This is a genomic window from Bilophila sp., from assembly GCF_057864385.1.
Window position 1 is genome coordinate 1 of the sequence record NZ_DBMAFI010000019.1, and the last position, 57,671, is coordinate 57,671.

The 57,671-nt window shown below is 60.0% G+C and carries 38 protein-coding genes (1 of these 38 running past the window's edge); 24 read left to right on the forward strand and 14 right to left on the reverse strand.

Going from position 1 to position 57,671, the window contains the following annotated elements; all coding sequences use genetic code 11:
- The first annotated feature begins 113 nt into the window (after window positions 1–113).
- Together ACZM8Y_RS07965 and ACZM8Y_RS07970 are read left to right on the forward strand one after the other, a co-directional pair.
- Window positions 114–2,039: a molybdopterin biosynthesis protein gene (locus tag ACZM8Y_RS07965; protein WP_482330700.1), complete on the forward strand. Its 1,926-nt coding sequence runs from the start codon at window positions 114–116 to the stop codon at window positions 2,037–2,039.
- Between the two features lie 459 nt (window positions 2,040–2,498).
- Entirely contained in the window at window positions 2,499–3,011 is a 513-nt protein-coding gene (locus ACZM8Y_RS07970; RefSeq protein WP_337431910.1) for a GNAT family N-acetyltransferase, read from the forward strand.
- A gap of 284 nt (window positions 3,012–3,295) precedes the next feature.
- Here the strand turns inward: ACZM8Y_RS07970 and ACZM8Y_RS07975 are convergent, their stop codons facing one another.
- Together ACZM8Y_RS07975 and ACZM8Y_RS07980 are read right to left on the reverse strand one after the other, a co-directional pair.
- Window positions 3,296–4,219, reverse strand: coding sequence for a hypothetical protein (locus ACZM8Y_RS07975; RefSeq protein ID WP_302551380.1), 924 nt, complete (start codon window positions 4,217–4,219; stop codon window positions 3,296–3,298).
- 143 nt (window positions 4,220–4,362) lie between these two features.
- Window positions 4,363–4,770: a hypothetical protein gene (locus tag ACZM8Y_RS07980; RefSeq protein WP_308772115.1), complete on the reverse strand. Its 408-nt coding sequence runs from the start codon at window positions 4,768–4,770 to the stop codon at window positions 4,363–4,365.
- A gap of 24 nt (window positions 4,771–4,794) precedes the next feature.
- Here ACZM8Y_RS07980 and ACZM8Y_RS07985 point away from each other — a divergent pair, with 24 nt between their 5' ends.
- Window positions 4,795–5,451 carry a tetratricopeptide repeat protein gene (locus ACZM8Y_RS07985; RefSeq protein WP_308772116.1) on the forward strand — a complete coding sequence of 219 codons (657 nt, stop codon included), beginning with the start codon at window positions 4,795–4,797 and terminating at the stop codon, window positions 5,449–5,451.
- Between the two features lie 152 nt (window positions 5,452–5,603).
- Window positions 5,604–6,638, forward strand: a complete 1,035-nt coding sequence (locus ACZM8Y_RS07990) for a hypothetical protein (RefSeq protein WP_308772117.1) — start codon at window positions 5,604–5,606, stop codon at window positions 6,636–6,638.
- A 739-nt stretch (window positions 6,639–7,377) separates the two neighbouring features.
- Here ACZM8Y_RS07990 and ACZM8Y_RS07995 read toward each other — a convergent pair.
- On the reverse strand, window positions 7,378–9,315 hold the full coding sequence (locus ACZM8Y_RS07995; RefSeq protein WP_482330699.1) for a 3-phosphoshikimate 1-carboxyvinyltransferase: 1,938 nt from the start codon (window positions 9,313–9,315) through the stop codon (window positions 7,378–7,380).
- 264 nt (window positions 9,316–9,579) lie between these two features.
- Between ACZM8Y_RS07995 and ACZM8Y_RS08000 the strand changes: the two genes are divergently transcribed.
- Window positions 9,580–10,317 carry a sulfite exporter TauE/SafE family protein gene (locus ACZM8Y_RS08000; protein WP_302551385.1) on the forward strand — a complete coding sequence of 246 codons (738 nt, stop codon included), beginning with the start codon at window positions 9,580–9,582 and terminating at the stop codon, window positions 10,315–10,317.
- Window positions 10,318–11,933: 1,616 nt separating this feature from the next.
- Here the strand turns inward: ACZM8Y_RS08000 and ACZM8Y_RS08005 are convergent.
- A complete protein-coding gene (locus tag ACZM8Y_RS08005) occupies window positions 11,934–12,896 on the reverse strand; it encodes an AEC family transporter (RefSeq protein ID WP_479859828.1) in 963 nt (320 codons plus the stop codon).
- Window positions 12,897–13,132: 236 nt separating this feature from the next.
- On the opposite strand from ACZM8Y_RS08005, the gene ACZM8Y_RS08010 reads away from it, so the two are divergent.
- From ACZM8Y_RS08010 to ACZM8Y_RS08065, 12 genes are all read left to right on the forward strand, one after another.
- Entirely contained in the window at window positions 13,133–14,425 is a 1,293-nt protein-coding gene (locus ACZM8Y_RS08010) for an N-acetylmuramoyl-L-alanine amidase (RefSeq protein ID WP_302552690.1), read from the forward strand.
- A gap of 535 nt (window positions 14,426–14,960) precedes the next feature.
- The gene (locus tag ACZM8Y_RS08015) at window positions 14,961–15,302 is read left to right on the forward strand and encodes an ArsR/SmtB family transcription factor (RefSeq protein WP_302552688.1); all 342 of its coding nucleotides are present in this window, start codon (window positions 14,961–14,963) and stop codon (window positions 15,300–15,302) included.
- An 84-nt stretch (window positions 15,303–15,386) separates the two neighbouring features.
- Window positions 15,387–16,451, forward strand: a complete 1,065-nt coding sequence (locus tag ACZM8Y_RS08020) for a permease (protein WP_479859185.1) — start codon at window positions 15,387–15,389, stop codon at window positions 16,449–16,451.
- Between the two features lie 1,653 nt (window positions 16,452–18,104).
- Window positions 18,105–18,302, forward strand: a complete 198-nt coding sequence (locus ACZM8Y_RS08025) for a hypothetical protein (protein WP_482330697.1) — start codon at window positions 18,105–18,107, stop codon at window positions 18,300–18,302.
- A gap of 301 nt (window positions 18,303–18,603) precedes the next feature.
- Window positions 18,604–22,989, forward strand: coding sequence for an acyl-CoA dehydratase activase-related protein (locus ACZM8Y_RS08030; RefSeq protein ID WP_482330696.1), 4,386 nt, complete (start codon window positions 18,604–18,606; stop codon window positions 22,987–22,989).
- 548 nt (window positions 22,990–23,537) lie between these two features.
- Entirely contained in the window at window positions 23,538–24,065 is a 528-nt protein-coding gene (locus tag ACZM8Y_RS08035; protein WP_482330695.1) for an RsbRD N-terminal domain-containing protein, read from the forward strand.
- Between the two features lie 89 nt (window positions 24,066–24,154).
- A complete protein-coding gene (dsrM, locus tag ACZM8Y_RS08040) occupies window positions 24,155–25,186 on the forward strand; it encodes a sulfate reduction electron transfer complex DsrMKJOP subunit DsrM (RefSeq protein WP_302552680.1) in 1,032 nt (343 codons plus the stop codon).
- A 12-nt stretch (window positions 25,187–25,198) separates the two neighbouring features.
- Window positions 25,199–26,863 carry a sulfate reduction electron transfer complex DsrMKJOP subunit DsrK gene (gene dsrK / locus ACZM8Y_RS08045; RefSeq protein WP_302552679.1) on the forward strand — a complete coding sequence of 555 codons (1,665 nt, stop codon included), beginning with the start codon at window positions 25,199–25,201 and terminating at the stop codon, window positions 26,861–26,863.
- Between the two features lie 3 nt (window positions 26,864–26,866).
- A complete protein-coding gene (gene dsrJ / locus ACZM8Y_RS08050; RefSeq protein WP_302552678.1) occupies window positions 26,867–27,253 on the forward strand; it encodes a sulfate reduction electron transfer complex DsrMKJOP subunit DsrJ in 387 nt (128 codons plus the stop codon).
- Window positions 27,253–28,050: a sulfate reduction electron transfer complex DsrMKJOP subunit DsrO gene (dsrO, locus tag ACZM8Y_RS08055; protein ID WP_302552677.1), complete on the forward strand. Its 798-nt coding sequence runs from the start codon at window positions 27,253–27,255 to the stop codon at window positions 28,048–28,050. The genes dsrJ and dsrO overlap by 1 nt, the downstream gene beginning before the upstream one ends.
- A gap of 9 nt (window positions 28,051–28,059) precedes the next feature.
- The gene (gene dsrP, locus ACZM8Y_RS08060) at window positions 28,060–29,238 is read left to right on the forward strand and encodes a sulfate reduction electron transfer complex DsrMKJOP subunit DsrP (RefSeq protein ID WP_302552676.1); all 1,179 of its coding nucleotides are present in this window, start codon (window positions 28,060–28,062) and stop codon (window positions 29,236–29,238) included.
- Between the two features lie 713 nt (window positions 29,239–29,951).
- On the forward strand, window positions 29,952–30,608 hold the full coding sequence (locus tag ACZM8Y_RS08065) for an alpha/beta hydrolase family protein (RefSeq protein ID WP_479858953.1): 657 nt from the start codon (window positions 29,952–29,954) through the stop codon (window positions 30,606–30,608).
- A 263-nt stretch (window positions 30,609–30,871) separates the two neighbouring features.
- Here the strand turns inward: ACZM8Y_RS08065 and ACZM8Y_RS08070 are convergent, their stop codons facing one another.
- Together ACZM8Y_RS08070 and ACZM8Y_RS08075 are read right to left on the reverse strand one after the other, a co-directional pair.
- Window positions 30,872–32,434 (reverse strand): LpxL/LpxP family acyltransferase, encoded by a 1,563-nt coding sequence (locus ACZM8Y_RS08070; RefSeq protein ID WP_337431494.1) that lies wholly within the window; start codon window positions 32,432–32,434, stop codon window positions 30,872–30,874.
- Entirely contained in the window at window positions 32,434–34,260 is a 1,827-nt protein-coding gene (locus tag ACZM8Y_RS08075; RefSeq protein WP_479858951.1) for an ABC transporter ATP-binding protein, read from the reverse strand. The genes ACZM8Y_RS08070 and ACZM8Y_RS08075 overlap by 1 nt, the downstream gene beginning before the upstream one ends.
- 145 nt (window positions 34,261–34,405) lie before the next feature.
- Between ACZM8Y_RS08075 and ACZM8Y_RS08080 the strand changes: the two genes are divergently transcribed.
- The 4 genes from ACZM8Y_RS08080 to ACZM8Y_RS08095 all read left to right on the forward strand — a co-directional run bounded on the left by ACZM8Y_RS08080 (window position 34,406) and on the right by ACZM8Y_RS08095 (window position 39,023).
- Window positions 34,406–35,194, forward strand: a complete 789-nt coding sequence (locus ACZM8Y_RS08080) for a pseudouridine synthase (RefSeq protein ID WP_479858950.1) — start codon at window positions 34,406–34,408, stop codon at window positions 35,192–35,194.
- Window positions 35,195–36,003: 809 nt separating this feature from the next.
- Window positions 36,004–36,930 (forward strand): pyridoxamine kinase, encoded by a 927-nt coding sequence (locus tag ACZM8Y_RS08085; protein WP_302552671.1) that lies wholly within the window; start codon window positions 36,004–36,006, stop codon window positions 36,928–36,930.
- Between the two features lie 111 nt (window positions 36,931–37,041).
- Window positions 37,042–37,932: a glutamate racemase gene (gene murI, locus ACZM8Y_RS08090; protein WP_479859142.1), complete on the forward strand. Its 891-nt coding sequence runs from the start codon at window positions 37,042–37,044 to the stop codon at window positions 37,930–37,932.
- On the forward strand, window positions 37,929–39,023 hold the full coding sequence (locus ACZM8Y_RS08095; RefSeq protein ID WP_479859143.1) for a pyridoxal-phosphate-dependent aminotransferase family protein: 1,095 nt from the start codon (window positions 37,929–37,931) through the stop codon (window positions 39,021–39,023). The genes murI and ACZM8Y_RS08095 overlap by 4 nt, the downstream gene beginning before the upstream one ends.
- A gap of 369 nt (window positions 39,024–39,392) precedes the next feature.
- On the opposite strand, the gene ACZM8Y_RS08100 is transcribed toward ACZM8Y_RS08095, so the two are convergent.
- A complete protein-coding gene (locus ACZM8Y_RS08100; protein ID WP_482334220.1) occupies window positions 39,393–39,944 on the reverse strand; it encodes a hypothetical protein in 552 nt (183 codons plus the stop codon).
- Between the two features lie 415 nt (window positions 39,945–40,359).
- Here ACZM8Y_RS08100 and ACZM8Y_RS08105 point away from each other — a divergent pair, with 415 nt between their 5' ends.
- A complete protein-coding gene (locus ACZM8Y_RS08105; protein WP_479859145.1) occupies window positions 40,360–43,230 on the forward strand; it encodes a ComEC/Rec2 family competence protein in 2,871 nt (956 codons plus the stop codon).
- A gap of 265 nt (window positions 43,231–43,495) precedes the next feature.
- The gene (gene murJ, locus ACZM8Y_RS08110) at window positions 43,496–45,085 is read left to right on the forward strand and encodes a murein biosynthesis integral membrane protein MurJ (RefSeq protein ID WP_479859146.1); all 1,590 of its coding nucleotides are present in this window, start codon (window positions 43,496–43,498) and stop codon (window positions 45,083–45,085) included.
- 732 nt (window positions 45,086–45,817) lie between these two features.
- Here the strand turns inward: murJ and ACZM8Y_RS08115 are convergent.
- From ACZM8Y_RS08115 to hflK, 5 genes are all read right to left on the reverse strand, one after another.
- Window positions 45,818–46,981, reverse strand: a complete 1,164-nt coding sequence (locus ACZM8Y_RS08115) for a metallophosphoesterase family protein (protein ID WP_482332204.1) — start codon at window positions 46,979–46,981, stop codon at window positions 45,818–45,820.
- A gap of 382 nt (window positions 46,982–47,363) precedes the next feature.
- Window positions 47,364–48,374 carry a lytic murein transglycosylase gene (locus ACZM8Y_RS08120; RefSeq protein WP_479859454.1) on the reverse strand — a complete coding sequence of 337 codons (1,011 nt, stop codon included), beginning with the start codon at window positions 48,372–48,374 and terminating at the stop codon, window positions 47,364–47,366.
- A 408-nt stretch (window positions 48,375–48,782) separates the two neighbouring features.
- On the reverse strand, window positions 48,783–49,478 hold the full coding sequence (locus ACZM8Y_RS08125; RefSeq protein WP_302553491.1) for a LexA family transcriptional regulator: 696 nt from the start codon (window positions 49,476–49,478) through the stop codon (window positions 48,783–48,785).
- A gap of 23 nt (window positions 49,479–49,501) precedes the next feature.
- A complete protein-coding gene (gene hflC / locus ACZM8Y_RS08130; protein WP_302553492.1) occupies window positions 49,502–50,350 on the reverse strand; it encodes a protease modulator HflC in 849 nt (282 codons plus the stop codon).
- On the reverse strand, window positions 50,350–51,552 hold the full coding sequence (gene hflK, locus ACZM8Y_RS08135) for an FtsH protease activity modulator HflK (protein WP_482332190.1): 1,203 nt from the start codon (window positions 51,550–51,552) through the stop codon (window positions 50,350–50,352). Before hflK ends, hflC begins: the two co-directional genes overlap by 1 nt.
- A gap of 487 nt (window positions 51,553–52,039) precedes the next feature.
- Here hflK and ACZM8Y_RS08140 point away from each other — a divergent pair, with 487 nt between their 5' ends.
- On the forward strand, window positions 52,040–53,395 hold the full coding sequence (locus tag ACZM8Y_RS08140; protein ID WP_482332186.1) for a phosphomannomutase/phosphoglucomutase: 1,356 nt from the start codon (window positions 52,040–52,042) through the stop codon (window positions 53,393–53,395).
- Window positions 53,396–54,897: 1,502 nt separating this feature from the next.
- Here ACZM8Y_RS08140 and ACZM8Y_RS08145 read toward each other — a convergent pair.
- Together ACZM8Y_RS08145 and dnaK are read right to left on the reverse strand one after the other, a co-directional pair.
- Entirely contained in the window at window positions 54,898–55,395 is a 498-nt protein-coding gene (locus ACZM8Y_RS08145) for a pyridoxamine 5'-phosphate oxidase family protein (protein WP_479859283.1), read from the reverse strand.
- Between the two features lie 397 nt (window positions 55,396–55,792).
- Window positions 55,793–57,671 carry the 3' portion of a molecular chaperone DnaK gene (dnaK, locus tag ACZM8Y_RS08150; RefSeq protein WP_308771808.1) on the reverse strand. 38 nt of this gene lie beyond the right edge of the window, so only the last 1,879 of its 1,917 coding nucleotides appear in the window; its start codon lies beyond the right edge, outside the window; the stop codon is at window positions 55,793–55,795.

Below are 57,671 nucleotides of genomic sequence, written 5' to 3' on the forward strand. Positions count from 1 at the left end.
CCCAAAGACTTTTGTAAAGGTTTATGGCGGAACGGGCGGCACGGGAAGCCAAACCTTGGCGCACGTCTCCCGGCAAGGCTGCAAAATGTGTTTTATTTACATAAGGAATTATCATGAAACGTAATATCTATCTCAAGACAATCCCTCCCGCGGAAGCTGTCGCACGGGTGAAGGCTTCCATAGACCGCGAAGCCCTAATCCGCGAGGAAACGATCCCTTCGCATGAAGCTTCGGGCCGGGTGTTGGCGCACGCGGTACACGCCCGCTATTCCGCGCCCACCTTCCATTCGGCGGCGATGGACGGTTACGCGGTCAACGCCCGTTCGACCTTCGCGGCACGGGAAGGGCACCCGCTGACGCTCAAGGCCGGGGAAACCTGCTTTGCCGTCAATACCGGCCACCCCATGCCCGAAGGCTGTGACGCCGTGATCATGATCGAACAGGTCGTGCTGGACGGCGACGGCGTCACCATTGAAGCCCCCGCCTTTCCGTGGCAGCACGTCCGCCGCATCGGGGAGGACATTGTGGCGACGGAGCTGCTCTTTCCGCGCAACCACCAGTTGAGGCCGTGGGATGTGGGCGCGCTGCTTTCCGGCGGCATCTGGGACGTGCCCGTCTGGGAGCGCGTCACTGTCCGCATCATCCCGACAGGGGATGAGGTGCTCGACTTCGCCACGCACCCCGATCCCGGCAAGGGGCAGGTCGTGGAATCCAATTCCCAGATGCTGGCGGCGCTGGCCCGTGAATTGGGCTGCGTCGTGGAACGCGCCGCCCCCGTCCCGGACAGCCCGGAAGCCCTGCATCAGGCCCTGAAGGACAGCCTTGACGCGGGCAGGCACCTGACCATCTTCTGCGCGGGCTCGTCCGCAGGCTCCAGGGACTTCACCCGCGCCACGCTGGAAAAGGAAGGCGAAATCCTCACGCACGGCATCGCCGCCATGCCGGGGAAGCCTTCCCTGCTCGCCAACTGCCGGGGCCGCCTCGTGGCAGGGGCGCCGGGGTATCCGGTAAGCGCGCTGGTCTGCTTCAAGGAACTGCTCGAACCGCTCATCTCGTGGCTTTCGCACCGTGAACCGCCCGCAAAAACCGTCGTCCCCGTCGAGCTGACCCGCACCGTGCCCTCCCGTCCGGGCGTCGAGGAGCACGTGCGCGTGTCCATCGGGCGGGTCGGCGACAAGCTGGTCGCCACGCCGCTCGGACGCGGGGCCGGGAACATCACCACCGTCACCCGCGCACAGGGCGACGTGCGCATCCCCGAACAGGCTGAGGGCCTGAACGAGCACGCCGTGGTTCCCGCCGAGCTGTCCGTTTCGGAAGCGGAACTCGACCGCATCCTTGTCTGTGTGGGCAGCCACGACAACACCCTTGACCTGCTCGCAGACGAACTCATGGGCCTGCCTGAGCCCTTCCGGTTCGCCTCCACGCACGTCGGCAGCATGGGCGGCATTACGGCCCTGAAAAACGGCTCCTGCCACCTCTCCGGGATGCATCTTTTCGATCCCGACTCCGACGACTTCAACTTCCCGTTCATCAAGAAATTCCTGCCCGATGCGGACGTAACGGTCATCAACCTCGCCATCCGGCATCAGGGCATCATCGTCCCGCACGGCAACCCGATGGATATTCAGGGCATCGACGATTTCACCCGTGTCCGCTTCATCAACCGCCAGCGCGGGGCCGGGACGCGCATCCTCCTCGACTGGAAGCTGAAGCAGGCCGGGATCAAGCCTTCCGACATCAAAGGATACGACAAGGAAGAGTTCACGCACATGGCCGTGGCGGTAAACGTGCTCACCGGGGCGGCCGACTGCGGCATGGGCATCTACGCCGCAGCCAAGGCGCTTGGCCTTGACTTCGTGCCGCTCGCCCTCGAACGCTATGATCTCGTCATCCCCACGCGCTTCCTCGATGATCCCCGCGTTCAGGCCGTCCGCGCCCTGCTCGACTCGCCGGCATTCAAGGCGCGCATCGAAGCCCAGGGCGGCTATGATACGCCCCTTACCGGGCAGATCATGGTGGAAGGCGAAAAACGGATGTAGGAAGAGGGGAGGGGAACCCTTGGGGCAGGGGCGGCGTTGCCGCCGATGTCCGTAAGGCAGGGGCCCCGCCCGACAGCCAAGGCACCTGCCGGGCCATCCGTGCGGGGCCGTCTGTAGAGGCCCCTCCCAACCTCGGCGCAGCCGCCGGAGCGTAAGATGCGGGGGCCATCCGTGGGGAAGGCTCTGTTCAAGTTTACGGTTGATAAAGAGAAAGGCTCTGTTATCGCTTATGGTTGTTTTATCTCCACAGTGCGGTGAAAAATATAGCCTTTTTCTCCGGTTTTCCCCTTGGCGGGATCCACTGATAAGGCATTTTGCCGGTTACCCCTTTGGAACTTCAAGGAAAAAAGCATCAACCATTTTCTATACACAGCCGTGGGGAATCCCTCCCCCGCCAAGATTCACCCCTAACCCGTTTCCTTATCAGGGAAACCGATCAGCACAGCCAAGGAAAGCCTCATGATCCGCCCTGCCACAGAAGCAGACCTGCAAGCGATTTTGGATATTTATAACGATGCCGTCATCAACACCACGGCCGTCTACACCTATAGGCCGCATACGCTGGACATGCGCAGGCGGTGGTTCAACGAACACCGTGAGGCCGGGCTTCCCGTTTTCGTGCTGGAAGAGGACGGCGTGGTAGCCGGATTCGCCACCTATGGAAATTTCCGTCCGTGGCCCGCCTACAAGTACAGCATCGAACATTCCATTTATGTGCATAAGGACTTCCGGCGGCGCCACATCGCCACCCGGCTGATGGAAAAATTGCTGGAGGCCGCGAACGGGGCAGGCTATGCGACCATGATCGCGGGCATTGATGCCGACAATGCCGCCAGCATACGCATGCACGAACGATTCGGGTTTACGTTCGCCGGGAAAATCGTCAAAGCGGGGTACAAGTTCGGCCGCTGGCTCGATCTCGTTTTCTACCAGAAGCTTCTCGACGGCCCGAAGCAACCTGTTGGTGAATGAGAGAGGAAAGAATTGGAGGGGGGAACCTTTCTCAAGAAAGGTTCCCCCCTCCAATTTCACAACAATTTATTTGGCTGTGTTTAAGTTTGTGGTTGATACAAGATTCCAACTGGAAAGGAAGAGTTTTTTGGAAATTATCTGGAGATCTTGCAACAATTTTTCAAAACTGGATTTCATGTAATGAACAAAAAATGAGAGAGGCCCACATCACTAGACGTGGAACGGACTTTTATCTATTGATTTTCATTGAAAAAATCATCAACCGTAAAATTGAACACAGCCATTTATTTCCCAAACGTCACGCGCATGTCGCTGTCGACGAACACATCCGCCTGCATGTTCTTGCCGACGGCCTGCGCCGCGGCTGTGGCAAGCTGAGGGAGGATTTCGTAAGTATTGCCTTTCGATCCGCCGCTCGTCACCACAACGCGCCAAAGCACGGCCTCATCCGGGACGCCCTGCGAAGCGGAGGCCAGCAGCGGAGGCGCGTAGGGCGGCTCCCGATCGGGATCGGCCCCCGTCGCCTTCAGCGGGGCGGCATAGGGGGGCTTGCTGAGGGCTTCCCCTTCAAGCACAATCGGCGGCGCATACGGCCCCTTGGAAGGATCGCCGCCCTGCTCCGCCGCAGGCATGGGCTTGGAGGCGATGCCCGAAGGCTTCGCGGCGGGGAGCAATGCCTCCAGCGTGGCCTTGGGCAAGGCATCGGCACGCAAGGCTTCCACAACCAGTACGCGGGAATAGACGGCCTGAATGGCCGGTTCGGGCACATAGAATGCCTGCCGCGCATACCCGAACGGCCCCCTGCGCCACGGGGAAGAACCAAAACCAATCCCGGTACCGAAGCTCAGGCCGGGCCGATAAAAAGGATCGGCCCACTCCCTGATATACTGCGGCCCGCCGGTCATCCACCAGATCCGCACCAATACGTCGGCTTCGGCGGCATGATCGGGATTGGAAAGCCACTTCCAGTTATAGAGCGAAAGCGCCGTGGCAAGCGGCACCGACACCGTCTGGAGCCCGGAAACGGTTTCCGGGGCGGAGGCCGAAAGCCCTGGCCCCGGCACAGCCGCCCATGAGAGCTTTGTAGGCACCGGGGTTGCTTCCGCGTTGGCCTGAACCGTAGCCGCAACCCTGTATCCGCAGCCGGAAGCCATCACGGAAACAAGGCTCAAAATAAGCCATAGGGCAAGAATCCCTGAACGCTTCATGTTCGCCTCCCTGACCCGTCCCGGAAACGGCGCGTTTCCGGCGGGCGTTCCTGCGCGACGGCAGGAAGGGGATCATACGGGAAAGCGCAACAGCCCGCAATTGTTCCTGACCGGCGCGCCCCCGGAACCGAACAGGGAAAGGTTCAGCGCGACAAACGCTCAGGGAGCCGTTTCCAGTACCACGAGCCCACTTCCGTTTCAGGATCGCCCCACTCTTCCGACGCCTCAAAAAACTCCAACAGGCGCCGTTCTTCCCCTCCCTCAGGCAGATCGGGGAAAGCCAACCGTTTCGCGCGGAAAATCAAGGCCAAATCCTCCAGCAGATTCATCCAGTGGCTTTCGTCATCATGCGGAAGGGTTGCCAATTCGTTGAAAAAATGCTTAGCAAACGGCATGTCTTCGGTTATGCAGGAATCGAGCGTGTCGGCCAATTCACAAACGCGGCGCAGCCCTGCAAGAACCAAGGCACCCATCCGGGCCTGTTCCACAGGCAAATCCGAAAGCCGGTCACGGGCAACCTTGATGGCCGATATTTTGTATTGAAACATCATTACCTCCGGGGTTACTATATGATAATGAATATAGAAAGTTTTAACATTAGTAAAAGTGTTCTATATAAGCTTATCAATAAAATCAATCCTGTCCGATTCCGGGCCATTGCGGGGGGGCTGGCCCTGCTGTCCATCCTCACGCTGCCCGGCTGCTCGCTGCTGGAGCCGGAAAAGTTGCCCCCCAAGCCAGCCAACCCCACGGGGGTATCGGGCAAACATGACCCGCAGGCCGAGCAGCTCTTCGCGAAGGCGCATATCCTTTGGAAAGGCGAGACGTGTACCGACCCGGAAAAGGCGCTGGAATACCTTGACGAAGCGCTGAAAATCGAGCCCGATTACCCACAGGCGCTGATCCGCCGCGGGCTGGCCCTGAGCCAGCTCGGATACGCCGACGACGCCTTCGATGATCTGACGAAAGCCATCCGGATCGAACCTTCCGCCGAGGCGTACCTCTCGCGGGGGATCTGCCTGTTCCAGCAGGGGAATACCGCCGGGGCCCGCAAGGATCTGGAAGAAGCCCTGCGCCGCGACGACAGCTCGTATCGCGTATGGAACATCCTCGGAGCGGTCGCCCTCAAAGAAGGCAAAGAGCAGGAAGCCTGCGAGTCCTTTGAAAAGGCCTGCTCAGCCGGCGACTGCGCGGGCATCGAAGCCGCCCGCCGCGAAAAAATCTGCAAATAGCCGCCGGCCCCCGCGCGGCCCCGTTTTCCCGCCGCTTTCCCTGCGCAAGCGGCGCGGCTTTACCTCCGCTGCCAAAGTCGGTAGAGAAAACGGGAACACGCAGCCGCCGCAGGGGTATCCCATCCCGCGGGCCGCATCACCGAGGTACTGGCATGTTGACGAACCGCTCCCACAGCCCGCTGTATCTTCCCCTGCTGATTGCCGTTTGCGGGATCCTCTTTTCCGTCTGGAACGCATTGGATGCGGCGTCCGTGCCCTGTGTTTCCGCAGGGTGTACGCTCTATCAGAACTTTTCCATCAACGGCTATTCCCTGTGGTGGGGCGGCGTGGGGATCTTCTCCCTGCTGGGGCTGCTGGCCATTACCGGACACGCGGCGCTTGGCCGATGGCTGGCCGGGCTTGCCGTCCTGCTGGACTGCGTGCTGCTTGGGATCATGATCCTGACGCTCCCCTGCGTCGCCTGCATGGTTGCCGCGCTGTTCCTCGCGCTCTCCTACAGCGCATTCCGCGCCGCCACGCTTGCGGACGCCCACCACGGCGCCTTGCGCCACGCTTCCCCCCTGCTTGTCGTCTGGGGTGCCCTCTTCCTCCTGACCCTTGGGGGGCTCGCCCGGAGCGAAGTCGGCCCGTGGGCGATCCAGTCCCCTGAGATGGAAGACGAAGCCACCGCCCGCGTTTTCTTCTCCCCCTCGTGCAGCGCCTGCCGCCAACTGGTGATGGGCATGTCCGAAGCCGACGCCCGCAAGATCATCTGGTGCCCGGTTGCGGAAGAGGAAAAAGATCTCGCCATCATCCTGAACCTCAAAAAACGCATCGAGATGGGCACGCCGCTGACCCGCTCTTTCCTGCCGTCTTTGGAGACGCCGCCCTTGGGCCTCTGGGATCTGTTCAGCCTCGACGTGCTGGCAACCCAGTTCCGGCTCTGGTGCAACGATGCGCGGGTCATCAACTCCAGCGAGGGACGTTTGCCGCTGGTGGAATTCATGGGCGTCCCCTCGGCGCTCGTCAAGGCGAAGTCCCCGGCCTCCTCCGCGGCACGCCCCACGGCCCCGTCCGCGCCTTCCGAACCCATGTTCGGCGGCCAGTCGGTCTTGCCCGGACAAGCCGCGCCGCAGGATTATGGCCTCCCCTTCGACATGGGGAACTCCGGCAGCTGCGGCGGCCCCAGCGCCGTGCCCTGCCCCTGATGCCAAAAGGGACATTTCGAGAGGCTGTGTTATAGAAAATGGTTGATGCTTTTTTCCTTGAAGTTCCAAAGGAATAATCGGCAAAATGCCTTAGCCGTGGATCCCGCCAAGGGGAAAACTGGAGAAAAAGTCTGTATTTTCACAGCACTGTGGAGATGAAACAACCACAACCTATAACAGAGCCTTTCGAGAAAGCCGCCTCTCCCCACGTATAGAAAAGCGATTGATTCCCCTTAAAAACTAAAAGGAATGCTGTGTTCAATTTACGGTTGATAATTTTTTTCAATGAAAATCAGCAGATAAAAGTTTATTCCACGTCTAGTGATGTGGGCCTCTCTCATTTTTTGTTCATTACATGAAATCCAGTTTTGAAGAATTGTTGCGAGACCTCCAGATAATTTCCAAAGAACTCTTCCTTTCCAGTTAGAATCTTGTATCAACCACAAACTTAAACACCGCCAAAAGGAAACGGTTCCGCGCCCGGATTGTACCGGATGCGGAACCGTTTCCGTTCGGCTCGGCGATCCCATTCCACGGTTGGAAAGAAGCGGCCTTTGGATTCCGTGGCCTCTCCCCACAATCCGTTTCAGGGAACGCTGCGAACAGGGATTCGATAAGCGTAAAAATCTTTGAAGAGAAGGGGGTGGGGTTTGGGGAGGGGGAGGAGAAACTTTCTAAGAAAGTTTCTCCTCCCCCTCCCCAATCGCTTCACATGCCCTTCAAAACGCCGGATCCGGCCCTAGTCTTCGTCAGGATAGACAATTTCGTCGGGCATTTCGGATTCGGGGGTATGGCTGGCCAGCACGCGGCGGCGGGCCGGGCGGCTGCTGGCTACGGGCGCGGCCTCTTCCTCATGCCCTTTACGGGCCATCGAAGGAGTCGGCAGCGTGTTATAGATATTCCAGTAAACGGGCAGGTAGTTCGTAACGATGCCGGGGTTGCTCAGCTTGATGTTCGGACGGAGGAAGGCCGCCAGAGAAAGCGCCAGAGCCCACTGCACGGTCGGGCTGGCCCACGGCGTGGTGGAAGGCTCGATGGAAACGAGCCGCCCGTCTTCGCAAGACAGGCCAAGCTGGTTCAGGAAGCTTTCCACAAGGATCTTATCCACGCTCTCAGGCAGTTTGGGCATGGCCCCGCCCTTCGCACGCACGGCGGGGATCAAGGACAGCGCCAAGGCAAGCGGCAGAAGCGCGGAAGGCAAATCCGTGAGATCATCAACAGGATTGGGCGACGGAAGGGCCTCACCCTCGGCAACGCCTTCGCCAAAGGAGGCGGACACTTCGCCGTCGGCGACGAAGAGGTTCACGCCCAGCTTGGAGAACAGGCCCTTGACGACGTCGCCGCTTCTGGCGTCGCCGGTGGCTTCCCAGTGGCCGGAAAGCTTCACGCGGCCGCCGACAAAGGCGGGCATGGCGAGCAGCGTCGCCGCGGCGACGACATTGATGCCGGGAAGCAGATCATCGGGGAACTGGGCCTTGCCGGGAACCACATGCAGGGAAAGGGCCCCTTCGGTATCCGTGAGGCTCGCCTTGATGCCCGCGCTCTGGAGGATGGGCAGAACCTTGGAGACGATGCTGCGGCCTTCGGCGTGCCCGCTCAAGTCGACCGTAACGTCACGCTCCCACCCTGCCGTAGCCACGAGCAGGGCTTCCAGCGCGTCGGCGGGCAGTTCGGCGGGCACGGCCACCTCGGACGGCAGCATGGCGGAAGATTCCAGACGGGCGGGCAGGCCTTCCTGTCCGGGAACCACGCTGGTCAGGCGCGCGCCGAGCAGCGGCAGGAAATGGCGGATCGGGGCCAAGTCCACAAACTTGAGGCCGCTTTCGCCGATAATCTTGAGGCGCGCGGGCCGCGTCACCATCTGGAACAGCATCAGGTACAGGTTGAACGGGTCGTCGCCGACGTGCACCACCTTGTCGAGGATGGACTTGCTGTAGCCGGAAACCGGCTCGCCGCCCTGACAGAGGATACGCCCGTCCTCTTCCCAGCGCAGGCGTGCGCCGACCTGATTAAGCCCTTTCAGGCACTCCATGACCGGGCCGTTGAGCGGCACGCCGTGAAGGGTGCATTCGGCGGCGCCGCTGGCCGCGAGCACCATGCGGACGCGGGGCAGGCGGTCGGAAGCGGGCGCGGGCAGATCCACGGCAAGCGTTTTGCGGGCCGGGGCGAGGTTGAAGGCCGAAGGCTGCTCCATATCGGCGGGGGCGACTTCCACTTCCTGAAGCAGGGCGAAAATCTGGCGGATGAGCTTGGGATCGCGGCTGACCGCGGCAGCGTTTTCTTCCCACGAAGTACGCAGTTCGCGTTCGTGATCCGACGTTCCGGCATTGGGCAGGCGGGTCAGCATACGGCTGCGGCGGGCGATCATCTTGATAAGATCGCGGTCGAGTTCGCGCAGTTCGGCGATGAGGCCGGCCCCTCTCTGCGGGCGGGGGCGGTCGCCGTTTTCAAAACGATCGCGGGGGCGGCGCTGTTCGCCGCGGACGGCCCAGTCAGGGCGCGGGGCCCGCTCGGAACGGTCGCGGTTCGACCATTCGGGGCGATCGGAACGGCGGGAGGCCCATTCGGAGCGTTCGGGGCGTTCCGTCCGTTCGGAACGCTCCTGCGGCTTGTTCCGCGGGTCGTTGAAATCTCTGGGGTTGCGGGAATCTCGGGAAGAATGGCTTTTGATGGTCATGGAGGGGTACTCGTAAGAGGTCTGAGTTCAAGACGGGATATGCAGGCTCCACAGGCAAGGCGCAGCTTCGGAACGAACTGTCATATAAAGAACTCATGATACCTCGAAAAGCCCTCACCCGCAAGCGCAGCCCAGTGTTCTTTCCGTCCTGCGGCCCACTTGACAGGGGGCTTCCGCCCACGTTAGGCCGATCCCTAGATGCCCCGCCCACACAGGGCGTTTTCCGGGCCGGGCATCCTTCCCCCGCAGCCCTGAGGAGGCCCCATGTCCGGCTTCACCCCGCTTCTGTTCGCCTATGTCTTTGCAGCCGTTTTTCTGGCGGGCATCGTCCGCGGTGCGACGGGATTCGGCTTTTCCATGATCATGATCGTGCTCCTGACGCTGTTCTTCCCCCCTGCTCAGGTGGCTCCGGTCATCCTGTTCTGGGAAGTGCTGGCCAGCATCGGACACCTGCCCTTCGTCTACAGGCAAGTCCACTGGAAATCCCTCCGCTGGCTTGCGCTCGGCGTGGCGCTCGGCACGCCTTTCGGGGTTTACTGTCTGGTTTCCATACCCGTGGACGCCATGCGCCTGATCATCAACGCGGTAGTCCTCATCCTCACTTCCATGCTTTACTGCGGGCTGCGGCCCAAGAACGCGCCCACGCCGCCCCAGACCACGGGCGTCGGGCTCCTCGCCGGGATCATCAACGGCGCTTCCGCCAACGGGGGCCCGCCGATCATCCTCTTTTTCCTGTCCAGCCCGCTTGGGGCCGCCGTGGGGCGCGCTTCGCTCATCGCCTTTTTCCTGTTCACGGACGTCTGGGCCTCGCTCTTTTACTGGCAGCAGGGGCTCATCAGCCTTGATACCGTCATCTTTACCCTTGTCTTTATGGTTCCCATGTTCGGCGGCATGTGGTTCGGCAACCGCTGGTTCTCCACCGTCGACGAGGCTCGCTTCCGCAAGGTTGTCCTTGCCCTGCTCATGCTCATTTCCATCGTCGGGCTTGTGAAGGCGCTGTAGCCGGGAATGCGGTGGGGGAAGGGAGGAGAGGCCTTTCTGAAGAAAGCCCTCTCCTCCCTTCCCCCACACCCCCATCCCTCCTCTCCCAAAGACTTTCGACTGGTGGGGAGGCCGCGCGAAAGGAGTCCGTCCCCGCGACAGGTGATTGGCTTGAAAGGCGCTTTTTTTGGAAAGTGCCCCCCACAGCGCCCGCCCTTTCAAGGCTCGTCTGCCGGGCGGCGATGCCTTGCCCGTCCTATATCGGCTTCTGCGGCGACACGCCGATGGTGCGGAAGCGAAATATGTTGTCCATTCGGCGCGCCACAAGGGACTGTGTACAGGACTAGGATATCTTCTTTTTAGGCTGTTTATAGAAAATGGTTGATGCTTTTTCCTTGAGGTTCCACAGGGATAACCGACAAAATGCCTTAGCCCTGTATTCCGCCAAGAGGAAAACCGGAGAAAAAGGCTGTATTTTCACCGTACTGTGGAGATGAAACAACCACAAACTATAACGGAGCTTTTTTAAGGGAAAGAAATACGAGGGAAGGGAGGAGAGGGCTTTCTTCAGAAAGCCCTCTCCTCCCTTCCCCCACACCCCCATCCCTTCTCTCCCAAAGACTTTCGACTGGTGGGGAGGCCGCGCGGAAGGAGTTCGTCCCCGCGACAGGAGAGTGGCTTGAAAGGCGCTTTGTTGGGAAAGTGTCCCCCACAGCGCCCGCCCTTTCAAGGCTCATCTGCCGGGCGGCGATGCCTTGCCCGTCCTATATCGGCTTCTGCGGCGACACGCCGATGGTGCGGAAGCGAAATATGTTGTCCATATGGCGCGCCACAAGGGACTGTGTACAGGACTAGGATATCTTCTTTTTAAGCTGTGTTATAGAAAATGGTTGATGCTTTTTCCTTAAGGTTCCACAGGGATAACCGACAAAATGCCTTAGCCTTGTATTCCGCCAAGAGGAAAACCGGAGAAAAAGGCTGTATTTTCACCGTACTGTGGAGATGAAACAACCACAAGCTATAACAGAGCTTTTTTTAAGGGAAAGAAATACGAGGGAAGGGAGGAGAGGCCTTTCTGGAGAAAGCCCTCTCCTCCCTTCCCCCATCCCCCATCCCTCCTCTCCTAAAGACTTTCGACTGGTGGGGAGGCCGCGCGAAAGGAGTCCGTCCCCGCGACAGGTGAGTGGCTTGAAAGGCGCTTTGTTGGGAAAGTGTCCCCCACAGCGCCCGCCCTTTCAAGGCTCATCTGCCGGGCGGCGATGCCTTGCCCATCCTATATCGGCTTCTGCGGCGCACGCCGATGGTGCGGAAGCGAAATATGTTGTCCATATGGCGCACCACAAGGGACTGTGTACAGGACTAGGAGGTCTTTGGGGAGGTATGGCGCACGGCGCGGCCTCCAATGGGTTGCAAGAGGGCAGATGTCCCGACTGTCATGGCCCCCCAAAAACGGGAGAGGGCATATTCAGGAACCGCCCGGCTAAACCCTTGGTGGCTGCGGTGTTGTGTGGGCACTGGCTGAACATGGGCACATCTGCAATGCCAAGCGGGATGGGCGGCATCATCCCACGAAGATGGGGCCCGTAAGCGTACCGGCAGCTTCGGATGCCTTGCCGCTCCTGTGGCGCACCTCCCCCTTACAGCAGGCCGTAGTATTGGAATGCCACGATGAGCAGAGGGATGCTCACCGCCGATAAAGCCGTATCAACCACGATGCCGAGCGAAGAATCTTCTGTAGCCACCTGATATTTTTCCGCAATGATATAAGCCGCCACAGCCGTGGGCATGGCTGCCACAATGGTTGCCGAGGCAAGCGCGATGCCGCGCACGCCGAACAGGTAGAGGACGCCGAAAATGAAAAGCGGCTCCACCGCCAGTTTCAGCACATGCAGAGGGAACTGGCGTCTGACCCATCCCTTTACGAAGCCCTGCGAGGAAGTCATCTGCTTTGAGAGGATCATGCCCATGCAGAACAGCGCGCAGGGGGCGGACGTGGAACCGAGCATGGCCGACATCGACAGGATCGGCTTTGGGACGGCGATATGGAACAGGCTCACCGCCGCGCCGAGCGCCGAATAAATGAGCAGGGGATTGTGGAGCAGCGAGCGGAGCAGGGACAGGAACACCTCCTTGCGGCCTTCGCCCTTGTGCTTCCCGGCTTCCAGCCTGCCGTCCGTGAAAAGCAGGTTCGCGGAGGTCATCACCGCGCAAAGGCTGGCGACGATGGCGGCCTCGGAACTGTCCGGCAGCAGGAGCACCACAATCGGCAGCCCCATGAACGCCGCATTCGGGAAGCTCGACAGCAGGGCGAACACTGAGCTTTCCTCCCAGCGCCTCCGCAGGAAGTTTGAGAAGAGCACGTATGCGAACAGGTAGGTGATCCCGTAGCCGAGCAGGATGCCCCCGACCATGCCCCCCGACATCTGCCCCGCTTCCATGCGGGCAAGCTGGTTGAACAGCATCATGGGCAGGCCGATCCAATAGACGAACTGGTTGAGGCAGCCCGATGTCTCTATGGGCAAAAAACCCATCCGTTCAACGACGATGCCAAACAGGATGATGCCAAATACGGGAACCAGCGTGGAAAGGATGGACAACATGGGAGCCTCGGAAGGATACTGTTTGTTCAATCAATCAGAGCCCGCAAGCTATATACCGTGCGCCGTCGGCATGCAACGGAAAAAACGGCGCCCTTTACCGTGCCTTGGATATCCCGGAATGTCCACAACGCCTTTCTCACCCTCTCACGGGCATCCTTCCTTGTTTTTTCTTTTTCCCGTTGGTACTCTTGACGGAACTGGCGCAGCGGCGCAAAAAACCTCCTCCCCACTACGGCATGGACACAACACGACAGCCAAGAGACAAAAGCAAGACGACTCATAAAAACAGCCTGTTCCTTTCATGGTGCATTCTGCTGGCGTTGTGTTTCGCGTTCGTATCCGCCGCCCCCGCCGCTGCCGGCCCCAATCCGGCAAAATACGATAAAGCCATCCGGGATATGGCGCAGCTTCAAAAATCCAAGAAACGGCTCCAGCGTGAGCCGTGGGAAAAGCTTGCCGAAACCTTCCTGACCGTCTATCGGGTCGAAAAAAAATGGAAAGAGCGATCAGCGGCCTTGTTCCGCTCCGCCGAAGCGCTGGATCATTTGGCCCGCTGCGCCTCCAATGCCAAGGATGCCCGGCGCTCGGTGGATCGGTACCTCCAGCTCGTCCGCCTCTATCCCAAAAGCTCGCTGGCAGACGACAGCCTGTACCGGGCGGCGCGGCTGCGGGGCCAAATCCTCCGCGACAAGGCCGGGGCGCAAGAACTCCTCAGGCAGATCCTCAAGAAATACCCCTCGTCCAATACGGCTAAAGACGCCTCCGGCTACCTTGCGGCGCTCTCGCCCAAAGAAAAAAAACGGCCTCCCTCCGCCGCCAGCAAAGTAAGCAAGGGGAAACAGCCTAAAGGCAAACCGTTCCGCCTCGGTGTAAAAACAGTGCTCATCGATCCGGGGCACGGCGGCAAAGATCCCGGCACGCACCACAACGGCATCAGGGAAAAAGATCTTACGCTGGACATCTCCAAGCGCGTGGGGGCGATCCTGTCCTCGCGCGGCCTCAACGTCCGGTACACGCGCCGCTCCGACACATGGATCACGCTGGAGCAGAGGGCCGACAAAGTCCGCACCAACAAGGCCGATCTCTTCATTTCCATCCACGTCAACGCCAACCCCTCCAAGGGCGTGCAGGGTTTTGAGACGTACTATCTCGACGTTTCCCGCACCTCGGCGTCAACCCGCCTTGCCGCCGTCGAAAACGCCCTCCGTGGCCGCAGCCGCGCCGCGCGGGAAAAGCTGCCGCCCCACCGCCTCTTCACCATCCAGAAACAGGAATCCCGCCGCCTTGCGCGGAACGTCCATGAGACGACGCTCAAATATCTCAGGAAAAAGAATTACCGGACTCACGACGGCGGCATCAAAACCGCCCCCTTCCATGTCCTTCGCCGCTCCGGGGTGCCCGGCGTGCTGATCGAGGTGGGTTACTGCACCAACAAGGCCGAGGCCGCACGTCTGGCCATCGACGCGTACCGCGCCTCCATCGCGCGCGGCATCGCCAACGGCATTTTGGTTTATACGGGGAAGATGTGAGATGTGGGGGAAGGGAGGAGAGGCCTTTCTGGAGAAAGCCCTCTCCTCCCTTCCCCCACCCCCCCATCCCTCCTCTCCCAAAGACTTTTGACGGGTGGGGAGGCCACGCCGCGGGAGTTCGTCCCGGCTCAGGGCAAAAGTCTGGGAAGGCGGAGCTGCGCTCAAACAGGATGTGGAAATCCCGTTCCCGGATGCGTGTTGGGCGACATGCACCTTTTCGGTGACTTCCTAGGCTCTGTTATAGCTTGTGGTTTTTCTTCTCCGCAGTGCGGTGAAAAATACAGCCTTTTTCTCCGGTTTTCCCCTTGGCGGGAGCCACGGCTAAGGTATTTTTCCGGTTATCCCTTTGGAGCTTCAAGGAAAAAAGCATCAACCATTTTCTAGAACACAGCCGTTTCCTAGAAAATTCATTTTAAGTTTTACCTAGTTGAATTCAAATTTTATTGAACGCGCGAATGGCCCGTGTTGGAGCCGCCTTGACGCGCAGCCTCTTTTTGCTTATTTGGCCTTTTAGACAAATAAAAGAAGAAGCACTATGGACGAAAACAAAAAACGCTTTCTTGCAGAACAAGCGAATATTTTCAAAGCCTTGGGGCATCCAAGCCGCCTTATCATGGCCGAAGCCCTGACGCGGGGGCCTCTATGCGTCTGCGATCTGCACAAGCTGGTCGGCGGCGATCTCTCCACCGTATCGCGCCATCTCGCCGTTATGAAGGAAGCCGGGGTCGTTGACGACGAAAAGCGGGGCACAAATGTTTTTTATTCGCTTTCCCTCGGTTGTCTGGATACTTTTTTACGCTGTACGGGGGACGTAGTCAGAGCGAGGCTGCTCACACGGCTCAAGGGCGTCATGCCGGATCGTTCCGGCACGGCCTGATGCGGGCGCCTGCCGATGGTGCGGGCGCCGTTTTTTTGGCTTTATTATTTGTATAAAAGGCCAAATAGCAAAGGAGTGTTTGTCATGAATCGGATTGGATTTTTGGGAAAGGGGGCGGCTGCCGTCACCGTTTGGATCGCGGCCTATACCATCAATCGGCCCTTGGCCGAATGGCTGGCGTACGGGCTGTTTGGGCTGGCTCCCGGCGGATCGGCGGGCGGGGCTGTTTCGTTCTTTATTTACGACACCATAAAGATACTTCTGCTGTTGGTGTTCATGGTATATGGCGTGGCGTTCTTCCGGGCGGGGCTGCAAACGGAACGCCTCCGCGCACGGCTCGCGGGAACCCGGCGCGGCTTCGGCTATCTGCTGGGGGCGGGGTTCGGAGCCGTGACGCCGTTCTGCTCTTGCTCCAGCATCCCTCTGTTTCTAGGGTTCACCACGGCGGGCATCCCCTTCGGCATCACCATGTCGTTCCTCATTAGCTCACCGATGATCAACGAAATCGCCGTAATCCTGCTCGGAGGGCTGCTCGGCTGGCCGTTTGCGCTGGCCTATGTATGCACGGGGCTTCTCGCCGGGATCGCCGGGGGGCTCATCATGGACGCAGCCGGGGCCGGGCGCTGGCTGAAACCGCTGCTGCGCCGGAAACCCGAACTTCAGGAGCTGCGCCCGTCCTGCGCCTGCGGAGCCATCCTTCCCACACGGATTTCCCTTGAAGGAAGACATCGGTTCGCACTTGCGGAAACGCGCAGCATATTCCGCCGGGTGGCCCTGTGGGTCGTGATCGGCGTGGGCGTCGGTGCGCTTCTGCACGGGTATGTCCCTGATGAATGGGTCGTCACGCACCTCGGAAAAGGGCAGTGGTGGACTGTGCCGCTGGCTGTTGTGGCGGGCATCCCCCTGTATGCCAATGTAACCGGGATAGTGCCGATCCTTGAAAGCCTGCTGCTCAAGGGCGTGCCTGCCGGAACCGCGCTGGCCTTCTGTATGGGCACCGTGGTCGTAAGCCTGCCGGAAATCCTCATGCTGCGGCAAATCATGCGCTGGAAGCTCATTGCGCTCTTTCTCGCCGTGCTGCTGGTTTTCTGTACGGCTGCGGGATGGCTGTTCAACGGCTTGCCGTTTGCCGCCGGAACAGGCTTATGAGGAAGGCTGTGTCCTAGAAAATGGTTGATGCTTTTTTCCCTGAAGTTCCAAAGAAATAACCGGCAAAATGCCTTGGCTATGGATTCCGCTAAAAGGGGAAATCGTGAGAAAAAATCTTCATTTTCACTGTGTTGCGGAGATGAAGCAACCGTATGCTATGACAGAGCCATGAGGAACACCCCAAGAAAGGATGAACGCGATTTCTGAACTTCCATCCCATTGCCTCAGGAATGGCCGCCCCCTCAAAGGGACAGCCATATCCCACGGCAGCCTCCCGCCATACAGACACGCCCTGGGAGCGCAAAAAGGCGGTTCCGGCTTGCTATCCCGAAGAAATGTCAATGACGACAATTGGCACTATCTTCTAGAAGATACGAACGGCATGAAATTAAAATCATAATTTCAAATTTTGATTTGACTTAATACTCAATTTTTTCTAGAAAAATCAGGCAGGGTATGCGGGAAGCGCCTGCGCTCCATCCGCACAGAGGGAGCAGCAGGGGTTAGAGGCAGTAAAGGGATCTCCTCTATGCGTCCGAGGTGTATGAAGGAACACATTTCCATCAAGGCTATTGCCCGCCACGCCAGCTATGCGCCTCCTCGCATGAGAGACATTCTTCACGTTGATCAGGCGGGCAGCACGGGCGCGATGCGCCCTACGCGCATACAGAAACATCACGGCCTTTTTCTCCGTTTTTCCCCTTGGCGGATGCGCTCTACGCGCATGAAGGAACATACCGAAGGGCGCACTTTAGGCCGTGTCGTCAAAGATATAATCTATTGAAATGGCTGTGCCATAGAAAATGGTTGATGCTTTTTTCCTTGAAGTTTCAAAGGAATAACCAGAAAAGTGCCTTAGCCATAGGTTTCGCCAAGGGGAAAACCGGAGAAAAAGGCTGTATTTTCACCATGCTATGGGATGAAACAACCGCATACTATGACAGAACCATTGAAATTGTTTAACCATTTTTCAAGCCACAAAAGATTGTTTTGAATAATTTCAAATAATTATATGTAACACAACGACACAGCCCAGCAAACTGCGTTTGCTGTGGCTCTGTATGTGGAGAGACAGCGGTACTCGAATCGGGCCGAGCAAGCTTTTCGCGATGTGCTCCATGCGTATGGAGAAACAGCCAACGGGCCCTCACTGTTCGCCAGCGTCGGGCAATGTGCTCCATGCGCATGGAAAAACGGCAACTGGGATGGAAAAGGACGCGATCCCGGCACGCATCACTCCATACGTATGGAAGGACAGCAGCCATTGCAACGTGTTCCCCACACATGGATTTCCTAATACAGGCCGTCTTTGACCTTCACGAGGCTGCACGTGTGTTCCCCACCCACATGGATTTCCTTCATGCGCATGGAGCAACTAGACGCTCCGATTGGCTAAAAATACTCCTCCTGCGGCTGCTCATGGGATACTCCAGAGCCTTGCGGATCAAAACGGAAGCTGTGGCATAGTATGTGGTTGTTTCACCTCCACAGCGCGGTGAAAATAGAGACTTTTTATCCGGCTTTCCCCTTGTCGAAATCTGCGGTTGAGGCCTTTTGTTGGTTATCCCTTTGGAACTTCGAGGAAAAAACATCAACCATTTTCTATGACACAGCCAAACGGAAAGGGCCTCTTGCGGCCACAGTGGGATACCTTTGGATGATCAGGGCGTCGGTGTCTCCCCGGTTCTGGAAAACCTGCCGCCAAAGGTGAGGCTGGCGGAAGCGGTTCCGGCTCTCCGCATGAAACCGCAAGGCCGCGCCCGCAGCGCCCTTTGTGCCGCCTTGGAAGCCGCTGCGGAAATTTTTTTACGCGCCCGCCCTCTGTACTGCCGATCTGCGGTGCTCTTGTAATCGCCTGTTCAAGCGTTTCCCGCTTGCCATTGGAACCAAAACCATGTGAAATGGTGGCATCAGATACCTGAACAGGGCACATTTGCCGCATATTGTCGACATTGGAATACAATACATTGATACTCTGTACTTTTTTAGTATCATTGGGTATCTGGTTAAAAAAAGACACCATGTTATGTGCAAAGATAAAGGCGCCGTTCCTTTTTCCGAGCCGTTTTCCGATGGCAGTAAAGAAGCGATGCAGTCGCTTATGGAGGTTTCCGCTGTCAGCGGCGGGCTCTCCAGCAATGTAAGGAGATCCATGATGGAAAGAAGCGTATTTCTGGGGCTGGACATTGGTTCAACCACGGCCAAACTCGCGCTCGTCGCCGCAGACGGCAAGCTGCTTGAGGCGCAATACCTGCGCCACGGGGCGGCCGTCCGGCAGACGCTTTCCACCATGCTCGACCAACTGGCCCTCAAGTATCCCGGCATGGCGGTCTCGGCGGCGATCACCGGCTCCGCATCCCTCGGTCTCTCGGAAGCCCTTGGGCTGCCGTTCGTGCAGGAAGTCGTGGCCGCTTCACGGGCCATCGCCGTGCTTGCCCCGCAAACCGACGTGGCCGTGGAGCTCGGCGGCGAAGACGCCAAGATCCTCTATCTCAGCCAAGGCATGGATCTGCGCATGAACGAAGCCTGCGCAGGCGGCACTGGGGCGTTCATCGATCAGATGGCGGCGCTGCTCCACACCGACGCCTCCGGGCTGAACGAGCTCGCCGCGAACTACAAGACCCTGTACCCCATCGCTTCGCGCTGCGGGGTGTTCGCCAAGACCGACGTGGTCCCCCTGCTTAACGAAGGGGCCGCGCGGGAAGACCTCGCCGCCTCCATCTTTCAGGCCGTGGTCGAACAGACCATCGGCGGGCTGGCCTGCGGGAACCCCATCCGGGGCAAGGTCGCCTTCCTCGGCGGGCCGCTGCACTTCCTGCCCGAACTCCGCAAACGCTTCATCGCCACGCTCAAGCTCACGCCCGAAGAGGTTGTGCCGTTCCCGAACGCCCAATATATGGTTGCGCTCGGCACGGCCCTGAGCCTTGTGGAGCTGCCCGGCGCGGCACGTATGGCCGACATGGAGCCCGTCACGCTGGACACGCTGGCCGGGCGCGCCCGCGTGCGGGGCGATGCCGGGGATCGGACGGCTTCCCTGCCCCCGCTGTTCGACAACGAAGCCGACTACGAGCTGTTCCGCGAACGCCACAGCCGGGACGCCGCCCCGCGCAAGCCGCTGGAAGCCGCGTCCGGCCCGCTCTTCCTCGGCGTCGACCTCGGTTCGACGACGGTCAAGGCCGTGCTTGCCGATGCCGGCGGCGCTGTCCTGGCTTCATGGTATGAGCGCAATCAGGGCGATCCGCTGGCGGGGCTTTTGCCTTACCTTGCCGATCTCATCGACAGCCTGCCTGAAGGCGCGTGGATCCAGTCCAGCGTAGCCACGGGCTACGGCGCGCAGCTCGCGCAGGCCGCCCTCGGCTCGCTGTCCGCCGAGGTGGAAACGGTGGCCCACCTGAAAGCCGCCTGCCGCCTCGTGCCCGATGCGACGTACGTCATCGACATCGGCGGCCAAGATATGAAGTGCCTCAAGGCGCGGGACGGCCTCATCGCGGGCGTGACCCTCAACGAAGCCTGCTCCGCCGGATGCGGGGCCTTCCTCGAAACCTTCGCCCGCAGCCTCAACCTGGGCATGGAGGCGTTCGTGCGCGCCGCCCTGTTCGCCCGGCATCCCGTGGATCTGGGCTCGCGCTGCACCGTGTTCATGAATTCCAAGGTGAAACAGGCGCAGAAAGAAGGCGCGGACATCGGCGACATCGCCGCCGGGCTGTGCTACGCCGTGGCCCGTAACGCGCTGTACAAAGTCCTGCGCCTGCGCACGCCCGCCGAACTGGGGGATCGCGTGCTGGTGCAGGGGGGCTCGTTTTTGAACGATGCCCTGCTGCGGGTCATGGAACGGCTCCTTGACCACCATGTCTGCCGCCCCGACATCGCCGGGCTCATGGGGGCCTACGGCGCGGCCCTGCTCGCCCGCAGCCGCACGCCTGACGGCGCGGCCCCCACGCCCCTGACGTCGGCATCCCTGCGCGCCCTCAAGATTTCCGCCAAAACCCTGCGCTGCAAGGGATGCGGCAACCACTGCCTGCTCACGGTCAACCGCTTTTCCAACGGCCGGAAGCTCGTATCCGGCAACCGCTGCGAACGCGGCGCGTCCGGCGGCGAAGCGGCCCCCCCGTCCATGCCCAACCTGTACGCATGGAAGGAACGCCGCCTGTTCGGATACGAGCCGCTCCCGCAGGACGGCGCCCCACGCGGACGCATCGGCATCCCCCGCGTGCTCAATATGTATGAGCATTACCCGTTCTGGTTCACGCTGTTTACGGAGCTGGGCTACCGCGTGGAGCTGTCCCCGCCGTCCGGCAAGGAGCTTTTCGATCTCGGCCTGTCGTCCATGCCCTCGCAAACGGTCTGCTACCCCGCCAAGCTCGCGCACGGGCACATCGCCTCGCTCCTGCGCAAGGGGCTCAAGCGCATCTTTTTCCCCTGCCTGCCGCGCGAGCGCCGGGAAAGCAAGGACGCCGCGGACGGCTACAACTGCCCGGTGGTGGCCGGGTACCCCGAAGTCATCCGCCTGAATACGGACGAACTGCTGGAACAGGGCTGCACCCTGTACACGCCGTTCGTGTCGCTGGAGCACCCCGACACGCTCGTCGCCGCGCTGCATGACCTGTTCGGCATCCCGAAAAAGGAACTCCGCGCCGCCGTGCGCGTCGCCTCCCTTGAACAGGAAGCCTACCGCGCCGAGCTCCGGGCCGAGGGCGAACGGGTGCTCGCCGAACTGGAACGCACCGGCAGGCTCGGCATCGTGCTGTCCGGGCGGCCTTACCATGCCGATCCGGCTGTCCATCACGGGCTGCCCGAACTCATCGCCTCCCTCGGCGCCGCCGTGCTCAGCGAGGACAGCGTGGCGCACCTTGGGCACCCCGCCGAACCGCTTCGGGTGGTGGATCAGTGGGCCTATCATTCCCGTTTGTACCGGGCCGCGGCGCTGGCCTGCACGCGCCCCAACCTCGAACTGGTGCAATTGACCTCGTTCGGCTGCGGCCTCGACGCCATCACCGCCGATCAGGTGGCGGAACTCCTCACCCGCGCCGGGAAGCTGCATACGCTCATCAAGATAGATGAGGGCGCGTCCCTCGGCGCGGCACGCATCCGCATCCGCTCCCTGCTCGCCGCCGTGGAGGAACGGCGCGGCACGCCGCCCATGCCCCGGCACGCCGCTCCCGCCTCCCGCCCGGTGTTCACCAGGCCGATGCGCCGGACGCACACCATCCTTGCCCCGCAGATGTCCCCCCTGCACTTCGACATCATCGGCAAGGCCATTTCCAGCGCGGGCTACAATCTGGAAGTCCTGCCCACGGTCAGCCGCGGGGCCATCGAAACCGGGCTCAACTACGTGCACAACGACGCCTGCTACCCCGCCATCGTGGTCATCGGGCAGCTTATCGACGCCCTGCAAAGCGGGCGGTACGACCCCAAGCGCACGGCCCTTATGCTGGCGCAGACCTGCGGCCCCTGCCGGGCGACCAACTACCCGGCGCTGCTCCGCAAGGCCCTGTGCGAAGCCGGGTTCGGGGATGTGCCCGTCCTGACCCTGAGCGGCGGCTCCCTGAACAGCCAGCCCGGATTCTCCGTCTCCGCGAGCCTGCTGCACCGGCTCATCCTGGGCTGCCTCTATGGGGACATGCTCCAGCGCGTCTCGCTGTCCGCGCGCGCCCATGAGCGCAACGCCGGGGATACGGACGATCTGCTGGCCCACTGGATGAACCGCGTAAAGTTCAGCGCGGCGCGGGGCGACAGCTCCCTGTTCAAGTCGCACATGCGGAGCATCGTGCGGGATTTCTCGGCCATCCGCCAGAACCACGCGCCCTTGCCCCGCGTGGGCATCGTGGGCGAAATCCTGCTCAAGTACCACCCCGACGCCAACAATCAGGTCATCCGCCACATTGCGGAAGAAGGCGGCGAGCCCGTCCTGACCGATCTCATGGACTTTTTCCTTTATTGCCTGCTCGATCCCGTCTACCTGTGGCGGCACATGGGCGGAAAGGCACTCCCCGCACTCGGCAACTGGCTGATCATCAAGCGCATCGAATCCCTGCGCGACGCCATGCGCCGGGCGCTCGAAGGCAGCCGGTTCCTCCCCGTTTCCCGGATTGCGGATCTGGCCCGCAGCGTGCGCGGCATCGTCTCCACGGGCAATCAGGCCGGGGAAGGCTGGCTGCTCACGGCGGAAATGCTGGAGCTCATCGACCACGGGGTGGGCAACGTCCTGTGCCTCCAGCCGTTCGGCTGCCTGCCCAACCATATTACGGGCAAGGGCGTGCTCAAGGAATTGAAGCGCATCCGGCCCCACGCCAACCTCATGGCCGTGGACTACGACCCCGGCAGCAGCGAGGCGAACCAGCTCAACCGGATCAAGCTGTTCATGACCGTGGCCCGCAGCCGCATCCCGCAGGAGGCGCAGGGCGATCACGCGCCCGCCAGCCTCAATGAGTCCGTCGCCCAGCTCGCCGGGCGCCTCCGCGACAACCTCAAGGGCAAGCTCGAAAACACCATCGGTGGAAGCGGGAACAGCGGCGACGAAGTGACGAACCCGGCGTGAACGGGGATGGCTGGGGCATGAGGGAGGGCCCTTTCCGAACCCCCTCCCCCAAGGCTGCCGCCCCGCCGTACCTGAAAACAGGGCCATAAAGGGGCACGCCCCGGTTGTGGAGCCTGAAAGCCGCATCATAAAAGCAGGCCCGGCGGCGGACAATGCCGTAGCCGGGCCTGCCCCCTTTGTTGCCCTGAAAGGGACGGGTAAGGGCCGTGCATCCCCCGCCGCCCTCCGGCAAACAGGCTTGCCCGGCGGGGCCGGATGCCCCATCGGACATGGTGAAGCCGGACGCGGCAAATAATCGCGCTAAAAATATTATTTTATTTAGTTCCAGAAGATTATACGCTGTTTGTCTGAACAGCCAAACACTCCCCTCTCAAGCCGGTCTTGTGAAATTCGCCAAAATCGCGTAAGGGTGCAGACGGCGTATGATTTTCAGGTTCGGAGGCACTCGACGGAACAGGCGGGCCGCAACCTTTCGGGGCGGACGCTTTTGTTTTGATCGTGCGGCGCAGGAGAACCAAATCCCCTTCTTAACCTTGATGTGAGCAAGCATGAGCACTGAAGACATCATCTCGGCTCGGCGCGACGCGGCTATCCAAAAATGGACTGAAGCCGTGTTCGCCACGTATCCTTTTGAGACCACCGGTTTCATTCGGACGCAGCGCGATCGGTTCGCCAATCCCGTCGGCCACGCCACCCGCGCCGCCGGGGAACAGATCTACGATGCCGTCACGGGCCGGGATGTCGACTTGGACAAGGTGCACGCCGCCGTAGCGGAACTGATCCGCATCCGCGCGGTGCAGGATCTCAAGCCCGAACAGGCCATCGGCGTGCTATACCTGTATAAGCCCGTGCTTCGCGAACTGCTCCTTGCGGACATGCTGGCCGCAGGGGATGTCCAGGGGTTCCTGGACATGGGGGATCGTTTGGACACGCTCTGCCTCATGGCCTTCAACCTGTACCTTGCGGATCGGGAGCAGGTCTACGCCGAGCGTGTGGCCCAACAGCGCAGGGAGGCGTCTCAGATCAGGCGCTGGGCGGCCAGACATGGCATGGCGGAAAATCAGGGCGGGGAATAGGCCCTGCTTCCTGTTTCCCTTTCGGAATCCTTTTTATTGTGGTTACGGATTTGGATATGTCAAACTTTAAGCCTGGAGTGAGGTAGGGAATGATAGTTTCACTCGTGGCAGTCCTGCTCATCGGAGCCATCGCCTGGTCGGGGGCGGTCGCCGGATTCCAGTCTCTGCTGGGCGTGGCGCTGCCTCTGTTGGCCGCGGTCGTCTTCGTCTGCGGGATCATCTGGCGCATCACCTGCTGGTGGGCGAAATCGCCCGTGCCCTTCGCCATCCCCACTACGGGTGGTCAAGAGCGTTCTTTGGACTGGATCAAGCCGAACCGCCTCGACACGCCCATGAGCAACGCCGCTGTCGTAGGCCGCATGATCCTTGAGGTGCTGCTGTTCCGTTCGCTGTTCCGCAACACCTCTGCGGAAGTCAGCCCCGTGGGGCCGCGCGCTACCTATTTCTCCTCCAAATGGCTGTGGGTCTTCGCGCTGATCTTCCACTACTGTTTCCTGGTCATCTTCATCCGGCACTTCCGGTTCTTCATCGAACCCGTCCCGGTCTGCCTCACCTGGCTCGAATTCGTTGACGGCATCATGCAGATGGGCGTGCCGCGCCTGTTCATGACCGACATGCTCATCGTGGTGGCCGTGCTGTTCCTCTTCGGCCGCCGCCTGGTGAACCCGAAGGTGCGCTACATCTCCCTCGCCAACGACTATTTCCCGCTGTTCCTCATCATGGGCATCATCGGCACCGGCATCTGTATGCGCTACTTCGACAAGGTCGACATCGCGCAGGCCAAGGTGTTCATCATGGGCATCCTGCACTTCACGCCGCAGTCCGCCGAGGGCCTGAACCCCCTGTTCTTCACCCACGTCGCGCTCGTCAGCGTGCTGCTCATCTACTTCCCCTTCAGCAAGCTGATGCACATGGGCGGCATTTTCCTGTCCCCCACCCGCAACATGCGCTGCAACACGCGTGAAGTCCGTCACGTCAACCCGTGGAACAACCCGGACGCCCCTTACCGCACCTATGCGGAATATGAGGACGACTTCCGTGACCTGATGGCTGAGGCTGGCCTGCCCCTGGAAAAGCAGCCCGAAGACGTTGAACCCGCGGCCCCGGCCCCGTCCAAGTAAGGAGTTTCCCTAATGGCCAAAATGCCAAAACCGGAAGAAATGATCGCCTCCCGCGCGAGTTTCCCCGACAAGAGCTGGATGGACGTCAAGACCGAAATCAAGCCCGGTATGTACGCCTATCCCGCCAAGGTGGAGATTATGGAAGGGCTCCACATGCCTCACCCGCATGCGTGGCAGCCTGAGGATGAGGATTGGAACCTGCCCGAAAACTGGGAAGAAATCATCTATAAGGCCCTGAAGGAACGCCTTGCCAAGCACCGTTCCCTCAAGATCTTCATGGATACCTGCGTGCGCTGCGGCGCCTGCGCCGACAAATGCCACTTCTTCCTCGGCACCAACGATCCGAAGAACATGCCGGTGCTGCGCGCGGAACTGCTCCGTTCCGTGTACCGCCGCGACTTCACCACCGCCGGGCGTCTCCTCGGCAAGGTTGCGGGCGCCCGCAAGCTGACCACCGACGTCATCAAGGAATGGTTCACCTACTTCTACCAGTGCACCGAATGCCGCCGCTGCTCGCTGTTCTGCCCCTACGGCATCGATACCGCCGAAATCACGGCCATCGTCCGCGAACTGCTCCATGAGCTCGGCCTCGGCATCAACTGGATCATGGAACCGGTGTCCAACTGTAACCGCACCGGCAACCACCTCGGCATCCAGCCCCACGCCTTCAAGGAAATCGTTGAATTCCTCTGCGAAGATATCGAAACCATCACCGGCATCCATATCGATCCGCCGTTCAACGAGAAGGGCCACGAGATCCTCTTCATCGCGCCTTCCGGCGACGTGTTTGCGGAACCCGGCATCTACACCTTCATGGGCTACCTGATGCTGTTCCACGAGCTTGGGCTGGACTACACCCTGTCCACCTACGCTTCCGAAGGCGGCAACTTCGGCTCCTTCGTGTCCTTCGACATGGCGAAGAAGCTGAACGCCAAGATGTACGCGGAAGCCAAACGCCTCGGCTCCAAATGGATCCTCGGCGGCGAATGCGGCCATATGTGGCGCGTCATCAACCAGTACATGGCGACCTACAACGGCCCCGCGCCCGAAGGCATGGTGGACGTCCCCACCTCCCCCATCACCGGCACGCGCTTTGAAAACGCCCGCGCCACCAAGATGGTGCACATCGCCGAGTTCACGGCCGACCTGATTCACCACAACAAGCTGAATCTCCGCCCCGAACGCAACACCGGCATCATCACCACCTTCCACGACTCCTGCAACCCGGCCCGCGCCATGGGCATGCTCGAAGAGCCCCGCGCCGTCCTGCGCGCCGTCTGCCCCGAATTCGTGGAAATGCCCCCGCACACCATCCGGGAAGAAACCTTCTGCTGCGGTTCCGGTTCCGGCCTCAACACCGAGGAAATCATGGAACTGCGCCTGCGCGCCGGCTTCCCCCGCGGGAACGCCCTCCGCTACGTGCAGGAAAAGAACGGCGTCAACTGGATGTCCTGCATCTGCGCCATCGACCGCGCCGCGCTGCCGCCTCTCGCCAACTACTGGGCGCCCGGCGTCACCGTCAGCGGCCTGCACGAGCTGGTCGCCAACGCGCTGGTCATGAAGGGCGAACAGCCCCGCACCATGAACCTGCGTCAGGAAGACCTCGAATGCCCCGACCCCGAGCCGGAGGAAGAGGCCGTTGAAGAGCTCGCCGCTTCTGCCGAGGAGGACAACTAAACCATGTATAATGCCAAATACATCATCCCCGGCGTCCTGATCGCCGTAGCGGCGTTCACCTCGCCCTTCTGGCTGAACCTCGGCGGCAAGACCTACGTCTACCCCGAAGTCGCCCTGCCCACGGGCGAAGGCAAGGACAAGTGCATCGAGTCCAAGGAATGGATGCGTGCCGAACACATGGCCCTGCTGAACACCTGGCGTGATGAAGCCATCCGTGAAGGCAAGCGCGAATACGTCGCCACCGATGGCCGCAAGTGGGTCATCAGCCTTCAGGATACGTGCATGGCCTGCCATACGAACAAGGCCGACTTCTGCGACAAGTGCCACAACAGCAACAACGTCGATCCGTATTGCTGGACCTGCCACGTCGAGCCGAGAGGGAACAACTAATGAAAAGCAGAAGAGACTTTCTGAAGATAGCCGGTCTCTCCGCCTTTGCGCTGGGCACGGCTTCCGCCCTGACCCTCGCAGCCGGGGGCAAGGCCAGCGCCCTCCCGGCGGGCACCGCGCCCGCCAAGGGCAGCTACACCAACGAACCTGATGCCCTGCACGCCAAACGCTGGGCCATGGTCATCGATACCCGCAAGTTCACCTCGCCGGAACACTTCCAGCGCGTGATCGACGCGTGCCACCATGCCCACAACGTGCCCACCATCCCCGGCAACCAGGACATCAAATGGCTCTGGACGGACAAGTACGCTCACGTCTTCCCCGACGACGTGAACCCCTACATGCCCGAAAAGTTCCTGCACGGCGATTTCCTCCTGCTGTGCAACCACTGTGAAAACCCGCCCTGCGTGCGTGTGTGCCCCACCGCCGCCACCTTCAAGCGTGAGGACGGCATCGTGGTCATGGATCCGCACCGCTGCATCGGCTGCCGTTTCTGCATGGCCGGCTGCCCGTTCGGTGCCCGCAGCTTCAACTTCCGCGATCCGCAGCCCTATGTGAAGGACGTGAACCCAGAGTTCCCCATGCGTACCCGCGGCGTGGTCGAGAAGTGCACGTTCTGCACCGAACGTCTGGCGCAGGGCAAGCTTCCCGCGTGCGTGGAAGCCTCCGAAGGCGCGATGATCTTCGGCGACCTGAACGATCCGGATTCGCCCGTGCGTCAGGCCCTGTCGAAGAACTTCACCATCCGCCGCAAACCCACTCTGGGCACCCAGCCCGGCGTGTACTACATCATCTAGGAGGCCGCCATGCTCGAACTGATTCTCAAAGGCCGGCCGCGCTTCTACCTGTGGCTCTGCTTCCTTGGCGCAATCTTCGGCCTCGGCTTCATTGTGTACATCTTCCAGGCGAACATCGGCCTTGCCCTCACCGGCATGAGCCGTGACGTGTCCTGGGGCCTGTACATTGCCCAGTTCACCTACTTTGTCGGCGTGGCCGCGGGCGCTGTGATGCTCGTGCTCCCCGCCTACTTCCACCATTACGAGAAGTTCAAGCGGATCATCATCTTTGGTGAATTCATGGCCGTGGGCGCCGTGATTATGTGCATGCTCTTCATCGTGGTCGACCTTGGGCAGCCGCAGCGTATGCTCAACGTGATGCTGCACCCCACGCCGAACTCCGTGATGTTCTGGGATATGACCGTGTTGTTCGGCTATCTCATCCTGAACATCGTCATCGGCTGGGTCACCCTTGAAGCCGCCCGCAACGACGTGGCTCCGCCGAAGTGGATCAAGGTCCTCATCTACATCTCCATCATCTGGGCCTTCTCCATCCACACCGTCACCGGTTTCCTGTACGCCGGCATTCCGGGCCGCCACTACTGGCTCACCGCCATCATGGCCGCCCGCTTCCTCGCCTCCGCGTTCTGCTCCGGCCCGGCCATCCTGCTGCTGCTCCTGCTGGTCGTGCGCCGCGTGACCGGCTTCGAGCCCGGCCGTGAAGCCATGAAGACCCTGTCCACCATCATTACTTATGCGATGTGCGTGAACGTGTTCTTCTACCTGCTGGAAATCTTCACGGCTTTCTACAGCGGCATCCCCGGACACCAGCACTCCATCCTGTACCTCTTCGTGGGGCATGACGGACATATGGCGTGGATCAACAGCTGGATGTGGACGGCGGTGGTCTTCGCCGCGCTGTCCCTGCTCATGTTGATCCCCCCGGCACTGCGCTACAATGAAAAGATCCTGCCTTGGGCCCTTATCCTGCTGGTAATTGCCTCGTGGATCGACAAGAGCCTCGGCCTGCTCATCGGCGGCTTCGTGCCCAACATGTTTGAAACCGTCACCGAATACACCCCGACGGTTCCTGAAATCCTTATCGCCCTCGGCGTCTACGGCCTCGGAGGCATTATCGTCTCCGTACTCTGGAAGATCGCCATTGACGTGAAGAAGGAAAACGGGACGTTCGCGTTGAAGGGCAATTAAGCCTTAAAGAAGAGAGGGAACCCTTCTCAAGGGGTTCCTCGGCCTCTCCCCGTTTTGGGGTAAAGGCGGCCTTTCCAAAGCCCCTGTGTGGAAATCGCACAGGGGCTTTTCATTGGGGAAGGCCCTGCCATAAGGCTATGGAGCGTTTCCCCCTTCACAGCACGGGGAAGGCCATTGATTACGCTTCCGGCAATCCTGAGCTTGGGTTTCCCCTCCACAGTACGGGGAAGGCTGCCGTCATGCCGCACTTGTGGCCGATGTGTGGAGTTCCTCCCCGCAGTACGGGGAAAATTGCTCGCCCTGCATGTCGGCAAGCGGAACCCAATGGTTTTAATTGTCCCAGGCGGGGATGTCGCGCCGGGAAGCAAGAATTCCTCACAGTACGGGGAAGATTGTCCGGGCTCGCGCCTACCAATACGTTCTGGAGGCTCCTCCCCACAGCACGGGGAACATGCGGTTTTCCCCGGCTTTCCGCCGGTGGGTTCCATAACGGAGGCATTGCCGGTTATCCCTCTCGAACTTCAAGAAAGAAAACATCAGCCGCCTGCCGTGGTACGACCTTGGGAAAAAGGGGGCTCTCACCCGCTTGCCAAGGCTGCTGGGCTTTGACATCCTAGAGCGCGTTGCTGAACGGCAATGTTTCCTCCCCGGTTTTTCGCGCGGGAAACGCCCGGCGGCGCGCCCGCCCGATTTCAACCCAAAAGGAAGGGCCGATGAACTTCACGTTTCAACGCAACCCCAAACGGCTTCTGGAGCTGTGCGGCATGTCCGCCGTCCGGGACAGGCGGCAGGAAAAGCTTTTCATGGAAAAAGCGGCGGCCCTTGACGCGCAGGCCCTGCGGCCTCTGGTTCTGGTCATCGGCGGCTTCCTCGATCAGATCCTCGGAAACAGTTATGCCGTCAGTGCCCGCTATCCCGCCGATCTGCGCGCCAAACACGATGTCTGGTTCCGCGAACACTACGAAAGCCGCAAGATGCGCGGCATCGTGAACCTCTACGCTTCCAAGGGCCATTCCGTGGCCCTCATCGGGCACAGTTGGGGCGGGGACGCGGCGGTCAACCTCGTCGCCCGCAAGCTCGACGCGCCCATTGATCTGCTGATCAGCCTCGATCCCGTATCCCGCAAGGGAGCGCCCCGCCGGAAGCTCCCCAACGTCCGCCACTGGTTGAATATCCATATCGACTACAGCCGGAGCACATGGTTCGACATCCCCAACCTCGTGGCCCGTATCGGCGGCCCGTGGGAAGCCGCGGAAAACGCCGATGCGAACGTCTCCTGTCCCCCGGATATGACTCATGCGTGGGCGTGGGGGATGTTTGAGCGCTACGGCGAAAAAGTCCTGCGGGAACGCGCCGAAGGCTGGAAATAAGAAAAGAATGGCCCCGCCACAGCATTTGGCTGGTGCAATGTTCACGCATGGCTGTGCCATAGGAAATGGTTGATGCTTTATTTTTGGCTCTGTTATAGGTTGTTTCATCTCCACAGTGAGGTGAAAATACGGCCTTTTTTCCAGTTTTCCCCTTGGCGGGCTCCACGGCTAAGGCATTTTTCCGATTATCTCTTTGGAGCTTCAAAAAAAGCATCAACCATTTTCTTTAACACAGTCTCTGAAAACAGCCCCCTCCAACCTTATCAATCGTCCATAACCCGCTTCGTCTTCCAGCGGTTGTGCATCCAGAACCATTGATCGGGCGCGCGGCGAACCATGCGTTCAATGGCCTCCGTGTAATACGTGGCGGCCATGAGCGCTTTTTCATCGGCAGTGCCCTCAAGCAAAGCCGTATCCAACGGCTCTTCCATGAGCATACGGTAGCGATCCCCATCGCGTATCAAAACAAGGGGCCAGACAAGGGCCTTGGCCCGGACGGCGAGGACAGCGGGCCCCTTGTTGACGGCGGCCTCCTCGCCAAGGAACGGCAGGAAAAACGCTTCGCTCCTGCTGGTATTGTGATCCGCGAGGAACGCCGCGTATCCGTTCTTTCTGAGTACCCGCAGTACCGGAAAAGTCGCTTCCCGGTGTCCGACGACGCCCGCCCCGTGCGCGGAGCGCAGCCGCGTGGTGACGTAATCCATCACCTTGTTTCTGTACGTCCGCACGACCGTCAGGCGCGGATGATCGGATACCTCCCCAAGCATGCCGGCCAACAGCTCCCACGCCCCAAGATGTGCCGTCGTCGCCACGCAAGGGCGCTCCCCACGCTTAAGGCGCTCCAGCAGATCCGGGCGCTCCACATCAAGCAAAGGATGGGACAGGCCGAACTGGGGGACAAGGACGGACTCAAGGAACGAACGGGCGTTGTGCGTGAAGCTGGCCCGCGCCAGCGATTCCGCCGTTGCCTGTGAAACCTCAAGGTGCCGGGCGATGCTCTCCGTGGCGAGGCGGCGGCGCTTGGGCAGGCATACCCAGAGCAGGGAACCAAGCCCCTTGGCAAGCGTGCGGATCCGGGAAAAGCCGAGCTTGCCGAGCAGAAGGGCGAAACCATACCCCACCCGGCACATGATCCAAGAAAACGCTTGGGAAACCTGGTGCGGCAAAGAAGGGGAAGGCGGCACATCGGGCGCTTTCAGCCCCTCAAGCTTTTCTTCAAGGCGGCGGCACTCGCGCGCTACGGCTTCGGGATCGCGGATATCGCATTCAACGTAATAGGCGTCGGCGCACACCATCGAAACCCGGCTGAACGGCAAAGGAAGCTGGAAGCGATCCCAGCTTTTGAAGACCTTACGCCGCTCCATGAACAGACGGATGGGCACGATGGGCGCATTTGCCCGTGCCGCGAGGAATATCGCGCCTTCCTTGACCTCATGGCGCGGGCCGCGCGGGCCGTCCACGGTCACGCAGCCGCAGATCCCGGACTCGCGCATCCGGTGGGCGGCGGAAAGGAGGGCCTTCACCCCCCCCCTGGAACTGGAGCCCCGTGCGGTTTCAAGGCCCATGCGTTCCAGCACCCCGGCGAGGAGATCGCCGTCGTCGCTCTGGCTGACCAGCGCGATGATGTTGAGCTGGCGTTTCAGGTAAATCAGAGGAAAGAGCTCATCATGCCACAGCGACAGAACCACGGGGCGGCCCTGATCGGCCGTGTTTTCGATGGTGGCGCGGTTGATTTCGGTATAGCGCAGCGAGCGGCACCACAAGCGGTACAGCCAATACACGGGCGCGGAAAGGCCCCCAAGCAGCGATTTTCCAAAATAGGGCATCAAGACTCCACAATATCGGTTTCACACACGCAGACGTCCTCATGCGTACGGAACTGCATGTTGTACAGTCGGGTATACAGTTCGCAGCGCCCAAGCAGCTCCTCGTGCCTCCCGATGTCCACGATGCGCCCGCACTCCATGACCACGATGCGATCCGCTTCCAGAACGGTGGAAAGCCGGTGCGCGATGATCAGGCTGGTGCGGTTGAGCATGAGGTTGTCGAGGGCCTTCTGAACCATATGTTCGGATTCGGAGTCAAGGGCGCTGGTGGCCTCGTCCAGAATGAGCAGGGGCGCATCCTTGAGCAGGGCGCGGGCAATGGTCAGGCGCTGCTTCTGGCCCCCGGAAAGGCGCACGCCGCGTTCCCCGATGGGCGTTTCGTAGCCTTCGGGCAGCTCGCTGATGAAGCCGTCGGCATAGGCGGCCGCGGCTGCGGAACGCACGCGCTCCATATCCAGATCCGAGGAGAGGTCGCGCCCATAGGCGATGTTTTCGGCGATGGTCGTGTCGAACAGGAAGGCATCCTGTGAGACCATTGATACCGAGCGCCGCAGGGACGCCAGCGAATATTCCTTGATCGGCTTGCCGTTCAGGAGGATTTCGCCGTGCTGCGGATCATAGAAGCGGGGGATCAGGTTGACGAGCGTGGTCTTGCCCGCGCCGGAAGGCCCCACGAAGGCGATGCGCTCCCCGGCCTTCACCGTAAGCGAAACGTCCCGGAGCGCGGGCGTGCCCTCATCGCCGTAGTGCAGGCTCACGTTGCGGAAGGCCAGCTCGCGGAAAGGCTCGTCCAGCGGCAGCGTGCCGCCGCGTTCGGTCTTGAGGGCGGGATCGTCGAGGATGGCGAACACGCGCTCGGCCCCGGCAAGGGCGTTCTGCACGTTCATATTCGCACCGTTCAGGCTCTTGAAAGGCGTATACAGCATGGCAAGCGCGCCCATGAAGGCGAAGAACGTGCCCGGCGTCATGTCGCCCTGGATGACCTCGCGGCCGCCGTACCAGATGACCAGCCCGATGCCGAGGGCACCGATGAGTTCCATCACCGGGGACGACAGCTCGGACACGCAGGACTGGCGGAAATTGATGTTGATGATCCGGGCGTTTTCCTTGTTGAAGCGCCCCGTTTCCTGCTTTTCGGTGGCGAAGGCCTTGATGACCCGGATGCCGCTGAGCAGCTCCTGCAACATGCTGGAGATGCTGGCGTTCACCTCGGCGTTCTTGCGCCCGTACCGCCTCAGGGCCCGGCTGAACAGCGACAGCGGGAACCCGGCGATGGGCAGGACGATGACGGCCCAGCACGCCAGCTCGAAATTCTGTTGGAATACGACGTACAGCAGGCTGATCATGGTGATCACCTGCCGGATGATCTGGATGAACGCGGGCAGGCTCTGCCGGATCATACCCACGTCGTTGATGACGCGCGACATGAGCGCCCCCACCTGCGACTCCTCATAGAAATGCAGGGGCAGGGTAATGATTTTCTGGAACAATTCCTGCCGCATGGTTTCCAGCACATGCAGCGCGCTGTAATGCATGCACCAGTTTTGCAGGTAGCGCCCGGCGCCTTTCAGGGCCGTCAGCACGATGAAGGCCAGAGGCACGTACAGAAGCGCCTTGCCGTCCTGCCGGATGAAGATGTCGTCGAGCGCGGGCTTGATCAGCCATGCCGTGCCTGCCGTAGTTGCGGAAACGACGCCGGAAGCCAGCAGCGCGACGGCCATAGCCCACTTGTAAGGGAGGAAGTACCGGAACACCCGCAGAGCCAGCCGGAGTTCTTTCCTGCGGCGCTCGGAGCGTTCCTCCTTGGTCTCTTTCTTTTTACTCATTCGCATATTCCTTGACGAAAGGGCATTCTAGCCCACATTATCGGCAAGCGCCAGCGGAGAATCCCGGCCCGCGCCCAAGAGCTGCGGGGAGGCGCTGCGCCGTGCTTTTCAGGAACGGCCCAGCGCACGCGCACTTAGGAGTATCATGGAAAAGACCGTACGAATCAACAAGGCGCTGGCGGACGCCGGCGTCTGTTCCCGCCGCCGGGCCGACGAGCTCATCGCCGCCGGGCGCGTCAGCGTCAACGGCGAGCCCGTCGCCTCGCCGGGCCTCCAAGTCAGGCCCGGCGCCGACAGGCTGGAAGTGGACGGCAAGCCCGTCCGGCCCATTGCGCAGTCCCCCTGCTACCTGCTGCTGAACAAGCCCGTGCGCGTGGTGTCCACGGCCTACGATCCCGAAGGCCGGGCCACGGTGCTCGATTTCGTCCCCGCGAAGTGGAAGGCCCGCCGCCTTTATCCCGCCGGGCGCCTCGACTTTTTTTCGGAAGGGCTTGTCCTGCTCACCGACGACGGCGAACTGACCAACCGGGTCGTGCATCCCCGGCACCACATGCCGCGCGTGTATCGCGTGCTCATCCGGGGCGGGGTGTCCGACCGCGCCTTGGACGTCATGCGCAAGGGAATGACGCTTGCCGAAGGCGAAAAGCTCGCGCCCGTGGAAATCCGCGTCCTGCCGGGGCAGGTTCATGACCTGTCCGGGATTTCGCGCAATGCCGAATCTCCCACGGGGCAGCGCGGCACACTGCTCGAAATGACCCTGCATCAGGGCTTGAACCGCCAGATCCGCCGCATGTGCCGCGATCTGCATCTGACCATCCTCCGGCTTGTCCGCGTCGCGCAAGGCCCCTTGCGCCTCGGCGTCATGAAGCCCGGCGAAGCCCGCGAGCTGACCCCCGCCGAAGTGGCGGCCCTGAAAAAAGCTGTGGGGATGTAAGAGGAAATTGGAGGGGGGAGGGGAAACTTTCTGTAGAAAGTTTCCCCTCCCCCCTCCAAGCCTCCCCCCTCCTCTTCAAAGACTTTCGGCCTTATCGAATCCCTGTTCGCCGCTTTCCCCGTAGGCATGTAGGGTGGGGTTGCACTGTACGATACCGGGAGCCACAGTGTCGGCTTTCCCCGTAGGTATGTAGGGTGGGGGAGATCCTCGCCCCGGCGGGCGATATGCAATCGGCTTTCCCTGCAGGCGCGTAGGGTGGGGAAAAATGGCGTATCTTGCCTGAAAAATGGGCGCACCCTGCTTATTTTTTGGTGAAAATCGTTTTTGCCCGTTTTGAGGCATTCGCCCTTTCAATGAGTTTTTAAAAAATTCATTTTGAATTTCACGCAGTTGGAATATGGGGTTTATTGCAAGGCTGTGTCCTAGAAAATGGTTGGTGCTTTTTTCCTTGAAGTTTCAAAGGAATAACCAGCAAAATGCCTTAGCCATAGGTTTCGCCAAGGGGAAAACTGGAGAAAAAGGCTGTATTTTCACCACACTGTGGAGATAAAACAACCATAAACGATAACAGAGCCTTTCTCTTTATCAACCGTAAACTTGAACAGAGCCATTGCAAAAGCGAATATCTCCCGTTTTCAGGATCTTGATTTGCCGCCCCCGGTATGGGAAACTTCTGCCTCCTGAAAAACAATGGGGCTCCCCCTCTCAAAAAGGCCGACTCTTTGGGAAGGGAGGGGGTTCGGGGGAAGGCTCCCCCTTCTCCAGAAGGGTTTCCCTCCCCCGTCCAAGCCTTTCCCCGGAGTCTCGCTATGCGCAACCCAGTCCCCAGAATCGCCGCGATCCATGATATGTCGGGGTTCGGGCGCACCTCGCTGACGGTGGCGATCCCGATCCTCTCCTGCATGGGCATACAGGTCTGCCCGATGCCCACGGCGGTGCTCTCCACGCACACGGTGGAATTCACGGACTATACGCTGTGCGACCTCACCCCGGAACTGGGCGGCATCCTCGACCACTGGGAAAGGCTCGGCCTCCATTTCGACGGCGTGTACTCCGGCTTTATGGCCTCCCCGGAACAGATGGATTCGGCAGCCCGGTGCATCCGCAACTGCCTTGCCCCCGGCGGGCTGGCGGTCGTGGACCCGGTGCTTGGGGACAACGGCATCCTTGATCCCACCATGACCCCGGAAATGGTGGAAAAAATGCGCTGGCTCATCTCCTGCGCCGACATCATCACCCCGAACATCACCGAAGTCGCCCTGCTCCTCGACGAGCCGTTCACGCCCCGGATCTCCCCTGAGGAAATCAAGGGCCGGCTGCGCCGCCTGTCCGCAATGGGGCCTCAAACCGTGGTCGCCACAAGCGTCCCCCTGCTGGAAGGCGGCAGGGACCCCGGACGCAATGCCTCGGTCATTGCCTACGAACGCAACGAAGACCGTTTTTGGCGCATTGACTGCGCCTACATCCCCGCCCACTACCCCGGCACGGGGGACACGTTCTCCAGCGTCCTCACGGGCAGCCTCATTCAGGGCGACAGCCTGTCCATCGCGCTGGATCGCGCCGTCCAGTTCGTCACCCTCGGCATCCGGGCCACATTCGGGCAAGGGCTGCCTTCGCGCGAAGGCATCCTGTTGGAACGCATCCTCGGCAGCCTGTTCGCGCCCGTCTCGGCCTGCAAATGCCGGCTCATGGACGGGGACGGCTGCCATACCCCGGCGGCCCCCTTTGAAGGCTGACATGGGCCCCGCCTCCCGTCCCAAAGGCGCACGATCGAAATCGCGGACGGCGGGACGCCCCGGACGCGAACGCCCCATCCGGTACGGCGGCATGGGGCAAAGGATATGCTGATGACTACGGAACAATGCGCCCAAAGCCAACTGCCCATTGGCCTTTTCGATTCCGGCGTGGGCGGCCTGACCGTCCTTGACGCCATGCGCCGCCTCATGCCCGGCGAGGATTACCTGTTCCTCGGAGACACCGCCCGCGTGCCCTACGGGGCCAAGAGCCAGAAAACGATTGTCCGCTATTCCCTTCAGGCCGCCGCCAAGCTCATCGGCCAGCGCATCAAGCTGCTGGTCATCGCCTGCAACACGGCCACGGCCGCCGCGCTTCCCACCCTGCGCGAAACATGGCCCGACATGCCCATCATCGGCGTGATCGAGCCCGGTTCCCGCGCCGCCTGCGAAGCCTCGCCCTCCGGCGACATCGCGGTCATCGCCACCGAATCCACCATCCGCAGCGGGGCCTATGCCGAGGCCATCCTCCGCCGCCGCCCCGAAGCGCAGGTCCGCAGCCTCGCCTGCCCCCTGTTCGTGCCGCTGGCCGAAGAAGGCTGGTTCGACGGCCCCATCGCCGAGGGCGTGGTTTCACGCTACCTTGAGCCGCTGTTTAAGAAAGCGCCCGCGCCCGACTGCCTCGTGCTCGGCTGCACGCACTACCCCATGCTCGCCGCCGCCATCCGCAAGGTCGTCGGGCCGGAAGTCCATATCGTGGATTCCGCGGCGACCACGGCTGAAGTCGTCAAGCGCCGCCTCGCCGATGAAGGGCTGGCCCACCCGCAGGCCGGGCGCACGGGGCGCATCCGCTTTTTCATCACCGACGACCCGCAGCGGTTCACCCGCACGGGCAGCCTGTTCCTCAACATGACCATCACGGACAGCGACGTCCGGCTTGTGGATCTTGAAAACGTGCCCCTCCCCGACGCCGCCGAAACGCCAACACAAAGGAAACCAGCATGAGTTACGCCCCCATTCCTATGGTTCCCGGCCCGGTCGCCCTGCATGAAGACGTCATCGCCGTCCTCGGCAGGGATTACGGATCGGGGCAGGTCGAATCCGATTTCCTGTGCCTTTACGACGCCGCCAGCCGCAGCATCGGCAAGCTCATGGGCACAAAGGACGACGTCGTCCTGATGACCGGCGAAGGCATGCTCGCCCTCTGGGGCGCGCTGAAAAGCTGCCTGAAACCCGGCGATCATGTGGTCAGCGTCGGTACCGGCGTCTTCGGGGACGGCATCGGCGAAATGGCCGAATCCTTCGGCTGCATCGTGGAAAAAGTATCCCTCCCTTATGATTGCAGCATCCGTGAAAGCGACCTCGCCGCCGTGGAGGAAGCTATCCGCCGCGTCAAGCCGGTCATGCTGACCGCCGTGCACTGCGAGACGCCGTCCGGCACCCTGAACCCCATCGGGCTGCTCGGCAAGCTCAAGAAGGATCTCGGCGTGCCGCTGTTCTATGTGGACACGGTGGCGGGGCTCGGCGGGGCGCCCGTACACATGGACGAATGGAACGTCGACCTGATGCTCGGCGGTTCCCAGAAATGCCTGAGCTGCCCCCCAAGCATGAGCATGGTGGGCGTCAGCGACGCCGCGTGGGAACGCATGAAGGAAGTAAACTATCAGGGCTACGACGCCATCCTGCCCTTCCGCACCGTGCGCACGGACGGGCGCTGCCCCTACACCCCGAACTGGCACGGCGTGGCCGCGCTGTACGCCGGGACGCAGGCCATCTTCAAGGAAGGCATGGACGCCGCGTTTGCCCGCCACGAAGCGGTGGCGGCCCAGTGCCGGGCCGGGCTCGCCGAACTCGGCATCAAGCTCTGGACGGCCCCCGACGCCGTCAACGCGCCGACCGTCACGGCGGCCATGATCCCCGACGGCTTTACGTGGCCGGAATGGAAAGAAGCCCTCCGCCGCCACGGGCTGATCTGCACCGGCAGTTTCGGCCCGATGGACGGCAAGGTCTTCCGCCTCGGACACATGGGTACGCAGGCCCAGCCGTACCTCATGGAACAGGCCCTCGACGCCATCGCCGCCACGCTGAAAAAATAGCCCGCTGAGGCAAAACGCTTTCGGGGAGGGCCCAGCCCTCCCCCTTCCGGGCGTCTTAACATGCATCTTAAGGCGCATTCCACAAAGGGATATGACGGGACAGGGCCGTATGAAATGCCTTTCCTCAGCGAAGCCCTTTCAAAGAACCTTGTAGTAGGACATGATTGGCATTTTGCATAACCCAACAATTATACAAGTCTTTTTCCTTTGAAAAAATATGGCTAAGGCACTCCGTTTTTTGGGCTGCATCATAAAGAAATGCTTGATGCTGCATTTCTTGAAGCTCCAAAGGGATAACCGATAAAATTCCCCTTAAGGCGCATTCCACAAAGGAATATGACGGGGCAGGGCCGTATGAAATGCCTTTCCTCAGCGAAGCCCTTTCAAAGAACCTTGTCGTAGGACATGATTGGCATTTTGCATAATCCAACAATTATACAAGTCTTTTTCCTTTGAAAAAATATGGCTAAGGCACTCCGTTTTTTGGGCCGTATCATAGGAAATGCTTGATGCTGCATTTCTTGAAGTTCCAAAGGGATAACCGATAAAATACCTCAGCCGGAGAGTCAGCCAACGGAAAAATTGAAGGAAAAAAGCTGTTTTTTCGCCATATTGTGGAGATGAAACAATCACATTCCATAACAGGGACTTGGTTTTATTTGGAATTTCAAAAAATAAAGGCTGTGTCATAAGAAACGGCTGATGCTTTCTTTCTTGAAATTCCAAAGGAATAACCAAATAAGATGCTTCAATTATGGAGTCCGTCAGCGGAAAAATTGGAGAAAAAGTCTCTATTTTCAGCATACTGCTGAAATAAAGCAACCATGTTGCTATGACAGAGCCAAAATAAACTATAGTGTCGTCGTACCATTTGACTGATATACTTTCAGTGGCTGCCCTTATTGAACTTTTTAAAGGCATTTGCTGGCGCTCCCGGCAACGAAAAAATTTTCCCCAGTTCCATCTTGAATTGCATAAGATAGAATACCAACCTTTCCCTCTGGCAGAGCCTAAAACACCAATCCCTTGCTGTGATGCAGCCTAACCCATCAGCCGGTTGCCCTAGGCCGTGTCGTCATTTAACATATAATTATTTGAAATTATTAAAAAAAATGATCATTTTTTGCAACTTGAAAATAATTTAATACTTTCAATAAATGATACATAATTGACGACGCAATCTAACAGGGCCTTTCAGAAAAATCCGGTAAGCGCACCCTGAAAAGGCCCCGCACCGGCAGGTTTGGGAACGGGAGGAAAAACGTAACGGCCCCTTTCCCCAGAAACGCACCTCCCCTTTTCCATCTTCCTTCTCCTTCCCAAAACAACTTGCGCCATGCCGACAAAACAGCCGATGCCGCCCGTCCCGCCGCTTCAGCCGCTCCTGTTCTGGGAAACCGGCGTCTTGCTGTTCGCCGCGGGAATCGTCGCGGCCCGTTTCCCGGTTCCGGCTTTGACGGCCTGCGCCCTGTTCGTATGGGCAGACAGCCGAACGCGCCGCCCCCTTTGCTGCCTGCTGGCGGCTGCGTGCGTCATCGCGGGCTGGTGGATCGGTGGGAAGTCCGCTCCGCGCGTCCCCCAAGAGTATCCGGCATGGCTGGAAAAAAGCCTGTCCTCGCGGCGGGCCGTCACCGTGGAGGGCGTGATCGTCGGTTCCCGCGGCCTGCCGGATCAGCGGCTGCAAATCATTCTGGACGATGTGGGCCCCGCCGAAAAGGAACCGCTCCCCGGCAGGTTGGCCCTGACGTGGCAGGACATGCCCGACGTACCCCGCCCCCTGCCGGGGCAACGGATAACCGCAAACCTGAAAATCCGCCCGGTTCACGGCTTCCGCAACCAAGGCGCGTGGAACAGTGAAGACTACTGGCATCGCCAAGGCGTGTTCTTTCAGGCGTGGGCCAAACAGGATGACGCCGCCATCCGTACATCCGGCACGCCTTCCACCGGAGCCGGGCTGCGGGAACGCCTGCGCCTGCGTGTCGCCGCCGCGCTGGGTTCGCCGGAAGAAAGCGGCCCCCGCACGCTTTCCCCTTCCAGTGCGGACGGAAACACTTCCCGGCGGTCGGCCCTGCCGCCCCCAGCCGCTTGGAACGAATTGCCTTCAGCCCCACAGGGGGACACGTCCGCCCCTGAGCGGGTTGGGGCCGTACGGATTGGGGAGGTTCGGAACCATTCCGGTTCACCGGCGCACTCCGCAGCGCCGGCGGATACGAGGCCCTTTTCAAAGGTACGGGACGGCGGCTCTTCCATCATCCCGGCCTTGCTGTTCGGGGATCGCTATGGGCTCAACACGCCGGACATGGAACGCATCAACGCGGCGGGGCTGACGCACAGCCTTGCCCTGTCCGGGCAGCATCTTGCCGTCGTCGGCTTGGGCGCGTTGGCGCTCACCGGGATGGTAGGGCTTCTCGCGCCGGGGCTGTTCCTGCGCTTCCCGGCCTACAGCCTCATCGGGCTCCTGAGCCTGCCGCTGGCCTACGCCTATCTATGGCTTGGCGATGCGCCGCCTTCACTGGTGCGGGCCGCCCTGATGCTCACCATCGTTTGCCTGCTGCGCTGCGTGCCCGATCTGCTTCCCGAACGCTTCCGCCGGAACCTGCGCCCGGCCTTCACCTTTGCCGACGTGCTCCTGCTCGCCCTGCTCTGCATGGTTCTGGCCGATCCCCTGTGCCTTTACGATCTGGGCGTGCAGCTCTCTTTTTCGGCGGTGGCGGGCATCGCGCTTTGTTCCCCGTGGCTCAGCAAGCTCTGGAACGACGGCCCGTTTTCCTTCTCGCCGCTCAAAGCCCTGCAAGGCGGGATCTCGCCCATGCGTGCCGCCATGAGCCGTTTCGTCCGGCTTCTCTGGCTGACCCTCGGCTGTTCCGTTGCCGCGCAGCTCGCCACCCTCCCCCTCGTGCTGGATGCCTTCGGGCGCTCGACCCTCTGGTTCCCGATCAACCTGCTCTGGCTTCCGGCGCTCGGCTTCATCGTCCTGCCGCTGTCGTTCCTTGGGCTTATCGCCGCGGCAGCCGGGTTGGAACAGGCTGCCGCTTTCCTGCTCCATCTGGCGAACATCCCTTGCGAGGCCCTTCTGTACGGCCTGCGCTGGCTACAGGCGCACGCGGGTCTGGATCTGTTCGTATCCCCGCGCCCGCATTGGACCGCCATCCTCGGCTTCGGGGCGGCTGCCGTGGCGCTGGCCATGCGCGTACACCGGGATCACTTCCCGCACGCGGCGAAACGCCTTCTGATCTCCGGCGCACTCCTGCTTTCCGTCGGGCCGCTGCTCTGGATACATGCCTTCTTTGAACCCAAAATTTCCCTCAGGGTGCTGGATGTCGGGCAGGGGCAAGCCCTCCTTCTGGAGTGGCCCTGCGGAGGGCGGGCGCTGGTGGACGGCGGCGGGCTGTTTTCCGACCGTTTCGACGTAGGGAGGGATATCGTTTCTCCGGTGCTCACTGCCAACAACCTGCCCCGACTGGACTTCATCGCCGTAACGCATCCCGACCGGGATCATCTTAAAGGCTTGCTGTTCATCGCGGACAATTACGCGATAAAAAAGGCCTATACCGCTCCGCTTGAAGGCATCGACACGCCGCGGCAGGGCTCGCCCCGGCCTCTCTCCGAAGCGTTTGCCGCCATCCTTGCCTCGCGCGGCATTCCCCGTCATACTTTGCGGGCGGGAAACGTGCTCCCCCTTGCGGACGGGCTGGCGCTTGAAGTGCTGGCCCCGGCCCCCGGCGTGACGCCTTCGGGCAATAACGGGCTAGTGTTCCGGCTTGCCCTCAACGGGCATGGCCTCGCCTTGCTGCCCGGAGACGCCGAAGCCCCGTACCTGCGGGCCCTGCTGCGAAGCGGCGCGGATCTTTCGGCGGACGTGCTCGTCCTGCCCCACCACGGTTCCGCAGGCAGCCGTGTCCCGGCCCTGTACGACGCGGTATCCCCAAAGCTGGCCATCGCCAGCGCCGGGGCGTACAACCCTTACCGGCTTCCTTCCCGGAAAGTCCGCGACGCATTGGAATGGCGGGATATTCCGCTTTACATCACCGGCGATGAAGGTGAAATTGCCGTCCATTGGGCCCTGAAAAAGAATGTTGAGAAGAACCCCACCCTTCAGGAAGGCTTTCCTCCACAGCCTCGCCTCTCCCGATATGGCCAACCTCTGGAGAGGGCAAAGGCCCTCCCGCCGGAAATACGGAATGGCGGCAGCATCCCTTTACCCTAAAAAACCGTTGGAGGACGGGAACGGATGCCGGGCAGGGAAAAATAGGGCTCTGTCACAGCACATGGTTGTTTTGTCTCGGCAATATGCTGAAAATATATGCTTTTTCTCCAGTCTCCCGCTGGCGGGCTCCATAACTGGGGGATTTCATTGGTTATCCCTTTGGAATTTCAAGAGATAAAGCATCAACCGTTTTCTGTGACACAGCCCCAAATATTCCCCGGAAAGCCCTTTTCCCGGTTTGAACCTCCAATCATAAGGATAACCAGTGCGACTGACGGCAACGCATAAAATGGGCATAGCGGCCTTGATCATGGCGGGCAGCGTGTTCCTGTCCCGGCTCATGGGGCTGGTACGGGATAAGGTGGTTTCGTGGCAATTCGGGGCGGGTGCGGAATCGGACGTCTATTTCGCGGCCTTCGTGATCCCGGACTTCCTCAATCACCTGCTTGCGGGCGGTTATATCTCAATCACCCTGATCCCTTTGCTTTCCAAACGGTTCGAGGAGGATGAGGCCGACGGCTGGCGGTTCTTCTCGGCGGTGTTCTGGTGGGCGACCCTCAGCATAGCCGTCCTGACCGCTGTGGCCTGGATCTTCGCCCCGGAACTCTCCCAACTCGTCGGGCCGGGGTTTTCCCCGGAAAAACAGGCACGGCTGTCCCATTTCCTGCGCATCATCCTGCCCGCACAGGTCTTCTTCCTGCCCGGCGCGTGCGTATCCGCCCTGCTCTACATCCGCAAGCAGTTCCTCACCCCCGCGCTCACGCCGCTCATCTACAACGGCTGCATCATCGCGGGCGGCCTTCTCGTGACCGGGAGGGACATGGAAGGCTTCTGCTGGGGCGTCCTGTTCGGCGCGGCCCTCGGCTCGTTCCTGCTGCCCGTCATGGCGGCCCGCTCCTCCGGCGCGCCCTTGCCCGAAGGCATCCCCGCCGGGCTGCGGCTCCGCTTCAACCTGCGCCACCCGCTCCTCAAACGGCTTCTCCTGCTGGCCCTGCCGCTTATGCTCGGCGTGTCCATTGTGGCTATGGATGAACAATTCGTGCGTATTTTCGGCTCCATGGCGGGAGAAGGGGCGGTGAGCCTCCTGAGCTATGCCCGGCGCATCATGCTTGTCCCTGTGGGCGTGGTGGCGCAGGCCGCGGGCGTGGCGTCCTTCCCGTTCCTTGCCGCGCTGGCGGCCAAGGGTGACGACGCCGGATTCGACAAGACCCTTGGCACGGCCCTGCGCGGGAGCATGCTCGTGGTCATCCCGCTCACGGCCTATATGATGGCCGTTGCCCTGCCCACGCTCGGATTCATCTTTGAAGGCGGGCAATTCTCCGCCGAGGAAACCATCCTCGCCGCGCCGCTGCTCCAGATGCTGCTCCTTTCAGTCCCCTTCTGGGTCGTGCAGCAGGTTATCGGAAGGGCTTTCTACGCCCGCCAGAATACCCTCACCCCGGCCATCGTAGGCACCGCAGCGACCATTGCGGCCCTGCCCGTCTATCCCATCGCGGTAAAGCTCTGGGGGGCGTTCGGCGTTGCCACGCTGACGACGCTCTGCCTCTTCGCCTACACCCTTGCCCTGTCGTGGTTCTGGATCCGCAAGCACGGCAGGGGCGCGTTCGACGGCATGGGGCGCCTGCTCATCAAGGGCTGCCTGCTGGCCCTGCCCGGCACGCTGCTGGCCTTTTCCGCGGTCTACGGGCTTTCAGGCCGCCTGCCCCTCTGGTTCCCCTCCCTGTACGCCTATCTGCCCGCAGCCATGCGCCACGCCGTCATATGCGGCATCGCCGGGGTCATCTTCGCCATCCCCTATCTTTTGCTCGCCAAGCTGTTCATGCCCGAAGCATTGTCGTTGAGAAGGGGAAGGTAGGGATTGAAGATTGGAGGGGGGAGGGGAACCCTTCTCTAGAAGGGTTCCCCTCCCCCCTCCAAACCTCCCCCTTCCCCTCCCAAGACTTTCGACTTTATCGAATCCCTGCTGCAAGCCTTCCCTGAAGGCAGCAAAGCCACCTGAACGCTGTTCAGGCGGCTTCTTTTTTTGGGGAATTGGAAAAGGCGTTTTGCGAAAAATTCCAATATACTCTTTTCGCTTGGAACATTTCCGCTTTGCAATGTGTCTTGCTTCAAAAACAATCCGCGCCGGAAAAGCTCAAGGACAGGGATTCGATAAACACGAAAGTCTTTGAAGAGGAGGGGGGAGGGGAACCCTTCTCCAGAAGGGTTCCCCTCCCCCCTCCAAACCTCCCCCTTCCCCTCCTAAGACTTTCGACTTTATCGAATCCCTGCTGCAAGCCTTCCCTGAAGGCAGCAAAGCCGCCTGAACGATGTTCAGACGGCTTCTTTTTTTGGGGAATTGGAAAAGGCGTTGTGCGAAAAATTCCAATATACTCTTTTCGCTTGGAACATTTCCGCTTTGCAATGTATCTTGCTTCAAAAACAATCCGCGCCGGAAAAGCTCAAGGACAGGGACTCGATAAACACGAAAGTCTTTGAAGAGGAGGGGGTGGAGTTTGGGGAGGGGGTGGGGAAACGTGGGGGTGCTCCCCCCTTCTTAAGTAAAGTTTCCCCTCCCCCTCCCCAATGCTATCCTCCGCCATCCGCACTAAATCCCGATGGTCTTGCTCTCCCCCCACGTAACCGCCGGATGCTTGGGATCGGCGTTCCAGAGGGCTTCGCGCACGGTCATCTTCCGGGCGTCGGTATCAATGCTCACCACCTGAAAGGAAAGGCGTTTCTCGTCCTTGCCGGACACATTGCCCTTCATGGGGGAATCCACGCGGAACACGGGCATGGCGATGTCGTTGTCCGGGCCGCCCCACGTGTAGAACTCGTTGTAGTTCTCGTTGCCATGAAAATACGCAACGATGGCGGGGTGCTTCTTGAGGAACGCCGCAAGCTCTCGGTGTTCCTTGACCGGGACTTCCTTGGCCTTGCGAACGCTGGACACGTCGGAAACCAGATTCTCGAACTTGTCCTTCGCGTTGATGTCCCCGGAACCATTGGGGTTGATGAGGTGCTTCGCCTCAATGTCCGGCTGATCGTGGGTGAACAGCAGCACCGGCTTGCCGGAAGGGATGCCGGCCAATTGCGCACCGAGCCATGACCGGGCCGCGCTGTCAGGCCACATCTGTACGAAAAGCAGACGCACGCCGCCGTATTCCCGGCTCAGAAACACCTTGTCCCGCTTCGCGTCAAAGGCTTCGGGCGTCAGCGAGGCGTTGTTGGCGCGGTTGTACATGGCGAGCAGGGAGCCGTTGTCCTTCGCCGGGGCCATCGCCCTGTAAAACCCCACGGCATTGGTCACGTCGTGGTTGCCGGGAATAGCCAGCACTTCCGCCGCCTTACCCGCACGGTTTTTGAGTGAGACGCCGTTGATGTACTGCTGCTCGAACAGGGCCCAGCACTCCGAAGCCGAAGGGATCAGGCGCTCATCGGTTCCTTCCATGCGGTTGGCGATGTCGCCGGTTGAGATCACCGCATCGGCCCACTGCACGGGCTGCCCGGCCCGGACGCCGCCGTCATCGGGAAGCGTGATCCCCGGAAGCGTATTGATGGCCTGCACCATCGCCGCATTGACTTCGCGGGAAGACACCTTATCCAGCCCACGGAATGCCTTACGGGTGATCCCATAATGCTGGTCAGAGGTATAGACAAACTGAACCAGCTCGGCCCTCGCCGGAGCCAACAGCCCCATCAGCAGAAGCAGTGCGGCCACGGCACCCATGAGGCCCTTGTTCAACAGCCTGCCGGAAAGTCGATACGTCATTTTCATTCTCCGAATAAAAGTTTGGCCCGTCTAGAGAGACAGGCCAAACTGATACGCCGTTTCCGTGACGCCTTGGCGAACGGACGGATACAATTCCGAGAAGTCCCCTCCCCCGTTTGGACGGGGCGATAGGCCCGCCAAGGTTCCAAAGCCTTAGCCTGGGGCCTTTTTCCTTGGTTGTGCTATAGAAAATGGTTGATGCTTTTTTCCTTGAAGCTCCAAAGGGATAACCGGAAAAATGCCTTAGCCGTGGATCCCGCCAAGGGGAAAACTGGAAAAAAAGCCGTATGTTTCACCGCACTGTGGAGATGAAACAACCACATACTTAACAGAACCTTTTCCTTTGTCCTCCATGAGGATGCCTAGGGAACAGGAGGGGGCGTTACTCCGCCACGTACCCCTGCGCCTCCGCAAGGCCGAGGATCGTATTGGCGTAGATGTCGATACGGTTATAGGTCTTGATGACCTTCTGCTTTTGGGCGCGGGTCGCCGCCTTGTTCCAGCCGTGCCGTGCGAGGTAGTTGGAAAGGCTCGCCACGGCGTCGGGCACGTCAAACAGATTCACCACGCCGTCCCCGTTGCCGTCGGCCCCGTAGTGGCTGATATTCGTGGGCATGAACTGGCACAGCCCGACAGCCCCGTAAATGGAGCCCGGCATGGACAGCGCGTCCTCGCCGGATGCGCGGATATTTTTGAGCAGGGCGACCAGTTCCTTATAGGCCCAGTCCGAACGCTGCTCCATGCGCTGCTGGATCCAGCTTTGGCGATTGGCCGCCGCGGATCCGGGAAGCTGCGCCACATACGTGGAAATGGCCTCTGGCCGCCGGGATGAAGCCATGCTCGCCAGCGTGTAGAACGCCTTTTCCTTGCCCAAGAACGTGCCGAGGCGGGTTTCCACGAACAGGAGCGACACGGAAATCTGGCGCGGCACGCCGAATGTCCGTTCGGCATAATCGAAGGCGGGCTTGTTGGCCTCAAGGAAGGCCCGGCATTTCTCCACATTCCCGGCGGTGATCACGCCGGGATAGACCAACGGCTTGGGGCGGGCGGGGGCTGCGGGCTTTGCGGAGGGCGGCGCCGGCTTTGGCTTGGGGGCGAAGGCCTTGGTATAGAGCTCCTTGATCTTGCGGCCCATCGGATCCTGCGACGGCATCCCCATCGAGGCAAAGAGAACCGGAAGATCCGGGCCGTCCAGCCCGTCGGCACGCAAACGCTGGTACAGGGGCAGCCATGCCGGGGGGATCGCAGTGCCCGTATACGAGCCCTGATAAGAGGGATATTGGGGCGGCTGCGCTTGCGCGCCGGGCTGCGCGTACACGATCCTGTTCTGTGAGCACCCCGCCCCAGCCAGCGCCAGCAAAAGCAAAACGGCGCTCAACGCACGCCGTATCATGGAACTCTCCAAAGCATTCTCCTCTTTTTCATTGAATCGTGAAGCGGCCCTTTTCCAAAGGCCCCGCCATAGGACGCGGCTGTTCCATCTCCACAGTATGGTGAAACTACGGCCTTTTCTCCAGCTGTTCCGTTGCCGGGCTCCATGCCTGCGGCATTGCATCGGCTTCCCTTGGAACTTCAGGAAGGCATCAGCCATTTCCCATGACGCAGCCTTTCAAAAAGGCATCCCACGAGCTCTCCCCAAACATTGCCAGCCCTCCCAGTCCATAAAATCCCTGCTCCCGGCCTCCCCGCAGGCCAACAGGCCGACAGGGAAAACCGCGAACAGGGATTCAATGAACGTAAAGCCGTTATACGTTGGGGCCGGGCGAGGGGCTTTTGGGAAAAGCCCCTCACCGGTTATACATTACACATTCTGCAACACCCAAGACACCCTGCCGAGGATGCGGCCCGGACAGTCCTGGGGGAGAAGCACCACGCCGGGATGGGCGGGCTGTTCCGTCCTCAGGATGAAGCGGTCATGATCGCCGTCGAGGAACAGGCGCTTGAGCGCCACGCCCTCATGCGGCATATATACGGCGTACACTTCGCCGGAAATGGGATGCGCACGCGAAGTATCCACCCCGACATAGGCCCCGCGGCGGATCAGCGGGGAAAACGAATCCGATTCGATATGAAACACGAGCGTCTGCGCATTGACGTAGGACTGCGGCAGGGCAATCTTGCCCGAAGTCTGCAAATCCGGGGCGGGATGCCCCTCTTCATACGCGCATTGCGTCGAATAAACCTTAGCCAGCGTGCTGATGGCGTTGGGGTCCGCATAGTGGGCCGGTTCCTCGCGGAACCCTTCCGGCGGGCCTTCAACCGGCGTATAGACCTGATCGATCTTCAGGAACATCGGGCCGGTGCCGCTCTTGATCCAATCGGGGTTGAGCCCGAACTTTTCAAACAGTTTCATGTACCAGTCGGAAGGGATCGAATTCCGACGCTTCGCATCCGAAATGCTTGACTGCCGTATTTCAAGCACGGCGGCCAGTTCCGTTTGGGTTCTGGCATTCGTCGCACAACGGATGCGGTCATAAACTTCCTGAAAAAACGTCATTGAAGAACTCCATACCCCCGGGGTTATCTGATGGGGGCGAGGAAAGGGTCATCGTTCGTAATCACAATGCGGGAATTTTGCTCGAAGCCCTTCTTGAGCGCTTCAAGCCCGCGCTGAAACTTATAGAAGTCCGGGGCGCGGGAAAAAGCTTCCGCAAAAACCCGTGCCGCCGTCGCATCGCCCTCACCGCGGATGACGGATGAACGGCGGTTGGCCTCTGCCAGTATCACTGCCCGTTCCCTGTCTGCTTCGGAACGGAGTTTTGTCGCTTCTTCGACACCTTCGGAGCGGTACTGCTTGGCCTGGCGCTCGCGTTCGGCCCGCATCCTTCCGAAAATGGCCCGCTGGTTTTCGGCGGGCAGGTCGGTGCGCTTGATGCGCACGTCAACAACTTCAATACCATACTCTTTCATGATGTCCGAAGCGCGGCGGGTCACGTCGGCCATGATGCCGCTGCGTTTGCTCGAGACGACCTCGGTCAGGCTGTGCCGACCAACCTGGGCGCGCAACTGGGAGTACACGACGTCATCAAGGCGGGCCTGGGCCCCCGGTATCGTGCGCACCGATCTGTAGAACTGTAAGGGATCGATGATCCGCCAACGAGCGTAGTTATCGAGAACTATAGCTTTTTTGTCGCTGGTCAAGGCCTCTGCGGCCCTTGCCTCATAATCTAATACGCGCGCGTCGAAACGCACGACGGTTTGGATAAGCGGAATCTTGAAATGCAGGCCCGGCCCAAACACCCTGTCCACAGGGTCGCCGAGCTGGATCACCAGCGCCTTTTCCGTCTGGTTGACGATGAAGATGCTCTGGGAACCGATCAAAACCAGAATGATGATCAGGCCGATCAAAAAGGGAAAACGCTTTTCCATCAGTTGTCCCCCCTCGGTCTGCTCAGGGTTGCTTCCGGGAGCCGTCCCCCGGAAAGGTGTTCTTGGGGCGCAATTTTTCCGGCGGACGGGGCGGGCTGCATGAGCGGCAAAAGCGGCAGCACGCGATCGGCGGCGTCCTTCGGAAGAACGAGTTTTTCCATGCCGGGGCGGCTGAGGATTTCTTCCATGGCTTCAAGATACATGCGCTGCTTCGTGACGTCCTTGGCCTGCTCGTACTCCTTGAGGAGCGCGAGGAAGCGGTCGGCTTCGCCCTCGGCATTGCGGATACGGGTTTCCTTGTAGGCCTGCGCCTGATTCTCCACCTCGGCGGCGAGGCCGCGCGCCTTGGGGATGAGCTCGTTGCGGTAGGCTTCGGCTTCGTTGATGATGCGGCTCTTGTCCTCGCGGGCGCTGGCGACGTCCTTGAAGGCGTCGCTGACTTCCTTGGGCGGGTGGACGTCCTGAAGCTGGACGGCTATGACGCGCACGCCGACCTTGTAGCGGTCGAGGATTTCCTGCAGAAGCTGCGTGGCTTCCGTCTGGATCTGGAGCTTGCCGTCCGTCAGCGCGGAGTCGATGAGGCTGTTGCCGATGACTTCACGCATGGCGGCTTCCGCGGCGTTTTTGACCACGGCGGCCTGATCCGTCACGTTGAACAGATATTCCACCGGATTCTTGATCTGGTACTGGACGCTGAACTGCACGTTGACGATGTTCTCGTCGCCAGTGAGCATGGAAGCCTCTTCAGGCAGGGAACGGTTCGCACCCTGCTGGAAGGTGCGCCCCTGCCCTACGGAACGGAAGCCCACTTCCACACGCTGGACTTGCGTGACTTTGGGTTTGTAGACGGTTTCTATGGGAAAGGGCAGCGCGTAATGCGGGCCGGCCCCGACCGTGCGGTCGTATTTGCCGAAGCGCAGGACAACGCCCTCTTCATCGGGGTTGACGATATAGATGCCGGAAAGCAGCCATACGGCGACGAGCGCGACAAGGATCCACTTGGCCTTGCCGCCGGCGGGCGCGGAGAGGTGAGGCAGGCGCTTGAAGGCGTCGGAGAGCTTCTCATAGTCCGGCCCCCTGCCTCCGCTGCCGCTCCCGCTGCCGAAAGGCGGCTCTTCTTCGTTATTATTGCTGTTGTTATTGTTGTTACCCCAGTTCTGCCTCTGCCGTTTCTCTTGGAGCTTGTCCCAGTCCCAGTTCATCAAGATTCCTTCATATGGCCAGAAAAACTCCTCCGTACCGGGGCATGCGGGGCGCACCGGCACGGGCCGGGCATCGCATCCCCCTTCGGAGGGGGGGCAAATCCATCCGGGCGCAGGCGGGATTCCGTCCGTTCCGGGATTGCCTGCCAAATGGATTCAGAGTCTACAAAATATAGGTCATCCTGCACAGACGGTCAAGTTCATTTAGTTTTTTTCTTCCAAGAACGCGACTTTCGCCGTTCTAATGACTAAAGTGCGCGTATTGTCCCGTTGCCGCCCGTCAAGGCTTTTTCCTTCTCATTTGCGGGCGGGAGGGGTGTCTGCTATAAAAAAGGCTGCGGTTGTTCCAACCTTCAAACGCATCAAAACGTATACTACGGAAAACGGCCAATACGGTTCTTTATGCACCCAGCGCCTCTCTTTTCTGCCATAGCGTATGTTCTTCGCACGCCATACGACAAACAGCGGGCTATGCCCGGAGGAAAAAATGAACGCAGGCAACGTATTCCGCGCTTATGATATCCGCGGCGTCGTGGACAAGGACTTCAACGCCGAATGGGTGACCCATCTTGGGAAAGCCTGCGGCACCTATCTCGCAGGCAGGGGCATCAGCAGTGCGGTCATCGGCTATGACTGCCGCCATTCCTCGCCCGCGTACCACGACGCGCTTGTAGAGGGCCTCCTGTCCACCGGGATCGATGTGATCAGCATCGGCATGGTACCCACCCCCGCGCTCTATTTTGCGGTCAAGCACCTCAACCGGCAGGGCGGCATCATGATCACCGCCAGCCACAACCCGCCGGAATACAACGGGTTCAAGGTATGGGCCGGGCAGTCCACCATCCACGGCGAAGAAATCCAAAAGATCAAGGCCATCTTTGAGGAGGGCGCCTTCGCCGAAGGCACGGGGACGGCTTCCCGCATCGACATCATCCCCACGTACAAACAGGATATCCTCAGCCGCTTCAAGCTGGCCCGCCCGGTCAAAGTGGTGCTCGACGGCGGCAACGGCGCGGGCGGCGAAATCTGCGCGGACATCCTCACCAAGCTCGGCGCAACGGTCATCCCCATGTTCTGCGAGCCGGACGGCGATTTCCCCAACCATCACCCCGATCCAGTCGTAGAGGCCAACATGCAGGCGCTTATGGCCCGCGTGAAGGAAGAAAAGGCCGATCTCGGCATCGGGCTGGATGGCGACGCCGACCGCCTCGGCATCGTCGATCCCGACGGGCGGCTGCTTTTCGGCGACGAAGTCCTTTCCCTCTATGCCCGTGAACTGCTGTCCCGCAAGCCGGGCTCCACGGTCATCGCGGACGTGAAGTGCTCCAGCCGTCTGTTCAATGACATCAAGGCGCACGGCGGCAATCCCCTGATGTGGACTACCGGGCACTCCATCATCAAGGCCAAGATGCAGGAAGTCGGCGCCCCGCTCGCCGGCGAGATGTCCGGCCATATGTTCTTTGCCGACAACTGGTACGGCTTCGACGACGCCATCTATGGCTCGGCCCGGTTTGTGGCCCTCTTTTCGGCACAGGACAAGCCCATGACCGGGCTCCCCGGCTGGCCCGCGTCCTTCGCCACCCGCGAGATCAACATCCCCTGCCCGGACAACGCCAAATTCGCCGTCGTCGAGAAGGTCAAGGCCCATTTCCGCGCCCTTTACGACACCATTGAGCTGGACGGCGCGCGCGTGAATTTCCCCCACGGCTGGGGCCTTGTCCGCGCGTCCAACACCCAGCCCGTCCTCGTCACCCGTTTTGAAGCGGACAGCGCCGAAGCCCTCGCCGCCATCCGCGAAGAGATGGAGACCCCGCTGAAGAAGTGGATTGGGGAAGCTGAATAAGAATGGAATTGGGGAAGGGAGGGGGAAACTTTCTAAAGAAAGTTTCCCCCTCCCTTCCCCAAACCCCATCCCTCCCTCTTCAAAGACTTTTGACCTTATCGAATCCCTCTTGTCGGTTTCGCGTAAGAAAAAGGCTCTGTCATAGTATGCGGTTGTTTCATTCCACAATATGGTGAAAATACTGCCTTTTTCTCCAGTTTTCCCCTTGGAGAAACCTATGGCTAAGGTATTTTGCTGGTTATTCCTTTGAAACTTCAGGGGAAAAAAGCATCAACCATTTTCTATGACACAGCCAAGAAAAAAGGCGCTTCCTCATCTACCTGTTAAGAAAGGGGAAAAGAGGAATAGCGAACACGAGGAGGTTTCTCTGGGCAAGGCGGCCTTTACTAGGTTGCTGCTTCAATTAGATATAATCTATTGAAATTATTTAACTATTTATAAAATTATGAAAAAATATTTTTCCAATAATTTCAAATAATTACACATAAAATAACAACACAACCTAAAACGCAATCACGAATACGCCGTACACCTTCCCATGAATTTCTTACCTGCGCGAACCACGCATGTGCATAGCGGCTACACGCGCTGTCCCCCCAAAAAACATATCCCCTCATTGCTACTCGTCTTTCTTGAAAGGCTGTGTCATAAGAAATGGTTGATGTCTGATTTCCTGAAATTCCAAAGGAATAATTCATAACGCCCTGTTATAGTATGTGGTTGTTTCAACTCTACAGTGCGGTGGAAAATACAGCCTTTTTCCAGTGGCTGTGTCATAGGAAATGGTTGATACTTTTCTCTTTGAAGTTCCAAAAGGATAACCAACAAAATATGTTAGCCATGGATTCCGTCAATGGAAAAACCGGATAAAAAAGCCGTATTTTCAGCATGCTGTGGAGATGAAACAACCACATACTATGACAGAGCCTTTCCAGTTTTCCCCTTGGCGGGATCCACGGCTAAGGCATTTTTCTAGCTATCCATTTTGAATTAAAAGAAAAAGCATCAACCATTTTCTATAACACAGCCATTCATAAAATGCTCCACCGTGGAACCCACCAGCGGAAAATTGAAGAAAAAGCTTATATTTTCAGTATACTGTAAAAATAAAACAACTATATACTATGACTGCGCTTCTTGAAAAAAGGACTTCTCAGCCTACTTGTTGACCAAAATCCCCTATCCTGATTTTGCTCCTCGAAAACGGATAAGAGTGGCCTCTTGAGAAAGTTCCTTTTCATTTCCGAACGGCTGTGTCATAGAAACTAGTTGATGCTTTTTCCCTTGAAGTTCCAAAAGAATAACCGACAAAATGTCTTAGGCATGGATTCCGTCAATGGGAAAACAGGATAAAAACTGTATTTTCAGTGTACTGAGGAGATGAAACAAACACATGCTATGATGGAACTTTCCCAATCATGACCGCCCCTTCAAGGGGCGGTTTTCTTTCTATACAAAAAAACGGGGAAAAGGCTGGCCTTTTCCCCGTTTTCGGCATCTTGCTACCCTTTTTTATAGCCCATGCCGGGCTCTCCGGCCTTGACGAGACGCTTGCCGGAGATATGCTCTATCTTCAGGCGGAACACCCGGATCTTATCCACGGCGCGGTTGGCGTACCCTTCCGAACTGATGGTGGAATACTTGTCGCCGACGATCTGCGCACAACGGACTTTCTCCTCACGATCTTCGATCTCTTCAAGGTTCCCGGACACCATAACGCTCTTGTACTCGATGGAAAATTCTTCGGGCAACACATTCGTTTCCTGCACCGCCACAAAATGCGCCCTGGGATTCACGGCAAAGCAATCCAACTTGTAGCCGTCGCGCGCACAGTGGAACACGAGGCTCTTGCCGCCTTCCTCAACCGCATACGTCAAAGGTATGCCATAGGGCTCTCCGTCCGGGCCGACAGTGGACAGCACGCCGTATACCGAGGCTTTCAAATACTCCATCGCTTCTTCGGCGGATACTTGCCGATCCTTGCGCCGCATCGCTTTCATAAGCAACCTCCGTGTTTTTCTCCCCCTATCCTATTCCTCCCCGCCTGTCATTCCCCGCCTTTTTTAAAGGTTCCGTCATAGCCTATGGTTGTTCTATTTCCCTAGTATGTTGAAAATATGCCTTTTACCTCATTTTCCGTTGATGGGTTCTATGATTGGGGCATTTTATGAGTTATTCCTTTGGAATTTCAAGAAATCAGACACCAACCATTTTCTATGACACAGCCTTTGAAAATCCCCCTCCCTCAAACAGCAACCACCCGACGCGATCAGAAACGGCCTGAAAGCCCGAAACGCCCGGAACAAAAGTTCCGGGCGTTTCGGGCTTTCAGGCCGTACTGCCGGGGTCTGGGGGGCGACTCGCCCCCCAGCCGCCGGAGGCACTGCCTTTCTCTTATTACTTGGATTCGGTGAAGTCGGCGTCGATCACGTCGTCGTCGGCCTTCTTGCCGCCAGCCGCGCCAGCTCCGGGCTGGGCGCCCGCGGCGGCGTCAGCTCCGGGCTGCTGGCCCTGAGCCTGCGAGTAAAGCTGTTCGGCCAGCTTGTGCGAAGCCTGAGCCAGTTCTTCGGTCGCCTTCTTGATGGCTTCGACGTCTTCGCCTTCCATGAGCGTCTTGAGGGAGGCAATCTTGCCTTCAATGTCGCTCTTGAGGGCCGCGTCAAGCTTGTCGCCGAGATCCTTGATGGACTTTTCAGTACCGTAGATCAGACCGTCGGCCTGATTGCGGGCGCTGATGAGCTCCTGCTTCTTCTTGTCGTCGGCGGCGTGGGCTTCGGCTTCCTTCACCAGCTTTTCGATGTCGGCATCGGAGAGGCCGGACGAAGCGGTGATCTGGATGGACTGTTCCTTGCCCGTGCCGAGATCCTTGGCGGACACGTTCACGATGCCGTTGGCGTCGATGTTGAAGGCCACTTCAATCTGCGGCACACCGCGCGGTGCCGGCGGAATGCCGGTCAGGTCGAAACGGGCCAGCGTCATGTTGTCGGCGGCCATCGGACGTTCGCCCTGCAGCACGTGGATGGACACGGAGGGCTGGTTGTCCGCGGCGGTCGTAAAGGTCTGGCTCTTGCGGGTCGGGATGGTCGTATTGCGATCGATCAGCTTGGTGAACACGCCGCCCATGGTTTCGATGCCGAGGGAAAGCGGGGTCACGTCGAGAAGCAGTACGTCCTTCACGTCGCCGGCGAGGATGCCGCCCTGAATGGCGGCGCCCATGGCGACCACTTCATCGGGGTTCACGGAACGGTTGGGTTCCTTGCCGAAGAAGTCGGCCACGGTCTTCTGGACCAGAGGCATACGGGTCATGCCGCCCACGAGGAGCACTTCGTCAATGTCGGAAGGCTTCAGGTTGGCGTCGGCCAGAGCCTTGCGGCAGGGGTCCAGCGTCTTCTGCACGAGGTCGGCGACCAGTTGTTCCAGCTTGGCGCGGGACAGCTTGATCAGCATGTGCTTGGGGCCGGTCTGGTCGGCCGTGATGAACGGCAGGTTGATTTCGGATTCCATCGACGTGGACAGTTCCTTCTTGGCGGCTTCGGCGGCGTCTTTCAGACGCTGGAGGGCCATGCTGTCCTTGGCAAGGTCGATGCCCTGTTCTTTCTTAAATTCTTCCACCAGATAGTTGATGACGCGCTGGTCGAAGTCTTCGCCGCCGAGGAAGGTGTCGCCGTTGGTGGCGCGCACTTCAACCACGTTGTCGCCCACTTCGAGGATGGACACGTCGAACGTGCCGCCGCCGAGGTCGAACACGACGATCTTTTCGTTGGCCTTCTTGTCAAAACCGTAGGCAAGGGAGGCCGCGGTGGGTTCGTTGATGATGCGCTTGACGTCGAGGCCGGCGATCTGCCCGGCGTCCTTGGTGGCCTGACGCTGGGCGTCGTTAAAGTAGGCCGGGACGGTGATGACGGCTTCGGTCACGGGTTCGCCGAGATAGGCTTCCGCGTCGGCTTTCAGCTTGCTCAGGATGGTCGCGGAGACTTCCTGCGGGGTGTACTGGTGCCCGTCGATTTCGACCACGGCGGCACCATTGGCGCCGGCCACAATCTTATAGGGAGCGTGCTGCTTCCAATGTTCGACTTCGGGAGAATTGGCCATACGCCCCATCAGACGCTTGACCGCAAAAACGGTACGGCTGGAGTTCGTCACGGCCTGACGCTTGGCGGCGTCGCCGACCAGACGCTCCTTGTCGGTGAAGGCGACCACGGACGGGGTCGTACGGCCGCCGTTCGGGTTGGTGATGCATTTGGGGTCTTTGCCTTCCATAACATAGACACAACTG

What these genes read in the sequence shown, in the direction of transcription:
- ACZM8Y_RS08070 (WP_337431494.1), bottom strand. Translation starts at nt 32,434, where the DNA reads ATGCCCTATTTTGGAAAATCGCTGCTTGGGGGCCTTTCCGCGCCCGTG.
- ACZM8Y_RS08085 (WP_302552671.1), top strand. Translation starts at nt 36,004, where the DNA reads ATGCGCAACCCAGTCCCCAGAATCGCCGCGATCCATGATATGTCGGGG.
- ACZM8Y_RS08065 (WP_479858953.1), top strand. Translation starts at nt 29,952, where the DNA reads ATGAACTTCACGTTTCAACGCAACCCCAAACGGCTTCTGGAGCTGTGC.
- dsrO (WP_302552677.1), top strand. Translation starts at nt 27,253, where the DNA reads ATGAAAAGCAGAAGAGACTTTCTGAAGATAGCCGGTCTCTCCGCCTTT.
- ACZM8Y_RS07970 (WP_337431910.1), top strand. Translation starts at nt 2,499, where the DNA reads ATGATCCGCCCTGCCACAGAAGCAGACCTGCAAGCGATTTTGGATATT.
- ACZM8Y_RS07995 (WP_482330699.1), bottom strand. Translation starts at nt 9,315, where the DNA reads ATGACCATCAAAAGCCATTCTTCCCGAGATTCCCGCAACCCCAGAGAT.
- ACZM8Y_RS08000 (WP_302551385.1), top strand. Translation starts at nt 9,580, where the DNA reads ATGTCCGGCTTCACCCCGCTTCTGTTCGCCTATGTCTTTGCAGCCGTT.
- ACZM8Y_RS08100 (WP_482334220.1), bottom strand. Translation starts at nt 39,944, where the DNA reads ATGCCTTTAAAAAGTTCAATAAGGGCAGCCACTGAAAGTATATCAGTC.
- ACZM8Y_RS08035 (WP_482330695.1), top strand. Translation starts at nt 23,538, where the DNA reads ATGAGCACTGAAGACATCATCTCGGCTCGGCGCGACGCGGCTATCCAA.
- ACZM8Y_RS08075 (WP_479858951.1), bottom strand. Translation starts at nt 34,260, where the DNA reads ATGAGTAAAAAGAAAGAGACCAAGGAGGAACGCTCCGAGCGCCGCAGG.
- ACZM8Y_RS07975 (WP_302551380.1), bottom strand. Translation starts at nt 4,219, where the DNA reads ATGAAGCGTTCAGGGATTCTTGCCCTATGGCTTATTTTGAGCCTTGTT.
- dsrK (WP_302552679.1), top strand. Translation starts at nt 25,199, where the DNA reads ATGGCCAAAATGCCAAAACCGGAAGAAATGATCGCCTCCCGCGCGAGT.
- ACZM8Y_RS07990 (WP_308772117.1), top strand. Translation starts at nt 5,604, where the DNA reads ATGTTGACGAACCGCTCCCACAGCCCGCTGTATCTTCCCCTGCTGATT.
- ACZM8Y_RS07985 (WP_308772116.1), top strand. Translation starts at nt 4,795, where the DNA reads ATGAATATAGAAAGTTTTAACATTAGTAAAAGTGTTCTATATAAGCTT.
- murI (WP_479859142.1), top strand. Translation starts at nt 37,042, where the DNA reads ATGACTACGGAACAATGCGCCCAAAGCCAACTGCCCATTGGCCTTTTC.
- ACZM8Y_RS08030 (WP_482330696.1), top strand. Translation starts at nt 18,604, where the DNA reads ATGATGGAAAGAAGCGTATTTCTGGGGCTGGACATTGGTTCAACCACG.
- ACZM8Y_RS08015 (WP_302552688.1), top strand. Translation starts at nt 14,961, where the DNA reads ATGGACGAAAACAAAAAACGCTTTCTTGCAGAACAAGCGAATATTTTC.
- ACZM8Y_RS07980 (WP_308772115.1), bottom strand. Translation starts at nt 4,770, where the DNA reads ATGATGTTTCAATACAAAATATCGGCCATCAAGGTTGCCCGTGACCGG.
- ACZM8Y_RS08125 (WP_302553491.1), bottom strand. Translation starts at nt 49,478, where the DNA reads ATGACGTTTTTTCAGGAAGTTTATGACCGCATCCGTTGTGCGACGAAT.
- ACZM8Y_RS08140 (WP_482332186.1), top strand. Translation starts at nt 52,040, where the DNA reads ATGAACGCAGGCAACGTATTCCGCGCTTATGATATCCGCGGCGTCGTG.
- ACZM8Y_RS08095 (WP_479859143.1), top strand. Translation starts at nt 37,929, where the DNA reads ATGAGTTACGCCCCCATTCCTATGGTTCCCGGCCCGGTCGCCCTGCAT.
- ACZM8Y_RS08020 (WP_479859185.1), top strand. Translation starts at nt 15,387, where the DNA reads ATGAATCGGATTGGATTTTTGGGAAAGGGGGCGGCTGCCGTCACCGTT.
- ACZM8Y_RS07965 (WP_482330700.1), top strand. Translation starts at nt 114, where the DNA reads ATGAAACGTAATATCTATCTCAAGACAATCCCTCCCGCGGAAGCTGTC.
- ACZM8Y_RS08105 (WP_479859145.1), top strand. Translation starts at nt 40,360, where the DNA reads ATGCCGACAAAACAGCCGATGCCGCCCGTCCCGCCGCTTCAGCCGCTC.
- hflK (WP_482332190.1), bottom strand. Translation starts at nt 51,552, where the DNA reads ATGAACTGGGACTGGGACAAGCTCCAAGAGAAACGGCAGAGGCAGAAC.
- dsrJ (WP_302552678.1), top strand. Translation starts at nt 26,867, where the DNA reads ATGTATAATGCCAAATACATCATCCCCGGCGTCCTGATCGCCGTAGCG.
- hflC (WP_302553492.1), bottom strand. Translation starts at nt 50,350, where the DNA reads ATGGAAAAGCGTTTTCCCTTTTTGATCGGCCTGATCATCATTCTGGTT.
- ACZM8Y_RS08005 (WP_479859828.1), bottom strand. Translation starts at nt 12,896, where the DNA reads ATGTTGTCCATCCTTTCCACGCTGGTTCCCGTATTTGGCATCATCCTG.
- ACZM8Y_RS08115 (WP_482332204.1), bottom strand. Translation starts at nt 46,981, where the DNA reads ATGACGTATCGACTTTCCGGCAGGCTGTTGAACAAGGGCCTCATGGGT.
- ACZM8Y_RS08120 (WP_479859454.1), bottom strand. Translation starts at nt 48,374, where the DNA reads ATGATACGGCGTGCGTTGAGCGCCGTTTTGCTTTTGCTGGCGCTGGCT.
- dsrP (WP_302552676.1), top strand. Translation starts at nt 28,060, where the DNA reads ATGCTCGAACTGATTCTCAAAGGCCGGCCGCGCTTCTACCTGTGGCTC.
- ACZM8Y_RS08080 (WP_479858950.1), top strand. Translation starts at nt 34,406, where the DNA reads ATGGAAAAGACCGTACGAATCAACAAGGCGCTGGCGGACGCCGGCGTC.
- dsrM (WP_302552680.1), top strand. Translation starts at nt 24,155, where the DNA reads ATGATAGTTTCACTCGTGGCAGTCCTGCTCATCGGAGCCATCGCCTGG.
- ACZM8Y_RS08010 (WP_302552690.1), top strand. Translation starts at nt 13,133, where the DNA reads ATGGACACAACACGACAGCCAAGAGACAAAAGCAAGACGACTCATAAA.
- ACZM8Y_RS08145 (WP_479859283.1), bottom strand. Translation starts at nt 55,395, where the DNA reads ATGAAAGCGATGCGGCGCAAGGATCGGCAAGTATCCGCCGAAGAAGCG.